The sequence below is a fragment of the Bacillus sp. MMSF_3328 genome (assembly GCF_030733525.1).
Taxonomy (GTDB): domain Bacteria; phylum Bacillota; class Bacilli; order Bacillales; family Cytobacillaceae; genus Bacillus_AB; species Bacillus_AB infantis.
This window is the reverse complement of record NZ_JASHIV010000008.1, coordinates 1-57671: the sequence shown is the minus strand read 5'-3', so window position 1 is coordinate 57671 and position 57671 is coordinate 1. Positions and strand designations below refer to the sequence as shown.

Annotated in this window: 47 protein-coding genes and 1 riboswitch (1 of these 48 running past the window's edge); of the genes, 8 read left to right on the top strand and 39 right to left on the bottom strand. The window is 44.5% G+C overall.

The annotated features are described in order from the left end of the window. From RBB45_RS14680 to RBB45_RS14660, 5 genes are all read right to left on the bottom strand, one after another. On the bottom strand, positions 1-801 hold the 5' portion of the coding sequence (locus RBB45_RS14680; RefSeq protein WP_306009814.1) for a DegT/DnrJ/EryC1/StrS family aminotransferase. Its footprint begins 432 nt before the window's first position; the window shows 801 of its 1233 coding nt (coding positions 1-801); the start codon lies at positions 799-801; its stop codon lies off the left edge, out of view. Between the two features lie 12 nt (positions 802-813). Next, positions 814-2517, bottom strand: a complete 1704-nt coding sequence (locus tag RBB45_RS14675; RefSeq protein WP_009792861.1) for a polysaccharide deacetylase family protein — start codon at positions 2515-2517, stop codon at positions 814-816. Between the two features lie 188 nt (positions 2518-2705). After that, positions 2706-5537: a carbohydrate binding domain-containing protein gene (locus tag RBB45_RS14670; protein ID WP_306009813.1), complete on the bottom strand. Its 2832-nt coding sequence runs from the start codon at positions 5535-5537 to the stop codon at positions 2706-2708. A 260-nt stretch (positions 5538-5797) separates the two neighbouring features. Continuing rightward, positions 5798-6997, bottom strand: coding sequence for a glycoside hydrolase family 88 protein (locus tag RBB45_RS14665; protein WP_306009812.1), 1200 nt, complete (start codon positions 6995-6997; stop codon positions 5798-5800). Between the two features lie 263 nt (positions 6998-7260). After that, complete coding sequence (locus RBB45_RS14660) at positions 7261-7875, bottom strand: SGNH/GDSL hydrolase family protein (RefSeq protein ID WP_009792858.1); 615 nt, start codon at positions 7873-7875, stop codon at positions 7261-7263. 616 nt (positions 7876-8491) lie between these two features. Between RBB45_RS14660 and RBB45_RS14655 the strand changes: the two genes are divergently transcribed. The 3 genes from RBB45_RS14655 to RBB45_RS14645 all read left to right on the top strand — a co-directional run bounded on the left by RBB45_RS14655 (position 8492) and on the right by RBB45_RS14645 (position 10367). Then, on the top strand, positions 8492-8761 hold the full coding sequence (locus RBB45_RS14655) for a cupin domain-containing protein (RefSeq protein WP_371931594.1): 270 nt from the start codon (positions 8492-8494) through the stop codon (positions 8759-8761). A 131-nt stretch (positions 8762-8892) separates the two neighbouring features. Then, entirely contained in the window at positions 8893-9756 is an 864-nt protein-coding gene (locus tag RBB45_RS14650; protein WP_306009810.1) for an immunoglobulin-like domain-containing protein, read from the top strand. 5 nt (positions 9757-9761) lie between these two features. Next, positions 9762-10367: an S-layer homology domain-containing protein gene (locus RBB45_RS14645; protein WP_306009809.1), complete on the top strand. Its 606-nt coding sequence runs from the start codon at positions 9762-9764 to the stop codon at positions 10365-10367. A gap of 141 nt (positions 10368-10508) precedes the next feature. Here the strand turns inward: RBB45_RS14645 and RBB45_RS14640 are convergent, their stop codons facing one another. The 6 genes from RBB45_RS14640 to RBB45_RS14615 form a co-directional block, all read right to left on the bottom strand. Beyond that, positions 10509-15650, bottom strand: a complete 5142-nt coding sequence (locus tag RBB45_RS14640; RefSeq protein ID WP_306009808.1) for an S-layer homology domain-containing protein — start codon at positions 15648-15650, stop codon at positions 10509-10511. Positions 15651-15902: 252 nt separating this feature from the next. Next, positions 15903-16631, bottom strand: coding sequence for a GntR family transcriptional regulator (locus tag RBB45_RS14635; RefSeq protein ID WP_306009807.1), 729 nt, complete (start codon positions 16629-16631; stop codon positions 15903-15905). Between the two features lie 62 nt (positions 16632-16693). Beyond that, positions 16694-17476: a fructoselysine 6-kinase gene (gene frlD / locus RBB45_RS14630; RefSeq protein ID WP_306009806.1), complete on the bottom strand. Its 783-nt coding sequence runs from the start codon at positions 17474-17476 to the stop codon at positions 16694-16696. Between the two features lie 61 nt (positions 17477-17537). After that, the gene (locus tag RBB45_RS14625) at positions 17538-18551 is read right to left on the bottom strand and encodes an SIS domain-containing protein (protein ID WP_306009805.1); all 1014 of its coding nucleotides are present in this window, start codon (positions 18549-18551) and stop codon (positions 17538-17540) included. Between the two features lie 140 nt (positions 18552-18691). After that, positions 18692-20032, bottom strand: a complete 1341-nt coding sequence (locus RBB45_RS14620; protein WP_094768681.1) for an amino acid permease — start codon at positions 20030-20032, stop codon at positions 18692-18694. Then, positions 20025-20876, bottom strand: coding sequence for a sugar phosphate isomerase/epimerase family protein (locus tag RBB45_RS14615; RefSeq protein WP_306009804.1), 852 nt, complete (start codon positions 20874-20876; stop codon positions 20025-20027). Before RBB45_RS14615 ends, RBB45_RS14620 begins: the two co-directional genes overlap by 8 nt. A 198-nt stretch (positions 20877-21074) precedes the next feature. On the opposite strand from RBB45_RS14615, the gene RBB45_RS14610 reads away from it, so the two are divergent. Further along, positions 21075-21362: a hypothetical protein gene (locus tag RBB45_RS14610; RefSeq protein WP_022544441.1), complete on the top strand. Its 288-nt coding sequence runs from the start codon at positions 21075-21077 to the stop codon at positions 21360-21362. 340 nt (positions 21363-21702) lie between these two features. On the opposite strand, the gene RBB45_RS14605 is transcribed toward RBB45_RS14610, so the two are convergent. The 3 genes from RBB45_RS14605 to RBB45_RS14595 are packed head-to-tail and all read right to left on the bottom strand — an operon-like array spanning position 21703 to position 24046. After that, on the bottom strand, positions 21703-22260 hold the full coding sequence (locus RBB45_RS14605) for a hypothetical protein (protein ID WP_009792845.1): 558 nt from the start codon (positions 22258-22260) through the stop codon (positions 21703-21705). Next, the gene (locus RBB45_RS14600; RefSeq protein WP_306009803.1) at positions 22244-23740 is read right to left on the bottom strand and encodes an FAD-binding oxidoreductase; all 1497 of its coding nucleotides are present in this window, start codon (positions 23738-23740) and stop codon (positions 22244-22246) included. Before RBB45_RS14600 ends, RBB45_RS14605 begins: the two co-directional genes overlap by 17 nt. A 48-nt stretch (positions 23741-23788) precedes the next feature. Continuing rightward, positions 23789-24046, bottom strand: a complete 258-nt coding sequence (locus RBB45_RS14595) for a hypothetical protein (protein WP_306009802.1) — start codon at positions 24044-24046, stop codon at positions 23789-23791. Between the two features lie 361 nt (positions 24047-24407). On the opposite strand from RBB45_RS14595, the gene RBB45_RS14590 reads away from it, so the two are divergent. Beyond that, entirely contained in the window at positions 24408-24716 is a 309-nt protein-coding gene (locus RBB45_RS14590; protein WP_306009801.1) for a hypothetical protein, read from the top strand. A gap of 74 nt (positions 24717-24790) precedes the next feature. Here RBB45_RS14590 and RBB45_RS14585 read toward each other — a convergent pair whose 3' ends face one another. From RBB45_RS14585 to RBB45_RS14550, 8 genes are all read right to left on the bottom strand, one after another. Further along, entirely contained in the window at positions 24791-25453 is a 663-nt protein-coding gene (locus tag RBB45_RS14585) for an HAD family hydrolase (RefSeq protein WP_306009800.1), read from the bottom strand. A gap of 22 nt (positions 25454-25475) precedes the next feature. Further along, positions 25476-26159 (bottom strand): fructose-6-phosphate aldolase, encoded by a 684-nt coding sequence (locus RBB45_RS14580; protein WP_306009799.1) that lies wholly within the window; start codon positions 26157-26159, stop codon positions 25476-25478. A 70-nt stretch (positions 26160-26229) separates the two neighbouring features. Further along, positions 26230-26592 (bottom strand): PTS glucitol/sorbitol transporter subunit IIA, encoded by a 363-nt coding sequence (locus RBB45_RS14575; protein WP_306009798.1) that lies wholly within the window; start codon positions 26590-26592, stop codon positions 26230-26232. 107 nt (positions 26593-26699) lie between these two features. Next, the gene (gene srlE, locus RBB45_RS14570; protein ID WP_094769736.1) at positions 26700-27707 is read right to left on the bottom strand and encodes a PTS glucitol/sorbitol transporter subunit IIB; all 1008 of its coding nucleotides are present in this window, start codon (positions 27705-27707) and stop codon (positions 26700-26702) included. A gap of 20 nt (positions 27708-27727) precedes the next feature. Then, positions 27728-28273: a PTS glucitol/sorbitol transporter subunit IIC gene (gene srlA / locus RBB45_RS14565; protein WP_306009797.1), complete on the bottom strand. Its 546-nt coding sequence runs from the start codon at positions 28271-28273 to the stop codon at positions 27728-27730. 4 nt (positions 28274-28277) lie between these two features. Next, on the bottom strand, positions 28278-28718 hold the full coding sequence (locus tag RBB45_RS14560; RefSeq protein ID WP_009792836.1) for a transcriptional regulator GutM: 441 nt from the start codon (positions 28716-28718) through the stop codon (positions 28278-28280). A 4-nt stretch (positions 28719-28722) separates the two neighbouring features. Next, positions 28723-30654: a BglG family transcription antiterminator gene (locus tag RBB45_RS14555; RefSeq protein ID WP_306009796.1), complete on the bottom strand. Its 1932-nt coding sequence runs from the start codon at positions 30652-30654 to the stop codon at positions 28723-28725. A gap of 85 nt (positions 30655-30739) precedes the next feature. Beyond that, on the bottom strand, positions 30740-31540 hold the full coding sequence (locus tag RBB45_RS14550; RefSeq protein ID WP_306009795.1) for an SDR family oxidoreductase: 801 nt from the start codon (positions 31538-31540) through the stop codon (positions 30740-30742). Positions 31541-32003: 463 nt separating this feature from the next. On the opposite strand from RBB45_RS14550, the gene RBB45_RS14545 reads away from it, so the two are divergent. Further along, the gene (locus RBB45_RS14545; RefSeq protein WP_306009794.1) at positions 32004-32234 is read left to right on the top strand and encodes a hypothetical protein; all 231 of its coding nucleotides are present in this window, start codon (positions 32004-32006) and stop codon (positions 32232-32234) included. Positions 32235-32500: 266 nt separating this feature from the next. Here the strand turns inward: RBB45_RS14545 and RBB45_RS14540 are convergent, their stop codons facing one another. From RBB45_RS14540 to manA, 6 genes are all read right to left on the bottom strand, one after another. Further along, positions 32501-33352: an ROK family protein gene (locus tag RBB45_RS14540; protein WP_306009793.1), complete on the bottom strand. Its 852-nt coding sequence runs from the start codon at positions 33350-33352 to the stop codon at positions 32501-32503. A 13-nt stretch (positions 33353-33365) separates the two neighbouring features. After that, positions 33366-34079 carry a GntR family transcriptional regulator gene (locus RBB45_RS14535; RefSeq protein WP_306009792.1) on the bottom strand — a complete coding sequence of 238 codons (714 nt, stop codon included), beginning with the start codon at positions 34077-34079 and terminating at the stop codon, positions 33366-33368. Positions 34080-34181: 102 nt separating this feature from the next. Then, positions 34182-35591 (bottom strand): glycoside hydrolase family 1 protein, encoded by a 1410-nt coding sequence (locus RBB45_RS14530; RefSeq protein WP_306009791.1) that lies wholly within the window; start codon positions 35589-35591, stop codon positions 34182-34184. A gap of 278 nt (positions 35592-35869) precedes the next feature. Beyond that, positions 35870-37810 (bottom strand): PTS fructose transporter subunit IIABC, encoded by a 1941-nt coding sequence (locus RBB45_RS14525; RefSeq protein WP_306009790.1) that lies wholly within the window; start codon positions 37808-37810, stop codon positions 35870-35872. Positions 37811-37959: 149 nt separating this feature from the next. Further along, positions 37960-39882, bottom strand: coding sequence for a BglG family transcription antiterminator (locus tag RBB45_RS14520; RefSeq protein WP_306009789.1), 1923 nt, complete (start codon positions 39880-39882; stop codon positions 37960-37962). Between the two features lie 248 nt (positions 39883-40130). Further along, positions 40131-41078, bottom strand: a complete 948-nt coding sequence (gene manA / locus RBB45_RS14515) for a mannose-6-phosphate isomerase, class I (protein WP_224949289.1) — start codon at positions 41076-41078, stop codon at positions 40131-40133. A 296-nt stretch (positions 41079-41374) separates the two neighbouring features. Between manA and RBB45_RS14510 the strand changes: the two genes are divergently transcribed. Next, positions 41375-42508 carry a PDDEXK family nuclease gene (locus RBB45_RS14510; protein WP_306009788.1) on the top strand — a complete coding sequence of 378 codons (1134 nt, stop codon included), beginning with the start codon at positions 41375-41377 and terminating at the stop codon, positions 42506-42508. A gap of 107 nt (positions 42509-42615) precedes the next feature. On the opposite strand, the gene RBB45_RS14505 is transcribed toward RBB45_RS14510, so the two are convergent. Both RBB45_RS14505 and RBB45_RS14500 read right to left on the bottom strand, forming a co-directional pair. Next, on the bottom strand, positions 42616-42942 hold the full coding sequence (locus tag RBB45_RS14505; RefSeq protein ID WP_224949279.1) for a hypothetical protein: 327 nt from the start codon (positions 42940-42942) through the stop codon (positions 42616-42618). Next, positions 42905-45307: a hypothetical protein gene (locus RBB45_RS14500; protein ID WP_306009787.1), complete on the bottom strand. Its 2403-nt coding sequence runs from the start codon at positions 45305-45307 to the stop codon at positions 42905-42907. Before RBB45_RS14500 ends, RBB45_RS14505 begins: the two co-directional genes overlap by 38 nt. Before the next feature lie 67 nt (positions 45308-45374). After that, positions 45375-45460: riboswitch (cyclic di-GMP riboswitch) on the bottom strand. Between the two features lie 399 nt (positions 45461-45859). Here RBB45_RS14500 and RBB45_RS14495 point away from each other — a divergent pair. Continuing rightward, on the top strand, positions 45860-46756 hold the full coding sequence (locus tag RBB45_RS14495; RefSeq protein WP_224949275.1) for a GAF domain-containing protein: 897 nt from the start codon (positions 45860-45862) through the stop codon (positions 46754-46756). A gap of 124 nt (positions 46757-46880) precedes the next feature. On the opposite strand, the gene RBB45_RS14490 is transcribed toward RBB45_RS14495, so the two are convergent. The 9 genes from RBB45_RS14490 to RBB45_RS14450 all read right to left on the bottom strand — a co-directional run bounded on the left by RBB45_RS14490 (position 46881) and on the right by RBB45_RS14450 (position 57577). Beyond that, the gene (locus tag RBB45_RS14490; RefSeq protein ID WP_306009786.1) at positions 46881-48068 is read right to left on the bottom strand and encodes a DUF2812 domain-containing protein; all 1188 of its coding nucleotides are present in this window, start codon (positions 48066-48068) and stop codon (positions 46881-46883) included. Beyond that, positions 48061-48381: a PadR family transcriptional regulator gene (locus RBB45_RS14485; RefSeq protein WP_224949271.1), complete on the bottom strand. Its 321-nt coding sequence runs from the start codon at positions 48379-48381 to the stop codon at positions 48061-48063. The genes RBB45_RS14490 and RBB45_RS14485 overlap by 8 nt, the downstream gene beginning before the upstream one ends. A gap of 323 nt (positions 48382-48704) precedes the next feature. Further along, on the bottom strand, positions 48705-49580 hold the full coding sequence (locus RBB45_RS14480) for an ROK family protein (protein WP_306009785.1): 876 nt from the start codon (positions 49578-49580) through the stop codon (positions 48705-48707). 99 nt (positions 49581-49679) lie between these two features. Next, complete coding sequence (locus RBB45_RS14475) at positions 49680-51119, bottom strand: glycoside hydrolase family 1 protein (protein ID WP_009792818.1); 1440 nt, start codon at positions 51117-51119, stop codon at positions 49680-49682. A gap of 23 nt (positions 51120-51142) precedes the next feature. Beyond that, positions 51143-52678 carry a response regulator transcription factor gene (locus RBB45_RS14470; RefSeq protein WP_306009784.1) on the bottom strand — a complete coding sequence of 512 codons (1536 nt, stop codon included), beginning with the start codon at positions 52676-52678 and terminating at the stop codon, positions 51143-51145. 1 nt (position 52679) lies between these two features. Then, positions 52680-54440, bottom strand: coding sequence for a sensor histidine kinase (locus tag RBB45_RS14465; RefSeq protein ID WP_306009783.1), 1761 nt, complete (start codon positions 54438-54440; stop codon positions 52680-52682). A gap of 31 nt (positions 54441-54471) precedes the next feature. Next, positions 54472-55347, bottom strand: a complete 876-nt coding sequence (locus tag RBB45_RS14460; protein ID WP_148974217.1) for a carbohydrate ABC transporter permease — start codon at positions 55345-55347, stop codon at positions 54472-54474. A 15-nt stretch (positions 55348-55362) separates the two neighbouring features. After that, a complete protein-coding gene (locus tag RBB45_RS14455) occupies positions 55363-56238 on the bottom strand; it encodes a carbohydrate ABC transporter permease (RefSeq protein ID WP_224949245.1) in 876 nt (291 codons plus the stop codon). Positions 56239-56302: 64 nt separating this feature from the next. Then, complete coding sequence (locus tag RBB45_RS14450) at positions 56303-57577, bottom strand: extracellular solute-binding protein (RefSeq protein ID WP_306009782.1); 1275 nt, start codon at positions 57575-57577, stop codon at positions 56303-56305. Positions 57578-57671 lie beyond the last annotated feature (94 nt).

The following is a 57671-nucleotide window of genomic DNA, read 5'->3' as shown; positions in this document are numbered from 1 at the left end:
GCAAATCCAGTCCAGCTTCTTAAGCTGAGCAATGCCGACGGCCCCTTGAAGCTCAGTCATACGATAATTCGGCGCTAAGTGGTGCAGTTCCTTCATGACAGAACTGCCATGACGATGATAATTCTTATCCGCAAATGCATGGGCAGAGAAATAATCTGCCTCATCATTCGAATTAATAGTAACAATACCCCCATCGCCTGTGGATATATGCTTAAAATCATTTGTGCTGAAGCAGCCATAGTCTCCTATGGTTCCTGTTAAACGCCCTTTGTATTTAGTGAGGTAGCTTTGGGCACAGTCTTCTATCACCTTGATGTTCTTCTTCCTTGCCAGTTCCATGATAAGATCCATATCGCACGGATTTCCTGCCAGATGAACAACAATGATTGCTTTGGTCCTGTCAGTTATCCTGTTCTCAATCGTCCCTGCTGTCAGGTTATAGGTCCGGGGATCTAGGTCTGCGAAAACCGGAACCGCATTTTGATACAGGATACCAATGACAGTACCCTGGTCTGTAATGGGACTAGTAATCACCTCATCGCCTGCTGAAATACCGGCAGCCCCCAGTGCAATATGAAGGGCTGCTGTACCAGAAGATGCTGCCACACTGTATTTAATGCTGTAAAGCTCGTTAAAATCCGCCAAGAATTTTTTTACTTTTTCGCCAAAATGATAGAAGAGCGTATTCTGCTCAAGAGCCTCCAAAAGCTCCCTGGCTTCCTCCAGTCCAAAACGCATTCCTGTACGAAAGGGTGTCTTCTTAACCTTTTCCCCTCCATTGATTGCAAGCTCACCAATCATGACTTTCTCCTCCTATCCTTCTGCAAGATAGCTGACCGGCAGGATCCGCCGGCAATGAAACCCGAATCTGGTTACAATATCCTCTCCGCCCGCTCTGTTACCTTCACCTGTATCAGCCTCCAACGGGACCAGTACGGAGAAGCCTTCGCTCTTTACGGCGCCCCCTATATGCATTCCTCCTGAAAGATCCAGGAGAGAGACCTTTCTCCGGTCCCGTTCCCACTGATTTATCCTTGCACAGGTCCAGAAGGTAAATTCCTGGCTTTTTGCTGTTCTGATCAGCTCTGTTATAGCTTGCCTCACCTTGGGCTGATTGTAGATATGGTGCTGATGAAACAAAAAGTGGGCAACCCCGCCAACACGCTTTACACCATCCAGGAATGGCTGAATAACACTGGTATCAGCAAGAGCATGATGATTCAGATCCTGAGTGAGGAAACCTATTTCCAAAACATCATAAAGGCGGTTTTTTTCATTTGCCCAAGCGGCCGGAAAGTATGGATGGCTTGTGCCGAATAAAAAACCGATATTCCCTTTTTTGCTGGGTCCACGGGTCTGGTCTGCCTGGATGCCATGCTTCTCGCACCACTCAAAAAGCTCACCCCACCCTTCAAAGAGCGTATAATGGTTCTTATTTGAGACAATCTCCACAGTAGCGGAAGCATCCTGAATCCACTTCAGCTGTTCGGAAAAGGCCTTCTCGCTCCAAATGCCATCATCCTGATGAAGCGCGTTATAGTGCAGGGCAATTTCGTGGCCATCTTCTTTAATCTTTTCATAAACGGCCGGACTGTAGCCAGGCGCAATCATACACCATGTAGTTTGTACGTCCTCTTCCTTAAGGGCTTCCAGGGTAATAAGCGCACATTCATCCCCGTTCAGGTCACTATCATGAGAAATCATGGCCATATGCTTGATATCAGCCGGCCAATAATCAAGCATCGGAACAGTAAGCCCTTTCATAGATAGGATGGATAATAGATTTCCTACCACTGCTTCCCTCCAGAGGTCTGCATAAGGATATGGGAAATATGGAATTCCTGTTTCAGTGAAACTTCGATCCATCACCCAGTCGAGTTCAAAGCCATCGTCTGCCTTGAGCAGTCCTTCATCAAGATTCGCGGTTCCATCAGGGGCAGGAGATCCATCCTCATATACAGGAAGTGTCCCCTGCTGCAAACCGGCAATTGTCTGGGGGATCTTGACTCCCCAGCGATAAATCTTCCCTTCTCCCAAAGGAAATTCATGCAAACATGCTGGGGCAGAGAAATTACAATGATCGTTGGCTGTTCCCAATTTCCCCCTGGTAATCCAAACACTACTGCTTCCTTCATCTGCCCATATTTCTGATGCAAGGAAACGAAGCGGAGGGTATTCACCAGGAATACATGGCGGGATAAACGCATAACCCGTTTGTTCTGACTCTGCGGCAATGAAGCCAAGCCTTTCCCTTAAGCATTCAAGACCGCCGTACGATACCAAGGTTCCGCCGGATTCTACATAATTTAAAAAAAGATTTCCGTGACTATCTCCGCTCAAAGATTCAACAATAATGTCATAGGATTCGAGACTATCACCTGCACTTACCCTTTCATATGGAATCCTTAGATGATCAAAAATTTCAAAAAGATACCCTTCAAAAACATTTTGCCCTCTAGACCAACGCTTTTCTGCTTCATCCTGATCAAAGAAGATACCCATTTTGGCCATTTTCATCTATTTTCCCACCAACCTTCAAAAATACATGTATTTAACCTGTATTTTTTTATTTATTTAATCTTATTACAGCAGCATCTAAATTACAATGAATTGTTAGATTATTAAAAAAATAATTCAGGTATAACACAGAGGCTTATACCCTGCTAAAAAGGAAAAAGCCCGGAAAGAATCCGGGCCTTCTCTGATTACTTCCTTCCTCCTTTATTGTTTACCCATATAGATACAGGTGGAGCTTCAGCGACAGCCCCATCCAGCTCTACTACTGCAGAAATCTCTGTTTTGCCGCTTTTCAATGCCTTAATGATCCCATCTTCCACTGAGAGTACTTTTTCCTTCCCGACTTTATAACTGATGACAGCCCCATCCAGTTCAAAGGTGCTTTTTCCATTATCGAGTATTCCTTTAACCTTGACCGACAGGCTGTCTCCCGCAGTCAGCCTCTGCTTTTCTACAATTATCTCAGCTCCTTTAAGCCTTCCGAGGAGGTTTTCATCGGAGTACTTATAAAGGTGAATTCCGCTTGATAAGTAGAAGGATCCAAAATCATCCTGGGCAAGATGATCAACATCTCCTGCAATAAACTCCTGCATCCCATTCTGAGGATTGAATTTAAAAAACTTCCTCCCAATTATGCCGTAAATGTTTCCATCTGTCCCAATTTCAAGAGAAGCATTTCTCCAATTGCTTGAAGTCTTATCATCAAGTTGATAAGAAGCAATAACTTCTATACTTTCAGGATCCAGCGCAAATAAGGTTCCATCTGCCATGCCCCATATATTCCCGTCCGCTCCAATAGTCAAGGCTGTTATCGCCTTTTTGCCTGGAACCGGAATAAGCTCCGCCGTTTTCTGTTTGTTTTCAATATCCCAGACAAAAAGTTTGGCTTCAGAGGTGGCAGGAACAGAGCCCTGACCTCCGGCAACCGTCGTTCCACCAAAGACTTTTCCTCCTATATGTGTTAGGGATACAATGCTCTGGTCCTGCATTATGTTCCAGTAAACATCCGGCTCTTTCCCGGTTCCTGGCTCATAAATAGCTAATGCACCCCCAAGATTCCCATTTTTAGGGACAGTTCCAATAAAGAGCTGATTATGCTCTGGAACACCAAGCATGGCAAAAGGCCTATCCTGAGGAGTATAGCCTGGAATCTGCTCATTTTTTTCAAGGCTGAAAAGCAAACCTGGGTTCAGTGAGTCAGAATCTGTCCGATTCCACTCCTTGAAAGGATCAAACTCATAGATTCGTGCATTAGGATAAATCCCTAAATACATTTTTCCATTCAAAGTGGCTGTCCCTTCGCTTTGTCCGATACCATCGAATACTATATTCTTGCCTGATGTCGGAATATAGGCTCCCATATTGCCAGGCAGATAGCCTGTGCTGTATATTTTCCCATCCGGCCCTTTTGCCAGCTCATGAATCTGGACAGGCTCTGCAGGGAGCGCCAGATCGGTGAGTTTTAGCTTGCCTGTTTCAAGGTTATATTTGTAAAGCTTGCCCCCATTTCCGGAAAGGCCCACAAGAGTATAGCCTGGGAAGCCTTCCTCTTTAAGCTGCAGAAATTTATAACTGATCGCGCTTCCCTTTAAATCAGCGCCCAATGATTTGAAGGAATTTTTTTTGAGGTCATATTCATGCAGGATACCTAGATGTGTAAAGTAAACTTTTTCTCCAACAGGAGATTTGCCCGAAATCCCTCTGGATGACTCTGGTATATCAAATGTTTTCAAGCCTGTATCTTCATTCATGGCCTCAACCAATTCTCCGCTTTCTGTATCAATAATGAACATTTCATAACTGGATTCCTTCTGGGCAAACAGCTTCCCCTGAATAAGATTAAGATCATATACCGAGATGATATCTGCGTATTGGGAAGGGAGTATATTTCGTTTAGTTCCAGTTTTTATGTCGTATTCTATAAGGTGAGCCTTGCTTCCAACTCCAGCATATATCCGCTGGTTCTTTTCATCATAGGCCGTGCTTCTTACCCAGCTCTGCCCCTCAGCCATCGTTCCAAAGTTTGTAAACTGGCCGGAGTCTGGATCATATTCATAGACACTCCCTGATCCGTAGGTTCCTCCATAGATTTTCCCATCACTCGAGATATCCATCGGATACAGTACAGCATCAGTTGTCTTTACTGGATGTCCGAGATTCAACAGTGAATCTGTTTCAGGCAGATAACGATATAGATAACCCTGGTTGTATCCTCCTAAGTAAACCGACCCGTCAGCAGCCACCTTTACTCCCCATGCCCCTGAGGTATCCTCCAAAGGATAGCTCTTAATCAATTCTTCAGTCTCGACATCAACAATGGCAAACTTTGCCGGTGCACCTGCTACAACTGTATACAGCACATCATTGCCATTGGCATCTTTTCCTATATCACCAAGCATCACTGTTGTTTTTGATACTTGGACACCCAGATTCTCAGCCTCCTCGCCAATTGGCATAATTGGCTTAGCCTCCGTTAATAATGCTTCATCAAAGTAAAAGGTCCCCGTATTTGCTTTGCCGGAATAAAAGAGGACAGCGGCATAGACAGCATTGGCAGGGGCATCTGCGCTCACCTTGATTTCGCTCCACTCATCAACCGGCCCATTTACCGCTTTGTTGAAGCCTGTTATATAGGAGCCTTTGCTATCAAAGAAGCGGATATATATTTCCCCTGAGCCCCCTGTGCTTTTCATTTTGGCTGAAGCAGTATATTGCCACCCTGGATTTACAGGCACCTGATCACTGATCAGACCGTAATTTCCACTGCCGCTGTCTTTAATCTCAAGACTTTTAGCTCCGGACGCCTGTTCCGTATTCACAACAGAAATCCCTTCTGTTCCAAAGCTCTGCGTCCAGCCTGGTATTGTTCCATCTGTCTGCTCCTCCTCAAAACCGGCATTTTCAAGTACCAGCCCATTTTCAGGAGCTGCTCCTGCTTTCTGTGCCAAAGTCTGGCCAAACATCTGAAAAAGTAAAAATCCGCATACAACAATGAAGAAACCTGATCGTTTATTTTTCATAATCTCCTCCTATTTTGTTGTAAAAGCCGCTAAAGGTTCACCTCCTGCCTATTTATTTTGACAAATACCTGTATACTACTTGTATACAATAATAAGCATATATTAATTTTCTGAAAAATCAATTACTTATAACACTCATTTGTTATTTTGAGAACATCTGCTTAGGCATCAGAGTAAAATAAGCAAAAAAAAGAAAAGGAAACCATTAGCAAAAGTTCCTTTCCCTACAGATAGACTTTGATTAGCCTATTACAGACATGCTACCAGTACATCTTCCAGTCCTTTACACACCTGACCAGCGCCTCAAAATAGTAGTAATCCCCCCAAATGCAGCTCTCATTAACACCACGGCTGCCGCCTTTATGGTAGACTGCATGCTTCAATACTCCGTTAGCCTCGCTTTCAACTTCAGTCGTATAATTCTCATAGAGTGATTGAATCATCCTCAGTGCTGCATGCTCATAGATCGTTTTCGCAGGATCAGTCACCGGTAAATGTCTCGACAGCTCCAGCAGGCCCGAGACCGTTATGGCTGCTGCAGAGCTGTCCCGCTCCTCTTCCCCCTCCGTAAAGCATAAGTCCCAGTAACAGATCTGATCTTCAGGAAGCCTATTCAGATAATAGTTTGCGAGGTTTTTGGACAGCTCTATCAGGCTCCAATCACCTGTATAATAATAGCTTAAAGCAAAGCCATAGATACCCCACGCCTGCCCTCTCGCCCAGCAGGAATCATCAGAATGCCCCTGGTGCGTATTTCCGTACAATGGCTTCCCGGAATCCACATCCATATAATAAGTATGGAAAGTAGAGGCGTCGTTCCGGACTAAATATTGAGCGGCTTTCTTTACATGTGACTTTGCAATTTCTTTATATATACAGTTTCCGCCCGTGTCAGATGCCCAATACAGCAAGGGCAGGTTCATATTGCAATCAATGATCATCCGCCCTCGCTGTGCAGGATCATTGAGATCCCCCCATGCTTGGATAATGCCTGCTTTCCTGCTGTATCTGGATGCCAATAACTCTGCAGCTTTCAAAGCCGTTTCCTTCGCATTCTCATTTCCTGTCACCTTAAACGCACTGACACAGCTTAATGAATAGAGAAAGCCGAGATCATGGTGATCAACTTCAATCCGGTTTTCCAGTCTGTCCTTAAAGCTGCAGATGTGCTTTTCGGCAACTTTCTTATATTTTTCCTGACCCGTGTATTCATAGGCAAGCCACAACATGCCGGTCCAGAAGCTTGTTGTCCATTCCACATTATCTATAGGCTTATAGATAAGCCCTACACTGCTCGAATCCGGAAATTTGTCTGTAAACGCCTCCAGGCTTTGATCAATTTTAGCCAGGACATGCTCAATGGCTCTCTCTGCAAAAGCACGATCTACAGCAGGCATTTTTACAAAACGGTCCTTATTCTTTATGGCTTCCCTTTTTACGTCATTTCCAAATATGTTCATCACCTGACACCCCTGATCTATTTAAGTGGAGAACGCGGGTAAACATTCGTATCTATCGGAACCTCCATCTTCAGTAGGTCAATTCAATACCTATTATTTGAAAATTCGAATACCTTTTTAAGATTCATTTCGGCAAATTGCAGATTATCATTAACAACCTGCCGGGCATCAATGATCGAAACACTAATAACCAGTGTTTTATAGCTCTTGACCGGCTGTATTCAGCAGAATCCGGATGAGTGAGGAATATAATATTACTCACTTTACAGCTCCACAGCCTCAACCCACACCCTCGCCATCAGCATATCCCCAGCGGATGTCATATGCACCCCATCTGTCGTCAGCTTAATTTTACCTCCCGACTCCAGATACCGGAGGAATGCCTTATGCTCCGGCACAACAACTGCCTGGAACTGTTCAGCAAGCTCATGAACAGCCTCAACATATGGAGTAAGCAGCCTATTGCCTTCCGAATGAACATCCTCCTCTATGACAGTCGGCTCCATAAGCACAATTTCAGCTTTCGTCTTCTCTTTCACTTCTGTCAGCAAGTCTTCATACACTTCTTTAAATCGCTCAGGCCCTATCTGCACGATCCCAGGACTGTCCAGCTGCCGCCATACGTCATTTATACCAATTGAAATGGACACAAGATCCGGCTGAATATCAATGACATCCGCCTTCCAGCGGTCGGCAAGGTCAGTAACGCGGTTACCGCCGACACCTCTGTTGATAAACTCAAGCGCCTTTTCAGGAAATGCCGTCATATAATAGTCACGCAGATACCTTACATAACCGAATCCAATCTGTTCAGGATCCTCTCTTCTGCCATGATCCGTGATGCTGTCGCCGATAAATAAGATTTTTTTTGCTCCCATATGCTTCACCTGCTTTTATTTGATACTTTTTATATTAGCTAATCTCCCCGGGGATTCCTGCTGGTGAGATTAGGTTGCAGGCTGCATGACGTATTGTTCCGCTGATTGTCTGGGAAAAATGAGAACGCGAAGTCATTATATGGCTGAGAATTGGACTGCCGCTCAGCAGAAAGCTGTGTTAATAGGCAGAATCGTCATGCTGATGAGTATTAAAAGTTGATATAGCATAAAAAATGCCCCTCTATCATGTGATGGAGGGGCACTTCTCATTGTTTGAGATAGGATTCTATCTGTATCCAGTGCGATTCTACCGACTTTAGCTGTTATTCTACCAACTCTTCCGGTTATTCTACCAAACTCCCGACTGATTCTACCAATTCGGCTAGTTTTTCTACCAACCTTTTCAAACACTCTGTACAAATTGCATTTATTTCCAAAACCAATTCCTGGCCCTCCATTAAGTACTGCCAGACACTCAACTCATTGAATTTAGCAACTGATAATAGTTATACCCCTCTTTAGCTGTGAATCCTTCGCGCACCACTTTGCTCACTGCCTGGTGGCCAGCTTACCATTTCGGGGACAGCAACCCGAAATATCTCCTGAGAGTGCGCAGATGAATTTCGGCCTGGTCGTCCACCAGCCCGGCCAGGACTTCCCTGCCCACTACCATGAAATCATGGAAGAAAACTTCTTCGTCCTCGAGGGCGAGCTCGAAATCCATATCGACGGCGAGATCTTCAGCTGCCGGGAAGGCGACTTCATCCATGTTGAGCCGAAGAAAGTACATTATTTGGTGAATAAAGGAAAGGATGTTTTTAAAGGGGCGTTTATGCTGGCTCCTTATCAGATCAAGGATAAGGTGGATGTGGATTATAGGCCATAACTGCACGCAGGGACAGGGTTTCTGTCCCTGTTTTTTTGTTTATTGAGAATACGGGCATTTAGGGCCTTTCATCCAATAAAACTGTATCTTTTCCCCACCCGTTACGTCTAATGAAAAAAGGAGGGAATCTGATGAAGCGTATTTCGGCTATTGTGTGTTTCTCCCTGCTTCTCCTTTCCGGATGCCAGGAAAGCGGTCAAAGCGGGACGGCGTCAGGCAGCAGTCCCAAAGAGTTGGACGAACAATCTCAGCTTGTGGAGGATGCGCCCCGTTTTGTTGGTGAATTCCAGGAGAATATTCTTGATAAGTACACCAATAAGGTAAGAAACCTGCAAAACGGGACCGGTACTTATGATTACTTTATCCAGGACCATTTTTATGGCGATGGAAATCCCGTGCCTGTACAGGCCGGTGGAACTTTTAAAGGCTTTACCGTTCCAATGGATCAAGGCCAGAAATTGATCGTTGAGTTAGGCAAGTGGGACAAGTTTGGACGAAACACAGAAAAAATTGATTCACGGACTACTGCAGACGGCGGAGATACAGCAGTAAGCATTCCACAGCAGGAAAGCACCATTTTTTATTACCGGCTGGCTGTCATGGATGCCAGCGGGACGATCTTAAAGGAAAACTATTTTCCTTTGTACACTCCCTCAGATGAGAATCATATGATTGCCACAGCATCCAAATCTGTATACAAAACAGGGGAAACAGCAAGCATTTATTATGAAAACTGGGCGATGCATGGAATGGAAACCGGGTCAGCTTATGGGATCTATAAGCAAACATCTGATGGGTGGGAGCCTGCTAATAAAGGCATGGCATTTACTGATATTCTTATCATTATGTCTCCTTCAAGCATAAAAACAGAGCATATCAACCTTGCCGGTCTTGAAGAAGGGAATTATAAGGTTTTAAAAAGCTTCAGCAGGGAAGGAGAAACTGGTAATAGCAATGTAACCTTGGGAGTCGAGTTTAAGATCAAGGGAGGATGAAAAAGTTGAAGAAATTGCTGGTGTTGGCTGTTTTAATGTTTTCTTGTTTCTTTTCTTTTACTCAAAATACAGATGCATCCGGTTCGTTTAAGGATATTGAAAATCACTGGGCGAAAGAAGAGATGGAGTATTTGATTGGCAAAGGCGTGATCGGCGGGTATGCCGACGGCACCTTCAAGCCTAATGAATTTATCACCCGCGCACAAGCTGCCATTATGATCGGCCGCTCCAAAGAGCTGCCCGGAGAACCTGTGGATACGAGATTCAAGGATGTAAAGGCAAGTGTAGCCGGTTCAGGCTATATTCACGCTTTAACCGAAAGGGATATCATTGTCGGTTACCCGGATGGAACCTACCGGCCGCACCAGGCGGTTACTCGCGGGGATGCTAGCATCCACATTGACAGATCCAGCAGATTTGAAAATAAGACTGGCATAAAAAACCCTTTTAACGATGTTTCACTTGAAATGATGGCATATCCGCACATCATGAACCTGACCGGCAATGGAATCGCAGGCGGTTTTGCTGACGGAACCTTCCGTCCTAACCAGCCTATAACACGTGCGGAGTTCTCGGTGTTTATGGCGCGTGCTATTCAGTATGGCAGATAGTATCATTCCTCCCTGTGTAAAATTAAAACTCCTCCAAATCTGGTCATTTGGCTTAAGAGCCGGCTGATCAGCTAATTGGAGGAGTTTTTAGGTCTGCAATAACTTTATTTTAAATGATGCAAAGTGCCTGTCCTTCTAATCCTATTTCTTCAGTCTGTGCAGGAATAGGGCAAATTCACCGCGGGTTATGGATTGGCTGGTTCCGAATTGTTCTTTGGTTTTTCCTTGGGTTATATTATTTTCGATAAGAGCAGCTACAGGCTTTGTATAGCGGCCAGATACATCTTTGAATGGTATGCTGCTTTTTCCTGACTCCATTTTATAGGCTTCGGCAAGCATAATGGCCACCTCACCACGGGTGATGTTGTCCTGGGCTCCAAATGATGAGGCTGTTTTTCCGCTTACGATCCCTGCTGCCTTTAATGCATTGACAGCGCCTTCTGCACGTGCAGGGACATCCTTAAATCCAGAGCTTTTTGCCTTATCAAAATTAAGCTTCAAAGCATTTGCCAGCATGACAGCAGCATCTGCCCTTTTGATATTATGGCCGGTTCCAAACAAGGACGGAGTGATACCCTTTGCAATCCCTTCAGCTACCAGGTATTCTACTGAATCACGATACATTAACGGAACATCCTTGAATACCACTGACGGTCCTGGATTTGGTGCTGGTTCCGGGTTTGGATTTGGAGTTGGCGCTGGCTCAGGTGATGGATTCACAACACCGCCTCCTCCGGTCTTCTCATCTGTTGTAAACCGGTAAATCATAGACCGTCTTTCTGCACCAAATTCATCGGTCACATTCATATACCAAAAATGTTCTTTTGATTCTTCCAGTCCACTCCACTGCACAGAAGCGGTATCTCCTGATTTTAAATCTCGATTTTGGCCGATTTCTTTGTCAAAATATACATTAACAGCCACATAGTCGGTTGAAACGCGCTTATTGATGTCTGCTAAATCAAAGTCTTCTTTAAAAGCATCGATATTTTCATCAAAGAAATTATAGTCGTTTAAATAGGGAGAATACGTTTGAAAATCAACTTTTTCCGTTCCAGGGTCAAAAGTAAGCAGGCGCAAATATCCTTGTCCGCCCTCTGGTCCGCCCTGATAATCAGCAAGGACTTCCACCACTTCCCTTTTGGAACCGTCCTGATTTGTCAGCTCGGTAACACGGCGGTTCGCCCCATGATAGTGACCGCTTAAGATGAGCTTTACATTTTCATTCGGCACTACCACTTGATTGAACACATTTTGAGCCATATTTGAAAGGGTTGCATTATATTCTAGATAGGCATGCATCCCTATAATCGCATTTCTGTCTGAATGCTTTTCGAGTACTTCATTCGCCCATTGGATTGTCTCCTCTGTGTCTTCAAGACCAAATCCAACATAAAGTATAATGAAATCATGCCCGCCAAATGATACAAGGTCATAGTGGTTTCTATTATTATCCATTTGCCCTCCATACCAAGGATTATTCACATAGCGGTCTGCACCTACATATTTTTTGTAATAAGAGTAATCTATTCCATCTACTATGACATCATGATTTCCAGCAAGAACACCATAAGGAACGTTTGCTTCTTCCAGTTTTTTTAAATTTTCGTCTACAATTCTCCACTGATTTTCATCATCTGCGACATTCACAAGATCACCTGTATGGATGGCGTATTGGAATATGCCTTCTTTATATGAATCAACAATCCAATCACTCATTGATTCCCATATACCTGGATATGATTCAGAGTAATATTGTGTATCTGTAAACCAGAGAATTGAGAAAGGATCGTTCGGGCCAGCGACTTCATCCTGAACCATCGCTTGAATTTTGCCATCCTTTATAAATCTCTCTTTCTCCACTTCGGCGGCTAGAAGAATTTCGTTTTCATTTGGATTCCCTTTTTCGCGCTTTAAAGAAGTCCATTTTCCTGTCTGATAGTCCCAAGCATATAAGGTAATCATCCGGTTAGGCAGTGTTTTTCCTTTCCATAGCAATTCTACCTTGCTGCCAGCCGTGAGCTCCTCACCCACTTTAACTTCAAACCGGTGATACGGAAAGCCCTGCTCACTATCTGTCACAAGATATTTTTCGTCATCATAAGCAATCGCCTGCTGTTCATCAGCGCTAATCTCGGTTTCGCCTTCAGGCACGGCTGTCAAAGGGGGTTCCCGGTCAGCAATATTTTTAAATCCAGTTATACCCTTCTGGCTTGCAAAGTCATGGCTGGTTCCTTCCATGAAATCCACTGTTTTGATGGCATCGCCTGAAGGGTCCTTTACTATTGCGCTTAATCGGGGACTATGACTGACACCTTTGGAGAAATCGGCTGGTTTTACATCCACAGGCTCTTCTGGCATTTCTTCATTAATGATAAGGGTCTGCTCCGTACTCGTACTATTTCCTGCACCATCAAATGCAGTTATTTTTAAAATATGACTGCCCGCACTGATGGCAGAGGAAGAGGATGAAAACGGCATATTTATTTTCTCACCATCCAGCGTGGCCTCAATACTAGCGATTCCCGTTCCTGAATCTTCCGCTAAGAGAGAAAGTGAAAACTCCCCTTTTAAAACAGCATCTTTTTCCAGCTTGGTTCCATTCATTGAATTCTCAACCCCATGGATAACCGGCTCAGTATTGTCTACTGTAATGACAGCTTCCTGCTCCAGCACTCCATCCATGTCCATATACACCGTATGTTCTCCATCAGGAAGCACAGTGGTATCTATTGAAACATAGCGGGCTGTAAAATGCTTCTTAGGAATATTGAACTGAAATTCACTCTTCAGAGGCTTATTCATATTTGTATTAGTCGGTGCCGTCCCATCTCCAAGTCCATACCAAAGGTTTTCTGTGTATGGCACAGTTTGGATATTTAGATTCCCTGGAGTCTGTTTCACTGTTTCAGGTTTGAGCATTGTTCCATCAGGGAGGACTAGATGGATATTTCTTACATTAAAATCATCAAAATTGGTTTTGTTGAAATACTGATCATGTGTATCTGAATCATAAGGAACACTTTCACTCCCTGAATGAATGGAAACCGTCTGGGACTCAACAAAATATTCAGGCGCAAGACTGTATTTATACCAGGCACCATCCACATATTTTGGATAAATCCTTGTGAAATATTCTCTTCCCGCACCAGCCTTGATGGCACTGGCTGATGCCTGATAAATTTGATCAATTCCATTCGCCTGAAACCCGAACTGAGTGATTCCAGGCAGTGCCGGCCTAATAGAAAGATCCTTACTGTCCAGCTTCATCTGGATGTTGCTGGCTGCCGTTTCTCCATATGCGTAAACATTGAGGCTCCCTCTTACCATTTGCCCGTTCTTTACAGAAAGGCCGGGAGCAGGCAGTTCAGCGTTCTCTCCGCTCGGCTCTGTGACCGTTAGATGAAGGCCACGGGAGCTGTAAGGGAATTTCGTGATATTCCCGCTTTTATCTGCACCTTGGATCATATATCTGTAAATGCCTGTTTCGGATATTTGAATATTTCCTTCATAGATAAATTGGCCATTGCTTTCTTCTTTAAAATCCAATGGAACAGAGTGTTTAAAGTCCGTAATGGTCTCTGTCGACTCTCCGTAAAGGAAAGCTGCTTCTTCGAGTATTTCATCACTGGCTACCGTAATGCGTACCGGTTTGTTCTGTTCAGCCTGATAAGTCAACTGCTCATGTGATAACAGTGGTGATACCACGTCTTTGCCCGCTGGTTCAGAAACCTGTCGGGAATCTATGCTTCCCGGATTCCCAAAAGGCCTTGTATCCATTCGTTCCATTATTTTTCCTGATGCTGGATATGAGTATCTGATAACAGTATTTCGGATGCTGCGAACCTGAGCATCTGGGCTGCTGTCAGATGAAGCATCATACCAGGCTTCGATAATCGAGTCAGCTAACTGGTCTGAAGACGATAAAGCAAATCCTCGCTCAAGCGAATTTGGCAGGTTAAAATCTTCCGGCTTTCCATTATCATAGAGTAAGATGTCTTTTTCCGTCAGGGAGGAATTGAAGTGAATATTAAAATCTTCAACTGTCCCATAACCGGCAGAAATAGCTTCCTTTGCAAACCAGATTACAAAGGGCTTATGAGGTTGAATCACAGTGTCTTCCTGTATAGTCCATTTTTTAGGAGCAGTGGTTCCTGGATATAAATAAAATAGTGTATGCCCTTTTAAATTAATCGCTTCATCTGTCGTGTTGTACAATTCCATATATTCATATTGATTTCCTGAACCCTTTCTATAATCCCCCTCCGGATTCGGCATAATCTCAGTAATTAAAATAGATGGAATATTCTTCGGCTCTTCTCCGGATGCTACTGTAAAAGAATATTCCTGAGAGATGGCATTTTCCATTCCTTCAGCTTCTGCTTCAATATAGTAATGGAAAACCCCATCTGATAAGTCTTCAGCCGGTATCGTTATATGAAAAAGGCCGCTCTCGCCGCCAGCCATAGGATAAGGGGAAAATTCCTGCTGGCCGGCTGGCTTTATGTATAAGGTCGCAGACTCTGCCCCTTGAATAACAGCGGACAGGCTAACCTCATTCCCTGGCTTGACTTCGGTAATCGATGTATGTTCAATGGCTATAACTCTTGCAGAAGGTGGCACCTTTTGTTCTTCTTCTATGGCTCCTGGAGTAGGATCTGCCTTTTGTTTATACCGGTGAAGCTCTGTACCAGTTAAAGCAGGCTGCAAATGCACGCTTTTCCCATCTGCTACATCATCACTGTTATAATAAATCGCCGATTTAATGCTGGAAGGATTTCTTTTTTCCACAAGCTGGATTCCTCTGTCACTATTGTTCAATCCATCCTGTCCAGTCAGCGAAAAGATCTGCACGTCATCCTCCAAACCGTGGAAGGACCTGAAGTCTGCCTGTGTTAATTTTGCCGCATCGCCTGATATGCTTGGATTGGTCCTTTTCACCCATAGAACTGCAGCTTGTCCGGCAGGAAGCTCCACAGTTAAAGGATCCTCGCCAAAAGAGGTGACTTGCAGACTCTTTTTATTCGATCCATAGTCATACACAATTTCATATAAATCATTAAAAGAAATATCCTGATCGGTAGGATTGTACAGTTCTACATATTCAAAAAGATCATTAGAGCCCGCCCCTGCAATTTCAGTATGCTTGATGTCATCAGGATAAACCTCAGTCATAATTAAATCTGGCTTGCTCTCATCAGCCAGTACATTTCCCGCAACAGGCAGAAATGTAGCATTAGCCAAAGACAGTGCCATAGCCGCACTTAAAACCTTCTTCTTCACTTTCCATCCTCCTAGTTTAGTAATCTGTTTATCATATAGATAATTTTAACTACTAAACGTAAAGGGATAAGAACAATAATTACCTATATTCGTAACTAATTGTAAATTTTGTAAATTACGCAAATACGAAAAATGTTTGGAAAGCACTCACTTCTTTCTATTCGGGCATTAGCCCTTCCCCACATCTCCTGCTTTAGAAAGTAAAGATAAAAAAGGGCCATACTCCAAAAAAAGGAGTATGGCCCCGAACGTCTATTTCGCCCGATGAACGGTCAAATTCACTTTATTCGTTTCACAAACAAATGTAGAAAGATGGACTGGTTCGTCACTGGAATCAAAAGCAATCTTGACGATCCTGAATAGATTCGCGCCAATATCGCATTCCAGCAGTCTGGCGTGGTCTTTCGTGGCCCCGATCACATCAATGATTTTGTCATTGCTGATAATTTCAGTGCTGTAATCCTCCAGGAGGATCTGATAGGTGGATTCAAGCCTCGCGATTTTCTTTTCCAAATCAGGGAATCGCATGAGAGAGTAGTGTGCGATGTCGTAGAATAAAGGGCGGTCATTTACATACATCAGCCGCTCCAATTCAAGAACCGGGCTGCCTTCTTCAATGCGCAGGTGTCCGGCGACTTCCGCTGATGCTGATATGACTTCGCTTCTTAGTATCCGCGAGTTGGGGATCATCCCAAGCTGATGGCTGAATTCCGAGAAGCCGCTTACAGACAAAAGCTCGTTATGGAACTTATTTGATGTTACAAATGTCCCTCTGCGCGGTACGCGTGTAAGAGTTCCTTCATTCACTAATTCCTCAATGGCTTTACGGATCGTAATCCGGCTCACATTATAAATATCGCAAAGCTCTGCTTCTGTTGGAATTTGTTCATCCGGCTTGTACTTTCCGCTTTGGATGTCATTCTTCAGCATTTGCCTGATTTGCATATACAGCGGCTGAGGCGTTGAAGGATTTAAATTCATCTGGCTCATCCTTACCGTCAATAGATTGTTAAGATCTATTATACATTGATCTTACTCCCCAGTCACCAGGCACCAAAATATCCGATTGTTTTGGCGGCAGTCTTCGCGCCCAATTCCAAACAGCTTTCTATTGAAAGGCCTTTCAAAATACCGTAAGTAAACCCGGCTATAAATGAATCTCCCGCTCCCATCGTATCCACAACATCTGTATCCACTACACCATACTCATAAAAATCTCTTCCATCATAAGCAAGCGAGCCTTTTTCCCCCAAAGTGGCAACTGCTATTTTTGATCCCTTGCCAACAGCACTTTTTAAAAATTGGCGGATAAATGCATCATTTTCCTTATAAGAGAAGAAAGGATAATCAACATATGGCAGCAGGCTTTGAACCAGTTTATGGGCCAGCTGATCGGAAAAATCAAAGGACGTCAGCAGCCCTTTTTTCTTAAAAAGAGAAAAATAATTTTCCGCATGTCCCCATAGCCCGGCATGAACCAGCTGATGAGCGGCAATAAACTCAAGTTCCTCTCCTGTCAAAGCAAATTCGCTCATAACACCTTCATCATAGTCACCAAACCGCCGGTCATTGCCTTCCATATGTACATCTGTAACGGCTGTTTTTCCTTCCTTTATGGAAAGATGAGTTGTATCCACCCCCTTACCCTGGATGGCTTTGATCATTTCCTCCCCATAGTGGTCTGTGCCGACCCAGCCAATATACGCAGGTTCCGCTCCCAATGATTTTAAATAAACCGCCACATTTACCGGATTCCCCCCAGGATAAGCTTTACCGCTGTCCTTATAGACATCCATGCAGTTATCCCCGACTGTAACGACTTTCATGGTGCTGTCACTCCTTTCAGCTTAAGAAAGGAGCACTACCGCAAGCAGTGCTCTATCTTTCTTAATATTCCATTTTGCGATAATAGCGTCTGAGTTCCAAAGGATGGTTTCTCTCCCGCTCTAGGTAAACGCTGATGCGGCTGAGGACAGCCCAATTTATATTGACAGCGAAATGCTTCCTGAATTCATCACTGATCCCATCCATTTTAAAATCCTTCGTATCGATTACAGTCAGTTCTTTGGTGATCTTCTCAGCGAAACGCTCTACACGCTCGGCAAGCGGCCGGGTTTCATCTTCCCCTTTTAGCAGGATGACACTTGTATCTTCGACTACCAATTCAAGCGTGCCGTGGAAAAACTCTGCAGCATGGATCGATTTTGCGTGAATCCACTGCATCTCTTCCAAAATGCACATCGCATAAGAATACGTATTGCCCCATAGATTGCCTGAACCAACCATCATATGGTAGTCCGTATCTTTATGCTTTACAGCAAATTCCTCCGCTTTTTTATCGAAAGACTTTACTGCATCGAGAATGGCTCTCGGAAGCAATGATACCTCTTTCACGAATTGATCATATTGCGGAAACTCTTCATTGTTATGCATGAACCGGAAGGATACCATATATAAAAGCATAAAGAATGTATCAAAAGAATGCTTTTCAGATCCAGTTGTGATGCAGTAGTCGACGATTTTTGTCAGCGGCGTGTCCGCTTCAGCGACCAGAGCCAGAGTTGTTGCTCCTCTTTCCCTGCAGAATTCTGCGGCTGCCACCGTTTCCTCTGTTGTGCCTGACACAGAAGTGAAAATGCAGACAGAATCCTTTGTAAAATGCTTAGGATTCGTGGCCATGAATTCTGAAGCAATTTCTGCGCGGACATCAATGCTTGAGTGTGTTTTAAACATGTATTCATAAGGATACATCATGGCGATCGTACCGCCGGCGCCAATCATGTAAATATTGCTGTAGCCTTTTTGGCAGATACCATCAACAATCTTTTCAATTTTGCCCCTGTAGCCAAGGCCCTCTTTTTCTACTAGTTTCAAAAACAATTCTTCATCAAACTTCAACATGGGGAACACTCTCCTTATGAGTCTCTTGCTCGCGACTTTATTTGTTATGTCTTGTATTATAAATAAACATTACAAATAATTCAATCTTTTTTCTTTGAAAATTTATCAGGGAGTCAGCTATAACTAACTCCCCTTTTGCATTAGGCAACTATATTTTCCTTGCCAGCCTTTGAACCATACTTTCTTTCCCAATAATAGTAGACAGGCAGTCCTGTGGCGACGACGATAAGCGCCGCTATCATACCCTGGATCGGCGCCCAGGTAAAGGTTCCCCAGGCGAGCCAGGCAGCGCCGGCAATGGCCAGAATGGTTGTAATCCTCCATAAAGGCATCCGATAGACCGGCTTATAATCGTCTCTTTTCCGGCATTTATAAACGGCCGCAAAATCCATAATATTGATCAGGAGCTGGATAAGCGTAAAATACCCCAGCAGGGCAGTTAAATTGCCGAAGAAAACCAGGAAGCACGCATAAATGACCTGCACCAATATCGAAAAGCTTGGAGTTTCATATTTTGGATGAACCTTGGCAAAGCGCTGAAAAAACAAGCCATCCTTTGCCATCGCGTACTCCAGGCGAGGCTGGAACATGATGCATGAGCTCAAAGAACCGAGTATAACCACGATCGCTGTCACTCCTACGAATGAAGAAGCAATATCCGATAAACCCGGAATATACTTAACTGCATCAGAAACAGCAGCATTGGATTGAATCAGCTGTTCAAAAGGCATCAATCCGATTACACAGACTGCAAGCAGCGTATAAAGAGTAAGGATAATAAAGATAGACGTAATCAGCGCACGCGGCAGCACCTTGCCCGGATTCTTAAATTCCCCGGCCATAAAACAGATTGCCGCCATGCCTGTATATGCCCAGGTTGTAGCTGAAACCCCTCCGATTAAGCTTGTTTCCGTACTGCCGGATGCTGGAGTGTAAGAAAAGTTGCCTGGGTTCATATAGATAAAGCCAAGTGCAATGACAATCAGGAATGGAATGATTTTTACTGCTGTAATAATGACCTGAAAGAGGCCGCCTTCTTTTACGCTTCTGTAATGAATTGCTGTGATGGCCAAAATAATGGCGATTCCGAGCAGCTTTCCATTCATCCCGTCAAAGAATGGGAAGAAAGAAGCAACATACGAGACGATCGCAAGGGCCATAATCGAAATGCTTGGCGGATCAAGCGCCCAGAAGGTAGACCATCCATATAAGAAAGCCAATGGCCGCCAGCCTGCTTTATTTAGATATACGTAACCGCTTCCATTTTGCGGGTAGGCTGTAGACAGCTCTGCCAGCACCATGACTTGCGGAATAGCAATCAGCCCGCCGATGACCCAGGCCAAAATTGAAATAGTCGGGGTGCCGGCCGCTTTTGCCACTTCCCCTGTCGAAACAAATATACCGGATCCTATTGTCGTTCCAACCGCAATAGCCAGCGCAGCCCAAAATCCAAGCTTGCGTGTAAGAGCCCCATTACTCATTATGAGTTCCCCCAGTTTTAGAATGGAATAGTTCCATCTCTCTTAATTTTTTCACAGACTCTGAAATTATTTCCTTTGGATTCTTATAATAATCAGATCCCATAATCTCCAGGGTGCATGCCCCCTTATACCCGCTGCTTTCAAGAGACTCCATATACCCCCGCCAATCCAGCACTCCATCATCAAGGGCTAAATGGGCATCTGACACACCATCCCCATCTATCAAATGAAAATGCTTAACATCAGGAAGAGTGGAAAAATAATCTTCAGGCGTTTCCCCCGCGAGCTGCATCGCTACGGTATCGATCATTCCCGTCAGAGAAGATGATCGGATATCCTCAAGCATCCTCTTAACTCCCTCAACATCCATTACAAGATTGGTCTCAAACCTTGTTAACGGTTCCAAGACCAGATTCATCCCTTCCTTTTCCGCAATCTTTGCTAGCTGATGAATCGAATCAGCGGAATAATTCCACGATTCTCCCGTGCTCACAGAATAATCCCCAATGCCTGAAGTAATCAGCATCATATTGCAGTCCAGCTCCAGCGCAGCATATAAGTTATCCTTAAAGTACTCCACACTGCTTCTTCTCCAATCAGAATCGGACGCTGCAATATTATACGGATAAACACATTGCTCCGGTGTAAAGCAAACCAGCTCCATATTTCTCGATTTCAGCTCCCGCTTCATACTTCTTAAATGGCCAGGCAGATTTCTGTATACATAGAAATGCGGCTCTCCAGCCCATAACTCAATATGCCGGATATCAAGACTTGTCATGCACTCTAAAAACTCTTTAAACGGATAATGCCTGAATGTATTATTCATCCCGGCAAGCTTCATACAATCCCCCCTTATGAAAGCGTTATATTTGTTATGATTTGTATTATAGTTAGGTAATACAAAACAAGCAACACTTTTTTGAAAATTAAATATTTTAATCCGAAGGATATACATGAAAGGCACCTTGTCCCACATTAAGAAATGCATTAAAATTTACACATTAGGCTAAATCTAAGTACAAAGCTAGGAGCTGCCCTGTTGATAAAAAATTGGCTTTTCTTTCTCTTTCAAATGATCCTATTCACTATACTTCTCACCATCAACTACTTTGTCGATCAATATGTAAGCAGCCCCTATGATTCTGGTGACCTGTTCGGCATTGGAGAAATGCTGCTATTATTCATTCCGCTTGCCCTCCTTGCTGAAAAGGTATATAAACAATTTACAGATTTCCGTTTTTCCCATAAGGTGCTGTTAAGCATTCCAGCCCTTGCTGTTGCTGTCTTGATATCTGGTGTGGCATTGGGTCAAATACAGATTGGGTGAATTTATCAGATCTAATGAGAAATGCATAGCGGAGTATTGAAAAAAAGAACGCCTGATAATTACTTAAGAATAATCATCAGGCGTTCTTTTTTATGAGTTCCTCCAAAGCTTTGAAGTGTTTTTCCATGCGGCCTTTCCGATGCATAAAAATGGCAATAGGCCTTATCCTTATAACAGGATGAGGCTAAAAAAAACACCTAAATTGCAGCTTATGTTATCTAAAGTCTTGTATGAGTATGATATTGAAATCCCCATCAGATGAAACCCAATTAACAGAGTCAACATGAATCTGATCATCTAATTGAGGTAAGTCTGTTTTCTTCAACCAGAAGTGATTATTTTACATTCCCCTTTCTTTAACTTCTCCCCTATAGGAAGGGATGACATCTCCCCTCTTGCTCTTCCATATAGACCAAACCGCACAGCCAAACAAAATAACTCCAAACCCTGCAATCACAACACCCGGCGATATAATCTTCACAAAAGAAATCCCAATCATCGCAATGCCGACAATCAGATAATGATGAATAGCATGCAGGCGGAAGGTTTTCTGCTCTATGTGCCAAGCGTGGTGATAGCCTTGAAGGAATCCAAGTGTTGTCTGAAGCAGGAGTGCTATGTAAGGCAGAGAGTCCGCAGGCTGGCTGATGGTACCTGCCAGGATATAAACAGCTCCCATCCCTGCGTAGATGAACGGGTGATGGGAGCGATATTTATTGCCTTTGGTCTGATAAAGCCGGTAGCCGAAGGCAGCTGAGAAGGAGAATATGGCGAACAGCCAGCCAAACAGGGTAAATGACAGGGCCGCCTGTTTGAGCCATACAATATAATAAGGAAAAACGACAACCTGCCCGACCGACACCAACAGGGGGATGGCCTGTTCACTCTTGATTTTCATGTGCTGCTCCTTCTTTCAGGTAGTAATCATAAAAAAGATTTTGAAAAACTTCATTCGGGTCTCGTTTCAGCTTTTCCGCCTGGAACTGTTCCCACTCAGGGTACGCCTCTCTGAACTGCTCCTTCGTTTGATAATGGTAGTAAGGAAGATAGTAGGTTCCACCGTGTTCGAGTGTCAGGCTGGTCCACTTTTGGATGATTGCTTCCGCATCTGCTATCTGTTCTTCGCTTAGACCGTGCTGAATCAAAACGACCAGGCCCAGCATGTCTTCCTTGGCATAATTCAGGCTTGTTAGATCGTCTTTTGCTGCATAACGGACCGTAATATTATGGATTTTAAAATCTTCACCCTGATCAGAAGCTGGCAGCAGATTTTTTAATTCCTCCATATACTCCCCGTACTGATTGACAGGCACGAAAAATTCCTGCAGAACCTCTACCCGCCCCGGCTTCGTGAATTCCATGAACGCAGAGTTGCCGCGCATCACATTATTCCTGGTGATGTTTTTTCCATTCAGAGACCTTGCCATGAGCTTTTGATTGTTCCAGAACAGGTCCTCCCATATACCGCCTTGCCGGCCGACATCCATTGCAAGCTTGCCCATCCGTGCTCCTTTTTCTTCCTTAAGGGGCACAGATCTGTCCTGCCTTCCTGTGTGGTTATAATCCACCACGTACATTTCATCGAGGAAGGTACCCGGTGCGACGCTTATCCTTGCGTAATGCATAGCTGTGTCATCATGGTTCAGCAGATTGGTAAAATAGGATTCGTATTCATCCGTTTTCAGCTCTTCTGTATGGATGGTGTATACTTCATCCTCCGTAAGCTCCAGCGTGACATCCAGAATCACCCCAAATAGTCCGTATCCGCCAAACATATACTTCATCCATTCCTCCGAATCTTCCCTCGTTACTGTCTTAATTTCACCCGCAGGCGTCAGCACAGTCATTTCCTTTACAGTTCCCGCCATCGGACCGAAGCGGATATCCCTGCCATGGGCGTTCACCGACAAAGACCCTCCTATTGTAAAAATTGATTGTGACTGTGTAACCTTCAAGGCGAGCCCATCATCCTTCACGGCTTCCTGGACATCCTCCCAGGAAGCTCCGCTCTCCACCTTAACGGTTTTAGCTTCCTTATTGATTTCAAGTATCTTATTGAAAGCCCTCATATCTAAAATCACACCATTCCTGTAATAGGTATGGCCTCCCTGTGAATGCTGCAGCCCTGCAATCGAAATATGCCGGCCGTTTCTGTTGGCTTCTTTTACAATCCGCTGCAGTTCAAGGCGGTCATCTGCTTCGACCACCCGCTCAATCCGCTCTGGCAGAAGCCCTGTGTAATCTGTTGCGAGAGCACTTTGAGAAAGGCCATATTTGCGTGTTTCGATTGGGATGTTGAAAAGAATTAAGAGAAGGAATAGGCATACGATACTTCCTAGAAACCAGGGTTTTTTTATTAATCCGTTTATACTCTTCATTTTGTCACCTGTTTTATTAGTATTCATATAGCAGGATGGAGCCTATCCTTATCCTAGGCGTACAAACGTTATTAGCAATACTAAGCACAAGGCTGTTCCATTGAGCATAATTCCAGCTACTTTTATTCGGCCCTTACCGCCAAAGATAGCAGAAAGTACTCCAAGTATAGGAAAAACTGGCCATAAAAAAACAGTAAATTCCCCGAAAGCCCCAAAAGCTCCATTCATCGCCATAAAAATAATTAAAGGATACATAAAACAAAATAGTAAAAATAAAAACGAAAGTAAGACATACATTCTCTTCATGCGGTTTTCTCCTTGAAATCGTAAAATTTAAAATTTGCACATTAAATGTAAATTCTTTCGTATTTCAATCCACTGAAATACAATTAATGTGTAATATTACACTAATAATACCATAATGCACCAAAATAAAAAACAATTATTTAAGCCAGAGGGATAAGCCAGGGAGACAAGTCCCTTGGCTCGTTTTCCAAGTTTTGCTGAATGAGGGGACAGGTTCTGTTCCAGATATGGGATGGAAGCATAAGAGGCTGTATACCCTTAAAACAGGCTTTAGTTATATAACAGGCAGAAACTTTACAAGAAATTTTTATCTATTCATATACATAGAAGTGTGGAACTTTTTATATAGAGGAGACTGAGGATGAAGGGGGATCAAATCAGAGAAAAGGGAAAAACAAGATTTGTGCTGCAGTTCAGCCTTGGCATATCTATTCCTTTATTAATTGATTACTATATAATCAAATTTCTCTTACATTCATTTGAAATGGATTTTGTATTTGCAGAGGGGTTAATTGCTTGGATCATTTGTTTATTAGTAGGCGGTGCTAGGCAAGTATGCTTGGGGGAATTTGGAGAGGGACAGAGAATTATAGGTCCTATCCCCTGCCAAGGGTTATTTCAAAGGATGATCAAAAGTTTAATGAGTTCAACTTATCAATTACTTTTATAATATACAAAAGGGACAGCAGCCCTGCCCCCTCCGTGAAACATTTACGTGAAACAAGATAATTCGGGTGGTGCCTGTCACCGCTCTAACCGTTCAATCTCCTTCACAACTCTCCCAAACTCCTTCTCTCCCATACTACCCAGCCTCATATGATACCCCTCAAACGCCAGGTTCTCCGTAATCTTATTCGGCACAATCACACATCTAAGCCCAGCTGCAATGGCAGCTTTCGATCCATTCATAGAGTCTTCAAAAGCAATCGCTTCGGATGGTTCAATCCCGAAATGGCTGATAACATTCCTGTAGAGAGCCGGATCCGGCTTTACCTTCTCTACATCATCAGAAGTCTGGATGTAATCGAAGTACTGTAGGAAGTTCAATTCTTTCAAAAAGAAGGTGACCCATTCCCGGTTGGAGCTGGAGGCGAGTCCGATTTTCAGTCCTCTGCTTTTGGCTTCTTTCAAATAATCTTCAACCCCTTCACGGGCAATGGGAGATTGAAGTTTTTCCTTATGTAAAATATGAGATCTCTCGATGATTTCTTCGATTGTCATGGTGCCGTTTGATTTTTCCATGATGTATTCATACAGGCCTTTTGAATCTGTGCCGATGAAGTGAGCATAGTCGGCAATCGGCATTTCACTGTGGTCAATTGCGAGCATGTCGCAGAATGCTTCGTAAAGGGCATATTCTGTGTCGATGATCAGTCCATCAAAATCGCAGACGATTGCTTTAATCATAGGTTCCACCTTCCTCTTTCTTCTATTTGTCCTCGCTTAAAATCAAACTGCCTTCCCCATACTGCCCCATCCAATCCTGCCTGAAAGCTTTTACGTTGTCTTCGATGGATGGAATGTTGACGAGCGCCTCAATCAGTTCCGGTGATGCGGTGATTCCGTGCGAGCCTGCCAGGCAGACATTGTGGATCTGCTGGACGTTTTTAAAGCTGGCGGCCAGGATTTCACAAGATAAGTTGTGCTTTGAGAAAATCTCAGTAATCTCTGCGACTACCTTCGCACCATTGCCAGTAAGGTTGTCGATCCTGTTAACGTAAGGAGCCACATAATCGGCGCCGGCTTTGGCAGCCAGATAGGCGTTCATTGGTGTATAAACCGTTGTTGCCAGTGTGCGGATGCCCTCTGCCTTCAGCATTTTAATCGCTTTGATGCCTTCCATGGTGACAGGAATTTTTACGACAACGTTCCCCGATACAGCTTCACAGAGCCAGCGGGCTTCTTCTGCCATTCCTTCTGCATCCCCGGCAATCGTCTGGGCAAACAGCTCTTTTTCCTCCCCGATAACAGCTCTGATTTCCTTAAGCAAAGGCAGGAAAGGCTTTTTTTCCTTTACGACGATGCTCGGATTGGTGGTAACCCCGTCTATCGGAAAAAAATCCACGAGCTTCTTAATGCTTTCAACATTTGCTGAATCAATGACTAATCTCATATTTTTTGCCCTCCTAAAAATAATAGCCTAACTCTTGGATGACAAAAGTTAAGCTATTGTTTTTTATTCATTATGAGTAGATCCGGATTATGTCCCCAGCATTGACTTCCTGGATTTCACTGTCTTCCAGGTACAGGGTGCCTGGCAGCTCCGGAGTTTGTGAGCCGTCGAATTTCAGGGTAATATGGCCGAGTGAGGAAAGATTTTGTTTCACAGCATCGCCGACAGAAGTAACTTTATATTCATTGCTGCCGATCTGCAGGGTATCGCCTGCTGCAATCTCGCCTTCAACCCCTTTTACATCGATCAGGAGGCAGTATTCAGCCAGTTCAGCTGGAGCATTATCCCCGAAAAGGATGAACATTTTTTCACCGAAAAATTCAGTTACAGAAGGGCCGATGCTGTTGATTTTGGTTTCGAATTTCGTTGTCATGGTTGTGTCTCTCCTTTGGATCATATTTCTCTATTAGGGACGGGAGCTCCAGGTGCAAGTGCACTCGTGAAGCTCCTTATCCTATTTTCATTTTCTATTATTTAACATCAATCATACAAGCCAAAGCTTGCGAGCCAGGCAATGAAGACGGTCGGCGCCCCTGTGAGGAATCTGGAGTAGAGGACAGATGGCACCCCTACTTCTACTGTTTCAACCTCTGCTTCTGCAAGTCCAAGTCCTACTGGTACGAAGTCAGCAGCAGCTTGAGCATTGATGGCGAACAGGGCCGGCAATGCAAGGTGGGCCGGGATGTTTCCTTTTCCGATTTCAACCCCGATCAATGTTCCGACTACCTGGGCAATAACAGCGCCAGGGCCTAAGAATGGGGAGAGGAGCGGGAATGAGCAGACAAGTGCGATGACGATAAGCCCCCATACAGAACCTGCGAAAGGTGACAGGAATTTCGCGAATACGTCGCCGATTCCTGATTCCAGGATGACCCCGATGAGCATGGCTACGAATGCCATGAACGGAAGGATCGTTTTGATCACTGTATCAATGGCATCACGGCCTGCCTGATAGAAGACGCTTGTGATTGAGCCCATTGCCATACCGACTCTTGCCATCAATCCTTTTGGCTTCTGCTGTTCACTGATTTTCTTGTCTGAGCTGTATTTAGGTGTTTTGATCCCTTCAGCTGCCTCTTCCTGTACCGACATTGCCGGAGCCGCTGCTCCTTCAGCATCTGCCAGCTGGATATTTTCCGCCTTTACGCCGGAAACGTAGATATCTTCTGTAATATGCTTGGCCAATGGACCGCTCTGACCCGTCGGCATGATGTTGATTGTCGGGATGCGCTTTTGCGGGTATAGTCCACAGCGCAGTGTGCCGCCGCAGTCGATGATGACGCATGCCATTTCTTTTTCCGGTACAGATGTCTTAAAGCCGTCGACAAGCTCACAGCCTGTTAATTCAGCAATTTTATCCGCAATCTCCGGCCTTTGACCGCCGGTAATATAGACGACTTTATTTTTCTCGTCTGTTGGTGTTATTACTAAAGGTCCGCCAAATCCGCCGGCGCCCTTTGAAATTTTGATTGATTGAAAAGCTGTCATGTTTCCCACCACCTAAGATTCTATAGTTGAACGGTATCTTTTAGTTTTACGTTTTGCTGCTTGGCTACATAAGAAGTTGTCAGGTCAGTGATCCAGCCTCTTAAGAAGTTGGTGAAAATCCCGACAAGGAAGTAGCGGAGAGCAAGCTCGGTTACATCATGTCCCAGTGTTGTGATCCCTGCTGAAATCCCGAGGAATACGAACAGCTCACCCGGGTTAACGTGCGGGAATAATCCGTTGTGCGTGTGGCATGAATAGGATGCTGCTGCATAATAGCTCGGCTTATATTTTTCCGGAAGAAATCTTCCCAGTGATAATGTCATAGGATTGGCAAGGACGAATGTCCCGATGATCGGCAGAACGAAATATCTTGTAAATGCGTTTTTTCCTGATTTTCTTGCCAGTTTTTCGACACGCTCTTCGCCGACGAGGCGGACAAGCGCGTTCATGGCAACCAATAGCATGATCAATAGCGGTACAATATCTGTGACAAGGCTGACAAAGGTTTCCCCGCCTGTGCGGAATAAGTTCATGAACCCTTCAGCTAAATTGATGATAAAATCCATCTCTTCACCCTCTTCTCATTTCTTTCTTTTTTGGCATGATATAGTCGATCCAGCCTTTTTTCACCTGCAGCTCGCCGCCCTTGGAGATGATGTCATAGCTCTTGAGCGCATCAGCAATTGCAAGCTGGGTCAATTTATCATGGCCTTTGAAATCTTCATCGGAAATCTTCAGCAGGTATTTCCCCTCAAACCCATTCAGGTCCTTGACCTTGGAAAAAACGGTCACACCCTGCATTTTTGCTGCCTTCAGAATTTTATTCCTTTTATCAATAGCGAACATGACAACCGTCCCTGCGCGCAATTTCCCTGTTCTTTTGCCGATGGCCACCCGTCCGAGCGACCTCATTTCGGCATACTTTTTATTAAAATGCTTGATCTGGAAAAACCCGAGGATGCTCTGGACCAGCCAGGCGATCCCAATCAGTATGATTAAAAATAGAATCATCTTCTCAGCCCCTTTCCCTGTTTGACCGTTCGATGCTGGAGACAAAATCCTCATAGGATCCTGCCTGCACCAGCTGTGCGATGAGCTCTTCATTATTAGCAATCCCGATGATTTCATCATAGATTTTGACAATCAGGCTTTCATTGCATTCATTCTGTTCCTCCGGCAACCCGAGCAGGAACACAAGCCTGACTTCCCTGCCATTCTCCATGACCCCCTCCGGGAAAATCCCGACCGCCAGCTCAATGTCATTGGACTGCTGATTGAAGGTGTGCGGAAAGGCGATATAGCGGTCAAATACCATTGATCCCTTCTCTTCCCTTTCCTTCAGCCGCTCCTTGAATCCAAGGTCAAGGCGGCCAATTTCAGTCAGCTCGTTTACCATATGGAAGACGTTTTCGTGATAGCCCTTAGAGCTGTCCAGCTGGAAAAATGACTCTTTCGCAAGCAGCTGGGCCATTACAGATTGATACTCGCTGCCATTTTGAATGTTGAGCCTCTGTCTGTAGGCCGCTTTCTCAATCTCCCTCTTCACACGGCTTTCATCGAATATTTCATTGATCATGATAAAAGGTGCATGGGTCTCAAAGGGCAGCTTTACGGTTGAAAAAACAAGATCATATGAATCCAGGACTTCCTTCACTGCATCCTTTTCGGCAAAAAGATTGATTTCTGTATCCTGGTTCAGGATGCGCTCCAGCTGGATGCTGACGAGCTTTGCCGTCCCCCGGCCGGTCCCGCAGACGACTGCTGCTTTTTGGAAGCGCTTGACCTTGATATCGCTTTGGCCGATGAAGACCCCGAAGTAAAAGGCCAGATATCCAAGTTCATCCTCCGGCACCTCGAGCCCATATCTGCTCTCGATCACCTGTCCGGCAATTTCCGCCATCTTGTAGGCAACCGGATATTTTTCCTTCACATCGGCGAGCAGTGCGTTCTTCAGGCGCAGCCCGAAAATCAGCCGGTTCAGCATAAAGGTCAAGTGGTACAGGAGATCCTGAAAGAAGGATTCATTCTGCTCAATGATTTCCTTTTTAAAGCCAACCTGTTCTAGGATCTGTTCAAGCAGCCGCCTTACATCATCGGTAATCGCAATATCGGCCAGCGTCCGATTGTTTGTCGGCGTCCGCCTTCCCGCGATCGGAATCGTGATGAACAGAGCCTCGGCTTCAGGGATTTCTATCGGGAGCTGCTTTTGAATCGCTTCAACGATTTCAAGCGCGATCCCGTGCTCCTGTGTGCCGATCAGCTTTTTATGCTTTTCCTCGATAGCTTCAAGATGATGATTTTTCAAAAGCCGGTCCAGCATGATGATGATGAATTCCATCAGCCTCTCCTGGGTAGGAGATTCGAGATTATACTCATGCGAGATTCTCTCAATCGATTCCGTAATATCTTCATCAAGCGGATAATCGCTATACAGCACATCATACAGATGATCAAGGATGTAGAAGCGCAGGTCCAATTCCCTGCCGCTCAGCTCCATCCCCCTGTTCGGCTTGCCGTGGATGATGAGCTTGTATGTCTCAAGGGAAACGGCTGCCTTTTTCAGCTCATTGACGAGCGTTGTGCGGCCCAAGTGCATTTCCTCAGCCAGATCATCCAGTGTATACGTTTCTTCGCTGTTGATGAGCCGGTCGATGATGAAGCCGATCCGGCCCTTTTGCGAATTCAGCGAGCTATCTTCCGGGCTGCTTTCTTCCAGATAAGATTGGAACGCTTTCATATTATTGATATCGAAACGGAAGCCTTTTCCTCTTTCATTGAAAAAAGAAGCAATTCCGTTCAGGTCTTCATTCAGCTGTTTGATGTAATTCCTGATCGTCCTGGTGCCCACACCCATTGCCTCTGCAAGCTCATCAAGTGAGTGATAGGTTTTTGTCCGGGCAATTGCCAGCATCTTTGCTGCACGTTCATCTATCATTCTGTCAGACATTTTTATCACCCCTATTTATATGGAAGCCGGACGGTCTGCCCGCTGGCCGGCTTCCATAAAGGCGAAATAACGTCTTTTCAAAGCATCAGCCGCGGGATTTACCGCCTGAAATATTAAAAGTTGTCCCTGTTACATAGCCTGCACGGTCAGAAGCCAGATAAGAAACCAAATCAGCAATTTCTGTCAGCTTTCCTTCGCGCCCAAGCGGGATCGATTTGCTGTAATCAGTTGAAAGGCCATCAACCGTCACACCGCGTGTGTACGCTAATGCTTCATTATAAGCATCTGTCCTCAGGCCAGTCGTTTCAATGATACCAGGGGCAATCGCAACGACACGAATATTGTGTTTGCCAAGCTCCTTCGCCCATGCCCTTGTAAAAGCAATCACCGCTCCCTTTGTCGCTGAATAGCAGCTCTGTCCGGCAGAACCTTCCTGGCCAGCCTCTGAAGATACATTGATAATCACGCCGCCGCTCTGCTGCAGCATCTTCTTCGCAGAAGCCTGGGCAAACAGATAAGGACCCTTCTGATTTACAGCAACCATGAAATCAAAGTCTTTTTCACTTAACTCATATTCCGGCTTTTCTCCCTTGTCGTCAACCAAAAGTCTAGGAAGATTCACACCTGCATTATTCACTAGGATATCCAAAGACCCGAACAGCTCAACCGTCTTCGCAACCGCCTGGTCAACGCTCTCCTTCTTCGTCACATCACACTGAATAAAATAAGAACCGTTTTCCTGCTTGCCTTCACTCCCATTCAAATCGGCAACCACAACCTTCACGCCGTTCTTCAGGAGTTCATTCGTAATATGTGAACCGATGCCCGAAGCACCACCCGTAACAATCGCAACCTTCTCTTCCAAACCAAGCCAAGAACCGCTCATCTGTCATTCCTCCTCACCAAGTTGAAAACACTTACAATTTCTAATTTCAGTATAGTAATAGAACAGGAAATGATTAATACAGACTTTTTCACTCAAGTGTGAAAATGGGTGTATGAATTGGCCAGGGGTCCGCGGTGGGCCAGGGGGTCGGGTTCCTTGGCCCGTTTTTTGGGCCAGGGGGTCAGGTCCCTTGGCTCGTTGGGTCAGATCCCTTGGCTCGTTTGGCAGGCGAGAGGCCAGGTCTCTTTCCCAAGGTGCAGGATGGAAGCAGAAGAGGCTGCATATGTGTAAAAGGCTTGCCACCTGCGGCCACCGGGTAATTAATCAAACGTTTGATTAAAGGCTAACTTGTATCCATATAAAACAGGCTGTAGTTATATAACCAGACAAAAACTTAACAAGAAAGCTTTATCTAATCATATATAGAAGTGAGTGTGGAACTTTTATATAGAGGAGACTGAGGATGAAGTGGGATCAAATCAGAGAAAAGGGAAAAACAAGGTTTGTGCTTAAGTTCAGCCTTGGCATATCTATTCCTTTTTTAATTGATTACTATATAATCAAATTTCTTTTACAATCATTTGAAATGGAACTTATACTTGCAGAGGGATTATTTACTTGGATCATTTGTTTGTTAACAGGAGGGGTCTTAGGTAATTACGCTTGGGGTAAATTGGAGAGGGACAGAGAATAGCAGGTCTTTTCAAGCTGCAGCTAGTTGTATTTTAATTGTTCCAAAGAGCATGAGATATGAAAAACTTTAAGCCTGGACAATCAATGCTCTTACAATTAAATCCTAGAAGGGAGAGGTAAAGGAGGAAACCGTTTCTGGTTTCCCCTGGCAAAAGGGTTATTTCGAAAGATGACCATACATTTAATGAGCCCATTTTACAATCCCTTTTTGTGTATGTAAGACAGTGAAACAAATTTTGTGAAACAAGATTATTCGGGAGGTGCCTGTCACCTTTCAGCTGCCAGCAACAATGTCCCTGTAATCCCCGCACGGTCCCAAAGCCCCGGCTTCACGATATATTCCACCAGTTCCGGCAGGGCAACATAGTCTTTCATCAGCTCTGGCAGGTATTTGTAGATGGAGTCAAATACTTGCGACTGGTTCATGACGCCTCCGCCAAGGATGATTTTCTTTGGTGAGAGGATGAGGATGTATTGCATGAGTGCCTGGGCAAGATAGTATCCTTCAAGATCCCAGACCTCTTTCCTGTTTACCAGATCTTTTCCTTTGGCTCCCCAGCGTTCTTCAATGGCTGGTCCTGCTGCAAGGCCTTCTAAGCAGTCGCGGTGATAAGGACATTTGCCCCGGTAAGAGTCAGCTGGATGACGGCGGAGCAGAATATGGCCCATTTCCGGATGGGAAAGGCCCTGAAGCAATTGCCCGTTTACCACGGCACCTGCCCCGATGCCTGTTCCCACTGTTATATAAAGGCAGCTGTCCAGCCCTTTAGCCGCACCCAGTCTCGCCTCGCCCAAAGCAGCAGCATTCACATCTGTGTTGAAGCCAACCGGAACACCGAACGCTTGTGAAATGGTTTCGACGAACGGGTAGTTTGTCCATGCTGTTTTCGGTGTGGATGTGATATAGCCGTACGTCGGGCTATCAAGGTTTATATCTATCGGACCAAAGGATCCGATGCCAATGGCTTCAATATCATATTGCTTAAAAAATGAAATGGCGGCTGCCATGGTTTCTTCGGGTACAGTTGTCGGTATTTGGATAGAATCAGCAATCCTCCCGGTTTTATCTCCGACTGCACAGACAAATTTCGTACCGCCGGCTTCAATCGCTCCTAGCATATTCATTCCCCCATTACCTTTTAAAGTTGGCTGATGTGACTTCAAATTTATCATAGCGGTGCCTTGCAAATGAGTATTCGAAAGGAACCCCATTGTCCAGGAAGGCGACCTGTTCAACCTCGAGGATGGGATCATCATCCTTGCATACCAGGTGTAGATGATCCAGTTCATCTGACTTGCTTGCCCTGATTTTTCGATGCGAACCGGCAATCGTCAACCCCAATTTTATTCTAATATGTTCATAGATGGAGCCCTGGAGGACATCATCATCAATTCCCCTGATCAGTGCAGCTGGCATATAAGTTTTTTCCAAAACATATGGTTCATCCGCAACAAGCCGCAAGCGGATAATATGATAAACCGGAGTTTTCTTGTCAATGGCCAGATGGGCGGCTACTTCATCATTGGGAAATTGGACTTCGAATTTGATGACCTTGCTCATCACTTCTTTTCCTTGCAAAAGGCCCGTCAGACCGATTGACTCGTTACTGACAACATTGACCCGGCTATTCTGGATGGCCGATTTCACAATAAATGTTCCATGTCCCCTTTTCCGGTACAGCAGTCCTTCGAGCACCAGAATATCCAGCGCTCGCTTCATCGTCATACGGCTGCAGCCGAATTCCTTTGCGAGTGTAATTTCGTCTGGAATCGGTTCATCTGGCGAATAAGAGCCATTAATGATCCTCTGCCTGATTTCAGAGGATATTGTTTCGTACTTGGTCATAACGGATCCACCCTGTTAAATAGATTCTCACTTTCATTATAAATGGATTCTGGTAAGTTATCTAAAAAAGATGGTCATAGCGACCATCTTTTTATGTGGGAATTAGAATCCGTTTTTTTCAGACACAGCCTTAAACCACTTGCCGCTCTGCTTAATTGTCCGCTCGCCATCTTTGTCAAGGTTGACGGACACAAAGCCGTAACGGTTTTTATAGGCATTAGACCATGACCAGTTGTCCATGAACGTCCATAAATGATAGCCCCTTACATTGGAGCCTTCCTGAATGGCTTTATGGATCCATTCTAGATGTCCTTTGATAAATTCTATCCGGTAATCATCCTGGATGATGCCTTTTTCGTCCCGGAATTTTTCTTCTCCTTCAACGCCCATCCCGTTCTCGGAAATGAAGCATTCAATGTTTCCATAGTTCTCCTTCAAGTTGACGAGGATATCATAGACACCTTTTTCATAGATTTCCCAGCCGCGGTGAGGGTTCATTTTGCGGCCTGGCATGACGTAATTATCAAAGAAGCGTTCTGGCATAAATGGAGCTTCCGGATTTGGCAGATTTTCTTTTGCTTTTGCGCGGCGCGGCTGATAGTAGTTCACGCCCAGGATATCAACAGTATTATTCTTGATTAGTTCCAGATCGCCTTCTTCCACAGCTGGAAGGTATCCTTCCTCCTTCAGCAGCTGAACAAGGTCCAGCGGGAATTCACCCTTAACAGAAGGATCAAGGAAAGAACGGTTAAAGAATGCATCAGCGAAAACAGCTGCTTTCAAATCAGCCGGATGCTGGCTTCGCGGATATGATGGCGTCAAATTCAGGATGATGCCGATCTTCCCATCCTGTTTTTGTTCTTTATAAGCCTTGATTGCCTTGGCGCTTGATAGAATGGTATGGTATCCCACCTGGACAGCTTTGCCGAAATTGACTTCGTTTGGATAGTGGAAATCATAGAGGTAGCCGCCTTCAACCGGTACGATCGGTTCATTGTGGGTAAACCATTTTTTCACACGGTCCCCGAACAGCTCAAAGCAGATTTTTGCATATTCCTCATAAGCATCGACCACTTCACGATTTGCCCAGCCGCCGATCTTCTGCAGCTCCATCGGCATATCAAAGTGGAACAGATTCACAAAAGGCTCTATATCATTATCAATCAATTCATTGATGACATGATTGTAAAATTCAACAGCCTTATCATTCACCTCACCTTTTCCTTCCGGGATCAGCCTTGACCATGAGATGGACAGGCGGAAAGAATTGTGGCCGATTTCCTTCATCAGCCTGATATCTTCTTTATATTTATAATAGAATTGGGATGTTTTCTCTGGCCCTACACCATTAAAGAAACGGTTTGGCTCTGTTTCATACCAGTGGTCCCAGATGTTTTTCCCTTTGCCATCAACATCAGCCGCACCCTCTGTCTGGGTCGCGGAAGCAGAAGAGCCCCACCAGAATCCTTCCGGAAATGGATATTGAATTTCATTCTCGCTATGATTAGACATATGATTCTCTCCTTTTGTGTTTGTAAAAGATACAAGGGCAGAAGTCCCGGCCCAGCAAAGGATGTTTTGCTTTTTCCGTCACTCTGCCCTATCGGTTATTAACTCAAATGGAAATCCCCGAAGTGATTTTTTTATGATGTCAGACTCTCTATTTTTTACAGTCAGCTTTCTAACTAATTTACATAATTTTATAAAAATAATAGTTATTTGTCTAGACATTTAAATCAAAAGTATAAATATTAAAAAAAGACCGTCCTGGAACCGGACGGTCTAATCTCTTATTGAATTTCTTCAAGCAGCTGATACGCCTGCTCTTTAGACTCAGCTTTTAGCAGCTGTTCGCGGAATTCATCATCCATCAGTTTGCGCGACAGCATCTGCAGGATTTTCAGATGGGCATCGCCGGCTGCCTGTTCGGGCACGGCAATCATGAAGATCAGCTTGGCATCTGTGCCGTCAAGGCTGGACCAGTCCACACCTTCCCGCTTGATGCCAAAAGCAACGGCGGGGCGTTTGACTGCGTTTGATTTTCCGTGCGGAATGGCAATATTCATCCCCAATCCAGTAGAACTCTGTGACTCACGGTTAAGGATTGCTTGCTTGTACGCTTCTTTCGAGCTTAGTACACCTGCTGCATCAAAGCGTTCAATCAGTTCATCAATGACATCATCACGCGCTTCACCTTCTAGGCTGATGTCAATCAGTTCAACGCTAGTAATGTCAGTCAGTTTCCGGATTTCTGCATTTTCCTGCTTTTCTACTGCAGCTTGTACAGATTCTTCAGGAACTGCGCTGCCTTCTGCGCCGGCAAGAGCTGGGACAGGGGCATCTTCAACATTCTTCTTCAGTGCAGTAACCATCAGGGCAGTCACGACAGCACCAGCAATAGCAGCAACAAAGAACATCAGGACATTGTCGACGGCTCCAAGGACAGCTACAATCGGTCCGCCGTGCGCTACGCGGTCTCCAACCTGGGAGATCATGGCGATAACCGACCCAACCATGGAACCAGTGACAATGCTGGGAATAACGCGCAGCGGATCCTGCGCTGCAAATGGAATCGCACCCTCTGTGATTCCAAAAAGACCCATCGTAAAGGAGGCTTTTCCTGCTTCCCTTTCAGTTTGCGTAAACTTTCGCTTGTTAACAAAAGTTGCCAGGCCGAGCCCGATTGGCGGGATACAGATGGCCACCGCAATCGGGCCCATGATTTCATAGTTTCCTTCCGCAATCATGGCAGAGCCGAACAGGAAGGCCACTTTGTTGAAGGGACCGCCCATGTCGACCGCAATCATAGCGCCAAGGATAAGTGCCAATACAATTGAGCTTCCTCCCTGCATGCTGCTGAGGAGATCGGTTAAGCTTTCGAATACTTGTGCAACTGGAGCACCAATAACATAGATGAACAATAAACCAACAATGACAGACGAGAGAATCGGGATAAAAATGATGGGCATAACAGGCTGTACGGCTTTAGGCACCTTGAGCTTCTTAATAGCCAGAGCCACATATCCTGCCAGGAACCCGGCAATGATTCCGCCGATGAATCCTGCTCCTGCTTCACTTCCATAAAAGCTTCCGTTCGCAGCAATATAACCGCCGATCATACCCGGCACAAGCCCCGGACGGTCGGCAATGCTGACAGCAATGAACCCGGCAAGAATAGGAACCATGAACATAAAGGCTGTTGCACCAAGGCTTTCAACCTGCTTCCAGATGGAATCCTCCGGAATGACGATTCCTCCAGGTGTCTGTTCCCCGCCAAGTGTGAGCGCTAGGGCAATCAGAAGCCCTCCGACAACGATGAATGGCACCATATAAGAAACACCGCTCATCAGATGCTTATAAATAGGGTTTTCCTTCTGTTTCTTGGCAGCGCCTTCATTTTTGGCCAGTTCCGGCTTATAAATTGGGGCGTCTCCATTCTGAATCCTTTTGATCAGCTCCTCCGGCTTGCGGATACCATCCTGAACGCCGGTGACAATCACTCTTTTTCCAGCAAAACGGTCTTTAGGAACCTCCTTGTCTGCTGCAATGATGATGCCGTCTGCTTCGGCAATATCCTGTTCAGTTAAAGCGTTTTCTACACCGATAGAACCTTGCGTCTCTACTTTCATTTCAACGCCGAGCACATCGCCTGCCTTTTGCAGGTTCTCGGCAGCCATATACGTATGGGCAATGCCGACCGGGCAAGCTGTGACAGCCAATATCTTCGCCATATCTAAAACCTCCTGGTTAAAAAAATCTGTTGTAATCGCTTACCATTATAATAAACCCTCCCTCATGCCTATATTTTTCGGATTTTTACCGGAGACTCCGGTAAAAAGGAATTATTAAAAAAAGCAGCGGGCTTTCGCTCCGCTGCTTTTTATTGTTGTTTAAGCATTTTTAAAAATTCTGCCGCATTTCCGGCTGACACCAGTTCATGGACAGCAGCAGGCGACTCGCTCAATGAAGCGATCTTCCCGATGATCCTCCGGATGTCACGCTGATTTTCTTTTGCAACGGCAAGCAGAAATACGAGTGAAACCTTTTCGGAGCCCCACTCGAGCGGCTTATCCAGTATTGCCGCTGCGATCGCTGTCCTGCTGATCATGGATGGATCTCCATGCGGGATGCTGATACCCCCGCCAATGGCAGTGGCCGAGTTCCTTTCACGGTTCACCGTGCTGTGAATGAACTCTTTTGCAGCATAGCCTTTTTGATAGAGGGCCATTGCCAGCATTTCAACAACCTCATACCGATGCTCTTTTTTTACATGGAGAAAAATCAGATCCTCTTCCATAAGATCAGCAAAAGACTCTTCCCGGCTTTCGGTCTTGCCGGTATGAAGATTGTCCACAAATTGGCTCAGCCTCTCCTTATCCTCCTGCCCAAATAGGGGAGAAATCTGGATATAGCCAGTCCCTGCTTTTTCAAGGGAGACGGTTGAAATGATAAAATCAGGCTTATGTTCTTCCAGCGCTTCTGCCACTTCAGCCTTACCGATGCAAGCGGCAATCTCAATGGCAGCATACTGCTGCTCAATCTTTGCTTCAAGCAGGTGCGACATACCGATGCCCATATGGCAGACAATGATGGCCCGCTTCTTTTCAATATTTCTTTTTCCTTCAAGCCTTTCAATCGAAGCCTGAAAATGAAGGACGATATAGGCTGCTTCATCCTCAGGGATGCTAATATGGAATCGTTCCTTGATATCGTCGAGCGCCAGGATGACCATGCTGAACATATAAGGATACATTCTTTTAATATTGGCGAGAAGCGGGTTGGTGATTGGAAAACCGTAATGGATACGGCTGATGACCGAGTGCATATGAACAGCAAGGCCGTTAGCAAGGATATGGTCATTTCCAAACGGAAACAGTGTCAGCTTTTCCATTCTTTCGATGAGCAGCTGAACAACATGCTCTGCCTTCTCATCCTGGATCAGCACAGATTCAGCCTCTTCTGAACGTTTGGCGCTGATAAAATGCCAGGTATAATACACAATTTCTGCTTCCGGGAAGGATAACTGGAAAGAATCTGCCAGCCTGGTGAAAAAAGCAGAGGCATACTCATATTCTTTCCGCACGGAAATTTTTTCTATTTCAGCAGGCTCAACGAAAACCGGTGCCCTCTGCCTGGTTCTTTTGATCATAATAAGCGCATGGACGACAAGGCTGTCGAGTGCCTCATCGGTAAACCTGATGGACTCATGTGTCTGTATCTCTTTAAGCGCTTTGCGGACAATGTCAATTTCATACGGCTGGAAAAGGTCCAAAACTGGATTTTTGCCAATGCCGCCTGAAGGAATTAGCCCGGACAGATGAGCCAGAGCATTCCGCTTATTGAGTTCCGTCCCTTCAACAAGATGTCCAAGCCGCTGCCTGGAAACAAGCAATAAGTCAAACCGCTCGAGCCACTGGGCAATAACTTCAAGGTCCTTCTTGAGGGAAGCGTTAGGGACAAAATACCGTTCTGCCCAATATTTTAAAGTAATGGCATTCCCGCTTGTCAGAAGCTGAAAAGCCATCTCAAACAATCGCTCTTCCATTGTTTTTGAATCATCCGAGAAAAGGCTCTGCAGTATTTCTGAACGTGCGGCCTCATCAATCTCAATGAAGATGCCAACTCCCGGCTTGCGGATGAGGTTTGTTCCTTCATACTGACCGAGGTAATCCTCGATCCGGTCCAAATCATTCCTGACCGTCTTCTCCACACAGCCAAGCTGCCCGGACAAATCCTTTATCTGCAGAGCCCCTTCCTCATGAAGAAGCAATATCCTCAGAAGCTCCTTTTGTCTATTTGTCATGCTGCCACCTGCCAACTATTGAATAATTAAAAGTGTAGCCTCACTGGGCCGGGGAATCAAGACTTTATGAGTGTGAAGGATGTCTTAGTTTTTGAGCGAAAAAAAACCTCTATAAGATTGGGCTGGATGTAAGACACGATTTGGGCCATGGGACCTGTCCCCCTGGCTCTTCCGGGCGAAAAAGCCCCTATCAGGATAGGGGCTTAGGGGCTGAGCATAGTTTGCTTCAAGGGATCTGTCCCTCTGGCTCATACATGGGACACAATAAGTTCGGCCTGGCCTTCGACTTCGTATTCTCCGAAGTCGGAAGGGAGAATGAAATGGTCTCCTCTGGTAAAAGCATATTCTTTTCCATCTGCCTTCAGGACGCCGCTGCCGTTCAGCACACTGCCCAAAAGGAATGGTTTGTCCTGTGCAAAGCTCGCCTTGCCATTGAGGTTCCATTTGTAGACCGTAAAGTACTCTGCTTCAACGAACTTCGTGACCTCGGCACCTCCCTGCTTTTTCACAGACGGCTCAACACGTGTGGACTGATGCGGGATAGCAGTGACCGCAATTGACTTATCAATATGCAGCTCACGTGTATTTCCTTCAGCGTCCTTCCGGTCATAGTCGTACACACGGTAGGTTGTGTCAGAGCTCTGCTGCGTCTCAAGAATCAGCGTGCCTTTGCAAAGCGCATGGATAGTCCCGCTCGGTACATAGAAAAAGTCGCCCGGCTTTACAGACACACGGCGCAGAAGCTCATTCCACTCGCCCTTTTCAACACGCTCTACAAACTCTTCCTTTGTCTGGGCCGTATGGCCGAAAATCAGCTCGGCATCCTCATCACAGTCAATGATGTACCAGCACTCCGTCTTGCCCAATTCGCCATTCTCATGCTCTTTCGCATAAGAATCATTCGGATGGACCTGAACCGATAAATCAGCATTCGCATCAAGGATTTTTGTCAGCAAAGGAAAAACCGGCGAAGAGTAGTTTCCGAACAGCTCGCGGTTGTTTTCCCACAGCTCCCCGATCGTCCTGCCGGCATACTCCCCATTCTTTACTGTGCTCTGCCCGTTCGGATGGCCGGAAATTGCCCAGCATTCTCCTGTATGGTCAGAAGGAATGGAGTAATCAAAAACATCCCTCAACGCCGTCCCGCCCCATATGCGCTCCTGAAAAACAGGCTCTAAAAATAAAGGTTCCTTCATGATGTAAAGCCTCCTATGTAAATGGTAGTAGATTCCTGTTCGATTGTAACTTGAAATGGGGATGTTCACAAGCGGGAGGGAAAGGCGAATGCGGGATGAAGGATGTCCCATATACTCATTTCGTGGAACGTTTCTGTGAAACAAGATTATTCGGGTGGTGCCTGTCACCTTTCTAACGAATAGCTTGAATAGTGACCTGAACCTCTCCCCAATGAATAGGAAACAGCTAATTATATGTACAATTTTTACCATATCGGTATAAAATCAAGGAAGAAAATCTAATAGGAGGGTTTCATTTGCCAGGCGGTATTTATCTTTTACAGGATGATGGAGAATTAATAGAAATGAATGAACAGCCATATAACTCTGAAGATCTGCTGCAAACGCTGGTAGCAAAGTATCCTAATTTGTTGGCAGGCGATCAGATGAATAAAGAAAATCCACGAAGGTGGGTCCTAATTTCCAGGGAGATGCCAATAGCTTCTCAAGCTGATTCGTTGGGCCGCTGGTCTGTCGATCACTTGTTCTTAGATCAGGATGGTATCCCGACACTCGTGGAAGTCAAAAGAAGCTCAGATACAAGAATAAGGCGGGAAGTCATTGGCCAGTTATTAGAATACGCTGCAAATGCAACAATGTATTGGAGCATCGAGGGGATACGCGAGCGATTTGAAAAACATTGCATAGATAACGGAATGGACTTTGAACAAGAGATTTACAGCTTAACAGGAGACCTAAAGTATGAAGAATATTGGATGGCGGTTGAATCCAATATTCAAACAGGAAAGATCAGGCTGGTAATCTTAGCTGATGATATCCCAACCGAAATGAAACGAATAGTAGAATTCCTTAACGAACAAATGAATCCCGCCGAACTCCTTGCCATAGAAGTAAAACAATTTATCGGAAATAACCTTAAATCGCTAGTACCAAGGCTGATTGGGCAAACCTCTGAAGCGGTTCAGAAAAAGAGAACTGGCACCAGAGGCACTCCTTGGGATGAAGATTTATTCTTTGAGGAACTGCAAAGAACCAGCCCGGAAGATGTTAACATCACAAAAGAAATCCTAGAGTGGTCAAAACAAAATATGTCCTATATTTGGTGGGGCGCGGGCAAAGTAGAAGGATCTTTTGTGCCCACTATTATTGTAAATGATATCAAGTTCCACCTTTTTTCTGTAAGGACCAGCGGCCAGATAGAACTGTATTTCAAGCATTTGACGAGCAGACCTGTCTTCGAAAACGAAGCTAAAAGATTAGAGCTTCTAACTAAAATGAATGGAATCCTGGATAGCACCCAGCAGATTCCAGATGACAGTATAACCAGGCTGCCAAAAATTTCAATTAGCGCTTTAAACGACCCTTCAAAGCTGCTCGGCTTTTTTGACACTTATAAATGGTTTATTGATGAAGTACGTACATCAGATTAACAATAGTATATTTCAATGACGGTAAAAGGTGAAGTCTCTTAGACTTCACCTCTTCGTGGAACAAATTATGAAACAAGATTATTCGGGTGGTGCCTGTCACCAGTATTTCAAAACCCCAGGTTATTACTCAAGTCATCATCAGGATTGGTTCGATCATAGCCACCGCCTTCATCCACTGTCAGGTCATGGCGGGTATCGCCGTCCCCGTCTCTCCAATATCCTTCGACATGGGTACCATTACTTCTTGTATGATCCTGAACATAGTGTGGATTAACATGGTGTATATCAGCCGTAATATCATTCACATCATAGAGGTTCTGCTGGTTCAAAAATGGATTATCTTCAGCTCCCCCGCTTAGCTGCTTTTCCTCCACTTTTCCCATGTTATCGAACGGGTCATTTGATTGCTGCTGTCTCAAGGGATTTTGGAACATTTCCTGTTACCTCCTTTTGAAATTGCTCGATATATAGTTCACTGCGATTAACTGAGCTGTGCGTCAGCTCAATCAGCTCACCCTTCTTTACCACAACCGTTTCATCTACAGGCAATTGCTTGAATGTGTAGTATTGCGCGATCTTATTGAATAGTTTCCCCTTTACTTCCGGTCTATCTATATATCCCTTCATCTCTTCGCTCAATAGATTAAAGGCTTGATATATAGAGTTATTGGTTTCCGAAATATAATAAGGTAGAAGTGTTTGAATCAGGTGGTCAAGAGAGTCCAATGCTTTCCCGACAAAAAAGTCTAATCTGTATTCTTCATTTTGTTTCTTATATTCCTCTTGCTTAACTGCATCTTCATGGCGAAAATAAGTGTTGATTCCTGACATGATGCCTCCGAGCATAAGGACAGGAGCAAGAGGCGCAAAAACAGCGGTAGCTGCTATACCTGCAACTGCCATGCCGCCTGAAAATTTAAGATCCCTGTTTGTTCTCTCATTGATTAATTGCGTATATTCTTCCCGATTGATCAGGACAAAAGAAACAGCAGAGATCGAGCCTTCTATTTCATTCAAGGAACGATTGATCTGGCTGGTGATCCCCATCAAGCTGCGCTGAAGATTTCTGCTGGCATGATGATTGGAGGCAGATGGCTCGTTTGTGATACCTTGCAGTTCCCTGTCAAGGGCCGCAGGATAATAGATAGAAACGGCATCAAAGTGCTTCTTTAAAGCTTGAATGGCATAAAATAAAGTATTAATAATATTTCTGTTCTTAACCTCACTATTAGCTTCCTCGCGCTGGATCCGTCTAATTTCCTCATACATGGCAAAAATCTGGCCGAAGTATTGATATAATAAATAATCGTTGACCTGACGGCTGTAGCTCAGGAATAATTGGTCTGCTGATACAATGTCCAGAGACTTATTTTTAGAATAATAGTAAGCTTTATAAATTAAGTCTTTTATTACTACACTCGGAATATGGATAGTTGTTCTTTCACCTTTTGTAGATATTTCTATCTCAGAAAAGACAGAATCATTTGTGCCGTACTGCTTGACTGATATATCCACTATTTCTTCGTTGTAAAATTGATGAAGGATTGCCGACGGACTCTGTGACAGCACAATCTTTTCTTCATTCTGATGGATAAAGAATGGTTCATCCCCCGCAGTATAGCCAATCATGGTCCGGCTGCTGTTTCCCTTATCTGCAGGGAGGTCAAACACGCTGTAAGCTTTTACTAAAGCGATCTGATTATTTTGGATGATGAACATCCTATCATGATCAAATTGAACCTCTGCTTCACTGAATCTTATCGGGTCAAGGAGCCTTGGTTGGCCAGCAGTGAAAAAGCGGAGCATTCCCCCATCAGACACCATGCCGATTTCTTCCTGCTTCCAGGTCTCTCCCGCAAAAACTCCATTAAGCTTACCGAATTTACAGCTAAGAATCCTTGAATCTGAAATAAAGTCTTTCTTTAGATATGCTTTCAAATGGTTTTCGTAAGCATTAATTTGCAAAATCTGATTATCAGACTCAAATGCTATTTTGTCGTAGATGGTATTATAATAAGCATTGGTTTGAGACCGCAGGAGCTTAAATAAGCATCTATTTTCTTTTTCATCAATAAAGTAGATATAATCTGAATCAAAGCAGACAATGATATCTTTTTCTTTATAAAATTCACCCTCTATAACAGCAGTAAGGGCCGTATCAAAGATACATGAATTATCTCCACTAATAGTAAAAATAGTCGGATGATTCCTTATCTTAGCAATCATCTCCCTTTTGGCGCTATCATCAAACACATATAATTTTAAGCTGTTTATATGCTTTCCTTGTACAAAGAAGGACCCGCTTAATTCAAGGAAATTCTTTTCTTCTTTTACGCTCTTAATCCGATAGAACCGAACATCAGCCAGGCTATCCTTGGTAAAACTCAGCCGATTATTTTTCACCTCAAGCTTATCCAGAAATGATTCCCCTTCAGATTCATAAATGAAAGGAATCTGCCCCTCATGATGAAATGACAGCTTATGGTGAGGAATTCTTGCATAAAGGTCAATAAACTCCTTAATAGACAGGCTTACAGTAAAAGTAAGGGACCCGCTTGATGCATTCGACAGGGTCACATTATATAGATTAAAAGTGACCTGAATGCTTCCCGAATAATCTTTGACCTGCTCCTCACCGAATAGTCCGCCGGTGTCATGGCCGAAAACCCTTCCCTCATTTGTAATGCTAAAGCTCTTCGTTCCCACTATCGACTTACCTGGAAAATCAAAGACATCCCCAGAACTGTATACTGAAACCTCTCCATTATTAAACTTATTGCGTATAGCAGCAACTATCATAATGATCCTCTTTTCTCCTATGTATAAAAATAACGCCCAAATAAAAGGGCGTCATTGATCTAGAATTAGATGCAACTGGCTGGCATTTCAAAAAAAGAATTAGCCCCTTTAGTTTTGCGTCCTGCCTTTTCAAGCAGTTTGCCTAGTATTTAATCCACTAGTAATATTTACCTAATATTATAATACTACTAGTAGTCAAGAATAGGAATATTAATTTTATGAACCACACATCTAGCGTTCAATCAGTTCGTAACTACTATCTCAACAGCGAACTTAAAAGTACTGCTGGAAAACTCGCCTTCCCAACCGCCAGCTTACCGAGAACATGAGACAGACCGTCTTGCTTCTAAAACAAAAAAGCTGATTCAATAGCTATCCAGTCATTGAGTCATCTTTTTCTTTTTCAGATAAAATTTGGCCCCCAACTTCGTGAAACAATCCTGTGAAACAAGAATATTCGGGTGGTGCCTGTCACCTCCTATGTTTAACAATCCCATTCAGTGGTAAAAACTGAGTTAAGGCTTATTTTAGAATTGAGGGGTACGAATACATATGAATTCAAATGCTTTTACCTACAGCAAGTTTATGAATTTTGACGAAGCAGCGGACAGCATTCTAAGAATGATGAGCAGGATTTTAAATATAAATACACTTTTCATTGCTAAAAATGATCAAAGGACAAATGAGATTGTTAAGGTTGTTAATCATGGGGATACTTTGCTGAAGGAAGGAGATACTCTTCCTTTTGAAGAGACTTTTTGCAAGCTGAGTGTGGATTATGGCGAAAAGGTCCTGTTCATTCCAGATATTACAAAAAGCGATTTATCAAACGCACTTAATGTGACCCGGAATTTAGGAAGCGGCAGCTTTGTAGGCCTTCCTATTTTTTATGAAGATGGAAGAAATTACGGAACCATCTGCGGGCTTGATACGGAAACTTTTGAACTCACCGAGGAACATGTGGAGCTATTTGAGACCATGAGCTCGCTGCTCTCCTATGTGCTGGAGCTGGATGATGCGAACAGGCAGATTCAAACCCTGTCAGCACCGCTCGTACCAATCACTACAGGAGTTGCCATCCTTCCAATCATCGGCAATATCAACGAATTCCGGCTGGAGACCATCATAGAATTGGCCCTCACCAGAAGCGAGAGCCTGTCACTTGAGTATCTAATCATTGATCTGTCAGGGATACTCCAAATCAACGATATGGTAAGCTCTTCCCTATTAAAAGTTGCCAATATGCTGAGCCTTATTGGAGTAACCCCAATACTTACCGGTATCCGGCCGGACTTGGCATTAAACGCAATCAGCACAAATACAGATTTAAAATCAGTAAAAACCGAGGCCAGCCTGGAAAGTGCTTTGAAGACGATTGGGTTTACACTGAGCAGAGAAGAAGGCAAAAACGGCGGGAAAGGCTCATCGTCCCGCTCTCTTTTCAGGTGAAATTTGTTAATCAAACGATTGATTAAATGTTTTGGAAGCCGGAGAGGGAGAGTAAAGCTGTTCCTCTCCAGCTCCAGCATCAATGAAACATAGGTGTGAAACAAGATTTTTCGGGAGGTGCCTGTCACCTAATATTTTCTACAACAGCCTCTATCACCGAATCTACATCCGCTTTCCCATGGTACCAAACATATATCACGGTTTTCCCCTTAGAAGCAAACACCTTTTTAATACCCTCTTCCTCATAAACAATCAATTCTTCCAAAGCAGGATTCTTTTTTTGCACGAACTCCTCCACGCTATCTTCATACCTGTATCTTTTCACTAAATCAGAAAGTAGATTATCCGCGAGACCAGCTATGCTGAGCTGATAGACCTGTGTTTGAATAGAAGGTGAATATCTGCCGCTGCCATCATACCACTTCTCTCCAATGACTTCTCCGTTTTCATCTGTTTCATATTGCACGGGTGCCAATGGACTCCAGTCATAGGAAATGCGGTTGCCCCAATCCACATCGTCATCTACATATGAGGGCTCTGCCCGGATCAAGTCCGGGTTCTGTTCTATATCTGCCAATCTCACAATCGGCAGGTCTATGTTTCCTTCAGGCAATGTTTTAGTATCCATCATAGAAAGCTGTGCGAATGACATAGCAGCAGTGGAACCGGCTGTTAATATAAAAAGCAAGGAAATCGCCGAATTCCGGCGGAAGCGCTTCTTCCACGGAGCATGGTGGTCAATCGGTTTTCCTTCGGCCAGTTTTTTCCGCAGCGACCGAATAGAAATCGCCGCCTGGAGAGAATTGTAGGCCGAATATCCGAGGATGATAGTTAAAATTGTTTGAGTAAGCACATTGCCCTCCACCATCATCAAAGTTGGTGTTCCGTCAAGGAACCATATAGAAGCCAGCATCCCAAACGTCAGCAGTATCATGATCGTGACGGTCCAGGCAGTTTGAGCATACTTTTCATCCAGTGCCTTTAATGTGTAGGACTGCTCGGCTGGATCTGTATGGAGCTCAGGTGCATGAAGCTCCGCCGGTGAGGAAAAGACATGAAAATAACTGTAGCTTGTGACATAATCCCAGCCGCTTTCAGCATACATGTCGATTTGTTCACTGGTGATTTTCTTACTGAACGATACATCAATTCTGTATCTCATTTTCTTCGGTTCACCTTTTGCAAACTTAGCAAATCGGAGCCCCATCTTTTTAAGGTAAAGCCCTTCTGCTGCCATATCTGTGAACCAGCTTTCATGCTCCCCTATCCGCCAATAGTCATTGGGCCGGAGTTTGCGTACAATTTTACCCATTCCCCTCACCCTCCTCTAAAATCCTGCTGTCTTCAATCAGGGCTTTTAATCGGCCATACTCCACACGCAGGGCCTGTTCCCCATCAGTTGTAATTTTATAGGTCTTCCTTCTGCCATCGTTTTCAGCCAGGGAAATGAGTCCGTCCTTTTGCATCCTTGAAAGCACTCCGTAAAGTGTTCCCGGTCCCATATTCACCCGGCCGTGTGAAACTTCAGTGATGGCATGCATCAGCTGGTAGCCATGATTGGGACGCATGAGTGCAAGGAGTACGTAGTACATGGCTTCGGTCATTGGGCCTCCAGTGTACGCCATTGGCGGTTACCTTCTTTCATTGTTGGAGTTATTATGTTACTCGATATTATGTCATGCGATATATCGTGTGACATAATAATATAAGATTGGAAGTTTCCTGTAAATAGGTTTGGAGGTTATAATAGGAAAATATATAAAAAAGCACTGCCGGTATTTTACCTGGCAGTGCTTTTCAAGTCATATTCCAGTTCGAAGCTATATCTGTTTCCTCCGCTTGGTGTGTGAAACAATTGTGTGAAACAAGAAATTTCGGGAGGTGCCTGTCACCGCTTCAATAGAGTGTGAAACAATCCTGTGAAACAAGATTATTCGGGTGGTGCCTGTCACCTTCTATACCCATAAACAGCCCCCAGCAAATTAGCATGCTGCCTAAATGTGCAGGCCTCTATATTAGGTTTGATTTTCGCAAGGCCAACCTTAGCAAGAATGGAATCAAGTTTTAGATTGATATTGTCGATAAGGTCTTTTCTGGCACTAATGCCCCCGCCGATGAGGATGATCTCCGGGTCATAGATATACTGAAGATTGTAGATGCCGACTGCCAGGTAGTGGTAGAATTCGTCCAGTGCTTTTATACAAATGCTATCTCCGTTCTCTGCCAGCTGAAAAATTTCCTCTCCGGACAATGTGTCCGGATCCACTTGTTTGAGGGCAGCTACCTTTTTGACCAGGGCCTTTGTGGACGCTATCCGGCTCCAGACATCATTGTCGCCTTTAATATCTGTTGTTAAAAACATATAGCCGAATTCTCCGCCGTGCAGATTAGCTCCCTTGTGCAGATTTCCATCCTTGAACACAGAGCCGCCGATCCCGGTGCCGATTACCATCACAAGGACATCCTTCCTGCCCTTGGCTGCCCCTTTCCATATTTCCGCATAGCCGGCGCAATTGGCATCATTGCCAAGGAATACCTGCTTTCCTGTTCTCTCGCTGATCTGGCTTTTCATATTCGGGCCATGGATAAACGGAATCGCACTGGAGCCATATATGATTCCCTCATCAGAAACAGCACCAGGGCTGCATACGGCAATTCCTTCACATTCCGGATGGGCTTCACTGATTTCTGCCATAGCTTCCAATAACCCATCCAGGGTTTTCGGTGTCTTGATCTTGCTGGTTTCCAGGATTTCCGCCTGCTCTGTGACAATGCCGTATTTCATATATGTGCCGCCAAGGTCAAAAGCTAAATACTTCTCCATTTCATCACGTCCATCCGAATAATATGACTTTCAGGCAAACTGGTAAAAAAAGTGATGTTTCACCGGCTTGGAAAGCAGTGAAACATCACCCTGAAACAACTATTTATTCAGCTCATCGTTATGGGCTTCAAATTCTCTTGTTTCAATGATCTGCTTATACCAGTAAGCCGATTTTTTCAGGCTTCGCTTTAGATTGTCTTCCAGATTGATTTCCACCAGTCCATAGCGGTTCTTGAAGGCGTTCATCGGCGACACGCAATCGGAAAGCGCCCATAGCATATAGCCTTTGCAATTCGCCCCTTCGTCCACAGCCTTCAGCAGCCACTTCAAATGTTCTGATATAAATTCGATGCGGTAATCATCCTGGATTATGCCTTCTTCATTTTTAAAGCGCTGCTCATTTTCGACGCCCATGCCGTTTTCAGCAATGAACCATTCAATGTTTCCGTACTCTTCCTTCATTCTCACGGCCATATCAAACATGATCTTCGGGTAAATTTCCCACCCGCGGTACGGGTTCATCTTTTTCCCGGGAAGGTCGAACTTCTCGTAATAATAGGCCGGATGGAACGGCATACGCTCATTCCAGGCAGAAGTCCTTGCCTGCACACGATGCGGGAAATATAGGTTCAAGCCGACATAATCGACAGTATTTTCCTTGATTGTCTGCAGCTCTTCCTCTGTATGGTCAAACGCAATCCCATGCTTCTGATTTAACTCCAGCAGCTCCTCTGGGTATACCCCTTTAATCGCCGGATCCAGGAACACACGGTTGAAAAAGAGATCGTACATTTTCGCTGCTTCCTGATCATGCGGCGCAGATGATCTGGCATACGTGACTTCGGGATTGAGGATGGTCCCAATCTTAGCCCCTGCCTTCTCTTTCAGGCCCTTTTCCTTAAACAATTGAACGATTCTGGCTGTTGCAAGCCCTTTATTATAGTTCCATTGCATCCATTTTTTCGTATTCTGTTCAAATGGCCAGCGAATCGCATCCAGGTACATCCTGGTCTGCGGAACAACCGGCTCATTGAAGACAAACCAGTGCTTTACACGGTCCCCATAGCGGTCAAACACTTTATCTGCATATGAAACAAACAGCTCCACCACATGCTTCGAGCCCCAGCCATCATATTTTTCAAACAATTGGCCCGGTACTTCATAATGCTCCAGACAGATCATCGGCTCTACACCGTTTGCCTGCAGCTCATCGATCACATCACCGATATAATCTGCATACTCTTCGTCAACTATCGCATTCTCATAATCTGTTAAAAAGCGGGACCAGTTGATAGATGTACGGAAATGGGTCAGCCCGATTTCCTTCATGGCCGCAATATCTTCTTTATAGCGGTTCCTGAAGTCAGTCGCTACAGCAGGGCCGTAGCCATTGTGCCAGACATTTTTATTATTTTTATACCAAAGGTCCATATATGAATCCTGTGAATCCTTTTTGCCTGACCAACCTTCTGTCTGCCATGCGGACACTGCCGCTCCGATGATGAAATCCTTCGGTATACTCACATTGATTTTTTCCATTCTCATTTCCTCCTTATAATATATTAGGTGGATCTTAACTTTCGGTACTGCGTCGGCGTCATGCCTGAAAATTTGCGGAACACTTCTACAAAATACTTATACTCATGAAACCCTGCCTGTTCAGCAATTTCATTGATTTTAAAAGGTGTTTCCTCCAGCAGGGTTTTTGCTTCTTCCACACGCATATGGTTGACATACTCATTAAAGGACTTGCCTGTTTTCTGTTTGAATAAAGAGCTGAAATAATTGGGCGTGATATTGACCACATCAGCAACTTCCTGGGCTTTTATTTCTGACTTATAATAGGTCCTTATGTATTCCAGGGCCCTTTCAATCAGCCAATCTTTGTTATCAGCTGCTTTCAGATTGAACACATGGATCGCCCTTTCAATATCCTGGAGCAGCCACCCGCCGAACACAGCATAAGATTCTGCAATGAGCAGCTCTGCTCCCTGTTCAAACACCGATGGAAAATGGAAGGAATCTTTTTGCCCTAAACTCTTCAGCCTGCTCCTCAGCCCTCGGCTCATTCTCCTGCAGATTGAAATCGATTCTTCCAATAAAAACTGATTAGATTTTAGATAGTTCACTAAGAGATGGACATGTTCTTCAATCTGATTTTGGTCAACTCTTAAAATCGCTTGAATCAACTTCTCTTCCATTTGTTCGGGATATGGAGTGCTGCGGCTTTCTGCTTTTTCCAATTCGGAACAAAAGAAAATCTTTTCACTGTTTATAGGAAGATGCCGGACTCCCTCCCGCAGCGGCCCGATTGCCTGAGAAAGGCTGCCCAGCGGAACAGCATGGTCACTTAGCAGGAAGACCCAGGAATCTTCACATACCAGCTTTCCGATCCGGTCCTTTGCCAGGCTGTCAGATTGCTCCACAAGACAAGTCAGCAGCAGATTTTCACTCATAAAGATTGAAACACTTCTAACATCAATTTCTGCAAAAGCATCATCGATAGATTTTTTCCAACGAGCTTTCTGTGCCTTTTCTTCTTCAGGATGTGCTGCCCCGGTGATCGCATCCTGTTTTTTCATGCTGATAAAAGCAAAGCATAGAGTGGTTTCAAGCAGGTCATTCCCTGCTATCTGATCAGTAGGGTAATCAAACACATGATGGTAAATGAGATTCCGGAGCCTGATTTGTTCATGCTGTCTGCGTTCAGCTTGCCTTTGATGGATTTCTTTGGTTATCTTTTGGGCAACCTCAAGCAATTCATCAATGTTTACCGGCTTGAGCAGATAATCCTCCACACCTAACTGGATCGCTTTTTGCGCATATTTAAACTCATCATAGCCGCTGATCATGATGATCTTGGTTTGCGGATATTTCTCCTTTAGAAAAGCAGCCAGGTCCAGCCCATCTTTATTCGGCATTCGGATATCGGTGATCACGATATCGACGCCATTCAGTTCTTTTACCTTGTTCATCGCATCCTCGCCATCATGCGCAAGGCCGGCGACTTCAATCTGATGTTCTTCCCAAGGAATGGTATACGCCAGCCCCCGGCAAATCATAGGTTCATCATCTACAATCAGCATTTTGAAGGTCATTTTATTCTTCACCCGACTTATCAGAGATTGCTTCTATGTCGCTTTCGCACAAGACTGGCAGTTTCACTCGAATCCAGGCGCCTTCACGGCTGGCTTCTTGTTCAATCCCGAAGCTTCCGCCAAAAGCGATCTCAATCCTTTCTTTAAGATTATTTAAGGCATAGCCGGTTTGATTGTTTTCCGCAGCTTCCTCCTGCTCCGGAAATCCCCATCCGTTATCAATCACATCAATCCAAACCTCTTGCTCCCGCCTGTAGCAGCGGATCGTGATCTTGCCTTTCCGGGGCAGATTCCTGAACCCATGCGCGATGCTATTCTCCACAATCGGCTGCAGAATTTGTTTCATGAGATACGCATCTTTGATTTCATAATCATAGTAGATTGCAAATTGCAGACGATGCTCTCCCATCCTGCTTCGCTGCAGCTCCAGATAGTTTTGCAGGTATATCATTTCTTTTTCAACAGAGACCCACATCTTGCCCATATTCAGATTCATGCGGAAAATTCTCGATAGTTTCTCGATTAGCCCGCCTGTTTCATATGCCTTTTCCATCCTTGCAGTCCAGCGGATCAAATCCAGAGTGTTATATAAAAAATGAGGATCGATTTGATTCTGCAGGGCCTTAAGCTCCGATTCTTTTTGTTTGATCTTTAGACGGTACTCTATGTCGATATACTTTTGAATCTTTGATACCATCTGATTGAATCTCATCCCCAATATTCCGATTTCATCCTGAGACCCAACCTTTACCTTCGCGCTGAAATTCCCTTTTTCTAATTGTTCCGTTTGGCCCGTCAGCTCCACAATTGGTTTTACCAGCCTTAAATAGAAGCCGATAAACGCAATCCCGCCGAGCAATGCAAGTAATAGAATCATGAAAAGAATAAGATTCCTGACATTGTACAGGTTACCGACCACGATATCCTGGTTCACCATCGCCACCGACAGCCAATTTGTATTCTTAACTTCCCTTTTTACAATCAGGAATACGTTTCCATCTTTCTTATAACGGACTGTATGCTCATCGCTTTTCAGGATGGCATCCAATAGCTCCCTGTCCGGAAACCTCTTACCGACAATGGAAGGATCCTTGTGAAGGATTACATCCCCTTGATTTGATAAGATAAAATAGTCCCCTTGCTGAGAAGGATCTACTTCTACCCTTCGAAATACCTTCTTCGTATCCAGACGGATCTTAGCCAAACCAATCGGTTCAGATATATTCCGCAAATCATTGATCACCCTGGTCATCAGAACCACTGAATGCTTGCCGCCCCAGTCACTTTCCACTTCATAAGAACCGCTCCAGCTTGGAGAGCCATTGGCATCAATCGCTTTTTCGGCGAACGGTTCTTCTTGAACACCGCTGACCGGGTTTCCCGTCTGAAAGCTGCGGTCACCACGGCTGGTCAGTTCAATCGAATCAATATAGTCATAGCTCATCAGCTGAAAAGTAAAATAGCCCCGAATTTCTTCCTCTGCCAGTCTGATTTCCTGGACTCTATACTTTGGCAGCTTAAAAAAGCTCCGGAAATCCTGATCATAAATCATATAAGAGGACATGCTTTCAACGTCCCGAATAATCGAATTTAGTGTTTCCTGGTTTTTCTCGAACCGCGAAAGAATATTCTCCTCCGCTTGTTTTTTAAAAGCATCGGTTGCCTGATAATAAATCAGGACGCCTAAAAATATGGTTGGCAAAGAGATCAAAATGAAGAACACGGTTACAAATTTTCTTTTTAAATTCCAGTTACGGGGCATATTGATCACCTTTGCCTTGCTGCTTTAGTTCTTAGCCTTTTACGGCACCTGCTGTCATTCCATTGACAATTTCTTTTTCTAGCAATAGATAGAAAGCGAGAATCGGAATCATGGACATGGTCAATCCAGCCATTTGTGCGCCGTAATTCGTCGTAAATTGTCCCGCAAAGCTTGCCAGACCCAGTGGAAGTGTCTGCAATGCCGGGTCATTGATTAAAACGAGGGCGAATGAGAATTCATTCCAATTATAAATGAAATTCAGGATGACGACCGTTGCCAGGGCCGGGCGCGACATCGGCAGGATAATCGACCAGAAAATACGGAAAATCCCGCAGCCATCCATAATGGCTGATTCCTCAATATCCTTTGGAAAAGCCTTCATAAAGCTTGTCAAAATAAAAATCGTAATCGGCAGATGAAAGGCGATATACGGGAAAATCAGTGTAATCGGCATATTCAAAAGCCCTAAATTTCTCATTAATATGAACATCGGCACAAGTGTCGCATGAATCGGAATCAGCATTCCGAATATAAAGAAGACATAGGCCGCTTTATTCAGCTTAAAATTGAATCTTGATAGAAAATAAGAGGCGATTGCACCTATCAGGACCGTTAATAGTGTCGCCGTTATTGTAACAAATAAACTATTGGTGAATAAGGTCCCCAGATTGGCGGTTTCCCATGCGCTGAGGTAATTTTCAAAAACAAATGTGCTTGGGAGACCGAATTGATTGGTCGCAAATTCTTTTTCTGATTTGAATGAATTAATGGCCATCCAAATGATTGGATAGGCATTGACAATGGCGAAGATGATGAGAACAGCGTATATAATCGGCCTTTTCCACTTCAGCTTCTTCCGCTTTGGTTCAGCATCTATCGTCGGCGGTTTAGACATAACCGGCTGCATAATGTGTACCCTCCCTTATATCATCTTACGTCCAAGAAGTTTTGTCACCGTGTAAATCAAAATGAGGCTGAAGAAGAATATAACGACGGAAACTGCACTGCCGTATCCATACTGAAGCTTGCTGAACGTTTCATTGAACATATACAGTGCCATAACATCCGTTGAATGCGCCGGACCGCCATGTGTCATGACATAAATCAGATCAAATGTTTTCAAACTTCCGGAGATGGCAAGAATGACCGCTACAATGATCGTATCCCAAATCATCGGAATCGTAATTTTCCAGGTTGTTGTCCATTCAGAAGCACCATCGATTTTCGCTGCCTCCAGCACTTCCTGCGGTACATTCTGCAAGGCAGCAAGGAAAATGATCAGATACAGGCCGACGAACTGCCAGATAACGACCACCAAAACAGCTATCATGGAAAATTTGGTATCACCCAGCCAATTTTGTGCCATGAAGTCCAGCCCGACTGCCCGAAACAATTCATTGATCAATCCCTGTTCAGAGTTAAAAATAAGGCTCCAGGTTAAAGAGATGACAACCGTTGACAAAACGACGGGAAGAAAACCGATCGTACGGAAAATTTTCAAGCCCTTGATTTTCCGGTTTAACAGCAAAGCAATAAATAAGGCAATGGGAACCTGCCCAAATACAGAAGCCAAAACGACGTAAATATTATTTTTAACTGAATTCCAGAAAAGGGAATCCTGGAATAACTGAACAAAATTATCAAGACCGACAAACTTCATGGCCGAGAACCCGTTCCACTCCATCAGGGAATAGTAAAAGGACTGCAGGATCGGCAGAATCGCAAAGACTAAGTAAATGAGCAATGCCGGCGCCAAACCGGCCGCAATCGCTATTTTCGTACCTTTTGTAGGTTGCATGAATCTCACCCCTTGATGTTGACAGGCTGCTAATCAAATTAACAGCCTGCCCCAGGTTATATAATTATTTTTCTGCCTCTTTTTGCATCTCTGCAGCAAGCTCTTCAGGAGTCTTCTCTCCCAGAGTGATAGATTGCAGGCCATTGTTGATCATATCCGTCAATTCCGGTGTTAATGTCGCATCATAAACCGGTGACAATCCGCCCTGTGCCAGCTTGTTGGCAGTTTGGAAGATTTCAGGGATATCGTCACCCATTTCCAGATCGGCAGGAACAACGATATTCGCTTCAAGCAATTGCTGATACATATCTTCACTATAGAAGAACTTCAGGAATTCAAAAGCAGCTTCCTTTTCTTCGCCGCTTAATTTACTGTTCAAGGCAATTCCGCCTCCAGCTACACCAGCTATCTTCTCCTGATCCCCTTCTGCTCCCTCAAAGGTAGGGAAAGGAGCGACACCAATGTTATCCACATTTTCCGCACTGTCTAAAATCGGCCCGATTGCCCAAGATCCAGCAAAGTGCATCGCAGTCTTTCCGGAGATAAAGTTGTTGCGGGCCTGAGCTTCATCCAATGTATTCATGTCTGCATTAAAGGCATTCATCTTGGTTAACTCATCAATAACTTCTAAACTTTTGATAAATTGCTCATCTTCAAAAGAACCATCACCATTCAGCACATTCGGCAAGAAGTCACTCCCAGTGAAGCGGTCCGCAATCGTTGAAATGTATACTGACTGCAGCGGCCAGATCCCTTTATTGCCAAGGGCGATCGGTGTAATATCTTCACCGTTCAATGCTTCAATCAATGATTTCAGCTCTTCATACGTTTTTGGGAACTCCTCGAAGCCCGCCTGTGACACAAGCTCTTTGTTATAGTAAATCAAGCTCGTTTCACTGATGTTTCCAGGAATCGCATAGTGCTCCCCATCAACGGCATAATCCTTCATGATACCCTCAGGAATCGTACCTTCCCAGTTATCAACAATCTCGTTCAGCGAAAGAAGCGCATTTCCTTCAACCAGCGGAGCAATTCGGGCACCAGGCCATACACGGAACATATCCGGCAATTGGTTGCCTGCAGCCTGTGTCCTTAATTTGGTTTCATACTGATCATGCGGAATCGCCTCAATCACGACTTCAATATCATCATGCTCTTCATTGAATTTCTCTACCATATTTTTATATGCTGCGTTTTCCGGGCGATCCTCTGTCCAGTCATTCCATAACGTCAATTCAACAGCATCGACATTCGAACCCGCTTTTTCATCTCCCCCGCTGCAGCCAACCAGCCCTGCAGCAACCACTAAACCAGAAAGAATAAGTCCCATCTTCTTCATCTATCTTTCCTCCCTTAAAAGAATGTAAGCAGTTACATTTATAATTGTAACTGCTTACATTTTTAAAAAATATCCGGTAATTCTATAAAAATAT

Coding starts and splice junctions, on each gene's coding strand:
- RBB45_RS14485 (WP_224949271.1), bottom strand. CDS start 48,381: ATGGCGTACACTGGAGGCCCAATGACCGAAGCCATGTACTACGTACTC.
- srlE (WP_094769736.1), bottom strand. CDS start 27,707: ATGACAGCTTTTCAATCAATCAAAATTTCAAAGGGCGCCGGCGGATTT.
- RBB45_RS14625 (WP_306009805.1), bottom strand. CDS start 18,551: ATGTTGAAGTTTGATGAAGAATTGTTTTTGAAACTAGTAGAAAAAGAG.
- RBB45_RS14635 (WP_306009807.1), bottom strand. CDS start 16,631: ATGAATTTAAATCCTTCAACGCCTCAGCCGCTGTATATGCAAATCAGG.
- frlD (WP_306009806.1), bottom strand. CDS start 17,476: ATGAAAGTCGTTACAGTCGGGGATAACTGCATGGATGTCTATAAGGAC.
- RBB45_RS14450 (WP_306009782.1), bottom strand. CDS start 57,577: ATGAAGAAGATGGGACTTATTCTTTCTGGTTTAGTGGTTGCTGCAGGG.
- RBB45_RS14475 (WP_009792818.1), bottom strand. CDS start 51,119: ATGGAAAAAATCAATGTGAGTATACCGAAGGATTTCATCATCGGAGCG.
- RBB45_RS14495 (WP_224949275.1), top strand. CDS start 45,860: ATGAATTCAAATGCTTTTACCTACAGCAAGTTTATGAATTTTGACGAA.
- RBB45_RS14665 (WP_306009812.1), bottom strand. CDS start 6,997: ATGAACATATTTGGAAATGACGTAAAAAGGGAAGCCATAAAGAATAAG.
- RBB45_RS14650 (WP_306009810.1), top strand. CDS start 8,893: ATGAAGCGTATTTCGGCTATTGTGTGTTTCTCCCTGCTTCTCCTTTCC.
- RBB45_RS14600 (WP_306009803.1), bottom strand. CDS start 23,740: ATGAAGAGTATAAACGGATTAATAAAAAAACCCTGGTTTCTAGGAAGT.
- RBB45_RS14535 (WP_306009792.1), bottom strand. CDS start 34,079: ATGACCAAGTACGAAACAATATCCTCTGAAATCAGGCAGAGGATCATT.
- RBB45_RS14585 (WP_306009800.1), bottom strand. CDS start 25,453: ATGATTAAAGCAATCGTCTGCGATTTTGATGGACTGATCATCGACACA.
- RBB45_RS14675 (WP_009792861.1), bottom strand. CDS start 2,517: ATGAAAATGGCCAAAATGGGTATCTTCTTTGATCAGGATGAAGCAGAA.
- RBB45_RS14545 (WP_306009794.1), top strand. CDS start 32,004: ATGAAGTGGGATCAAATCAGAGAAAAGGGAAAAACAAGGTTTGTGCTT.
- RBB45_RS14575 (WP_306009798.1), bottom strand. CDS start 26,592: ATGACAACGAAATTCGAAACCAAAATCAACAGCATCGGCCCTTCTGTA.
- manA (WP_224949289.1), bottom strand. CDS start 41,078: ATGAAGGAACCTTTATTTTTAGAGCCTGTTTTTCAGGAGCGCATATGG.
- RBB45_RS14520 (WP_306009789.1), bottom strand. CDS start 39,882: ATGACAAATAGACAAAAGGAGCTTCTGAGGATATTGCTTCTTCATGAG.
- RBB45_RS14555 (WP_306009796.1), bottom strand. CDS start 30,654: ATGTCTGACAGAATGATAGATGAACGTGCAGCAAAGATGCTGGCAATT.
- RBB45_RS14490 (WP_306009786.1), bottom strand. CDS start 48,068: ATGGGTAAAATTGTACGCAAACTCCGGCCCAATGACTATTGGCGGATA.
- RBB45_RS14460 (WP_148974217.1), bottom strand. CDS start 55,347: ATGCAGCCGGTTATGTCTAAACCGCCGACGATAGATGCTGAACCAAAG.
- RBB45_RS14530 (WP_306009791.1), bottom strand. CDS start 35,591: ATGTCTAATCATAGCGAGAATGAAATTCAATATCCATTTCCGGAAGGA.
- RBB45_RS14670 (WP_306009813.1), bottom strand. CDS start 5,537: ATGAAAAATAAACGATCAGGTTTCTTCATTGTTGTATGCGGATTTTTA.
- RBB45_RS14470 (WP_306009784.1), bottom strand. CDS start 52,678: ATGACCTTCAAAATGCTGATTGTAGATGATGAACCTATGATTTGCCGG.
- RBB45_RS14465 (WP_306009783.1), bottom strand. CDS start 54,440: ATGCCCCGTAACTGGAATTTAAAAAGAAAATTTGTAACCGTGTTCTTC.
- RBB45_RS14540 (WP_306009793.1), bottom strand. CDS start 33,352: ATGCTAGGAGCGATTGAAGCCGGCGGTACGAAATTTGTCTGTGCAGTC.
- RBB45_RS14595 (WP_306009802.1), bottom strand. CDS start 24,046: ATGAAGAGAATGTATGTCTTACTTTCGTTTTTATTTTTACTATTTTGT.
- RBB45_RS14660 (WP_009792858.1), bottom strand. CDS start 7,875: ATGGGAGCAAAAAAAATCTTATTTATCGGCGACAGCATCACGGATCAT.
- RBB45_RS14480 (WP_306009785.1), bottom strand. CDS start 49,580: ATGGAGAAGTATTTAGCTTTTGACCTTGGCGGCACATATATGAAATAC.
- RBB45_RS14455 (WP_224949245.1), bottom strand. CDS start 56,238: ATGCAACCTACAAAAGGTACGAAAATAGCGATTGCGGCCGGTTTGGCG.
- RBB45_RS14615 (WP_306009804.1), bottom strand. CDS start 20,876: ATGAAGCTTGCCGGGATGAATAATACATTCAGGCATTATCCGTTTAAA.
- RBB45_RS14620 (WP_094768681.1), bottom strand. CDS start 20,032: ATGAGTAATGGGGCTCTTACACGCAAGCTTGGATTTTGGGCTGCGCTG.
- srlA (WP_306009797.1), bottom strand. CDS start 28,273: ATGGATTTTATCATCAATTTAGCTGAAGGGTTCATGAACTTATTCCGC.
- RBB45_RS14655 (WP_371931594.1), top strand. CDS start 8,492: ATGAATTTCGGCCTGGTCGTCCACCAGCCCGGCCAGGACTTCCCTGCC.
- RBB45_RS14550 (WP_306009795.1), bottom strand. CDS start 31,540: ATGAGCGGTTCTTGGCTTGGTTTGGAAGAGAAGGTTGCGATTGTTACG.
- RBB45_RS14605 (WP_009792845.1), bottom strand. CDS start 22,260: ATGAAAATCAAGAGTGAACAGGCCATCCCCCTGTTGGTGTCGGTCGGG.
- RBB45_RS14580 (WP_306009799.1), bottom strand. CDS start 26,159: ATGAGATTAGTCATTGATTCAGCAAATGTTGAAAGCATTAAGAAGCTC.
- RBB45_RS14560 (WP_009792836.1), bottom strand. CDS start 28,718: ATGATTCTATTTTTAATCATACTGATTGGGATCGCCTGGCTGGTCCAG.
- RBB45_RS14505 (WP_224949279.1), bottom strand. CDS start 42,942: ATGTTCCAAAATCCCTTGAGACAGCAGCAATCAAATGACCCGTTCGAT.
- RBB45_RS14525 (WP_306009790.1), bottom strand. CDS start 37,810: ATGGCGAAGATATTGGCTGTCACAGCTTGCCCGGTCGGCATTGCCCAT.
- RBB45_RS14590 (WP_306009801.1), top strand. CDS start 24,408: ATGAAGGGGGATCAAATCAGAGAAAAGGGAAAAACAAGATTTGTGCTG.
- RBB45_RS14500 (WP_306009787.1), bottom strand. CDS start 45,307: ATGATAGTTGCTGCTATACGCAATAAGTTTAATAATGGAGAGGTTTCA.